Source organism: Nocardia sp. NBC_00881, assembly GCF_045207455.1.
Lineage (GTDB): Bacteria > Actinomycetota > Actinomycetes > Mycobacteriales > Mycobacteriaceae > Nocardia.
This window is the reverse complement of record NZ_CP108798.1, coordinates 3505153-3562398: the sequence shown is the minus strand read 5'-3', so window position 1 is coordinate 3562398 and position 57246 is coordinate 3505153. Positions and strand designations below refer to the sequence as shown.

The window sequence follows — 57246 nt, the reverse complement described above, 5'->3', positions numbered from 1 at the left end:
GTGGCCGACCACGCCGTTCCGTCCGCACAACCTGCCGTTCGTCATGCTCGGCGCCGGCCTGCTGTGGTTCGGCTGGTTCGGCTTCAACGCCGGTTCCGCGGTGACCTCCGGTGGCCTTGCCGGCTCGACCTTCGTTACCACCACCATCGCCACCTGTGCCGCGATGCTGGCCTGGCTGCTGGTCGAGAAGATCCGCGACGGCAAGCCCACCTCGCTCGGCGCGGCTTCGGGCGTCGTGGCCGGTCTGGTCGCCATCACCCCGTCCTGCTCTTCGGTGAACGTGGTCGGCGCGCTCGCCATCGGTGCCGTCGCGGGTGTGCTGTGCGCCCTGGCGGTCGGACTGAAGTTCAAGTTCGGCTTCGACGACTCGCTCGACGTTGTCGGTGTGCACCTGGTCGGCGGCATCGTCGGCACTGTGATGGTCGGTCTCGTCGCGGCGCCCGAGGCGGGTGCGGCCAAGACCGGTCTGTTCTACGGTGGCGGAACCGATCAGCTGTGGCGGCAGGCGGTGGGTGCCGGTGTGGTGCTTGCCTTCTCCTTCATCGCGACCCTGATCATTGCCTATATCGTGAAGTTCACCATTGGGCTGCGCGTGAGCGAAGAAGCAGAGTCGGTGGGCTTGGACGAGTCCGAGCACGCGGAAACCGCCTACGACTTCGCCGCTCTGGGTAGCACGGCACGTTCGGCCGTCAAGGAGGCATGACGAACATGAAACTGATCACCGCAATCGTCAAACCGTTTACGCTCGAGGACGTCAAGACCGGACTCGAGCAGGCGGGTGTGTTGGGCATGACCGTCAGCGAGGTCCAGGGGTACGGACGGCAGAAGGGGCACACCGAGGTTTACCGCGGTGCCGAATACTCGGTCGATTTCGTGCCGAAGGTCCGTGTCGAGGTCGTCGTGGACGACGCGTCCGTCGACAAGGTCGTCGAGGTGATCGTGGAAGCCTCCCGCACCGGCAAGATCGGTGACGGCAAGGTCTGGGTCTCCCCGGTGGAGTCGATCATCCGGGTCCGGACCGGCGAACGCGGTACCGACGCGCTGTAACCGATATCGAGTCGAGCGGCGGCCCCGCTCCCACCGGAGCTCCCGGTCGGGGCGGGGCCGTGCGCGTGAAATGGGCGGTGGGTTGTGGATAGTCAGTATGAGCATGACGGTGAGCCGAAGGTGACCGAAGAAGTCAACGGCAAGGTATCCAATGCCGCGGCCGATCTGGTCCGCGCACGAACCCAACTGCTCCAAGGCGGCCTGCCCCGTAATCCCCGGCTCGACGCCGAGTCCTTGCGACACGCGTTGGTCGACCTGTTCGAACTCTGGCTCACCAGCAAGGGCAGCGAACTGGGAATCGCCGCCGACAGTGGTCTCGCGGTGGTGGCAGTCGGCGGCCTCGGCCGGGGGGAGATGCTGCCGTACTCGGATCTGGATCTGGTGCTACTGCACGACGACGTCGATCCCGCCCGGGTAGCCGAGGTCGCCGACCAGCTCTGGTATCCGCTGTGGGACGCGCACATCAAGCTCGATCACAGCGTGCGGACCGTGCCGCAGGCGCTGCGGGTGGCCGCCGACGATCTCATCGCCGCCCTCGGCATGCTGGAGGCCAGGCACATCGTCGGTGACCAGGATCTGAGCAACCTGCTGCTCGGTGGGGTGCGCCGGGAATGGCGGACCGGGATCCGGACTCGGTTCGACGAGCTGATCACCCAGGCCGAGGCGAGGTGGGAGCGCAGCGGCGAGATCGCGCACCGCGCCGAGCCTGATCTGAAGAACGGACGCGGCGGCCTGCGCGACATCCAACTGCTCGACGCCTTGGCCATCGCTCAGTTGACCGATGCCATGCCCGGACTCGGTCCGGACGCGCCCGGCGGCGGCCTGAAGCAGGCCCATCGGCGTCTGCTGGACGTGCGCACGGAGCTGCATCGGGTAGCGGGGCGGTCCCGCGACCAGCTGCGCGCACAGGACGCCGACGAGATCGGCGCGGCTCTGCGCATCGGTGACCGGTTCGATCTGGCTCGCACACTGAGCGATTCCGCCCGGACCGTCAGCTATTCCGTCGACGTCGGACTGCGCACCGCGGCCAACGCCCTGCCACGCCGTGGACTGGCGCGACTTCGCCGCATGCCGGTGCGGCGTCCGCTCGATGAGGGGGTGGTCGAGCACGCGGGCGAAGTCGTGCTGGCCCGGGACGCGCGTCCACAGCGCGATCCCGGGCTTGTCCTTCGGGTGGCTGCCGCCTCGGCCCAGACCGGGCTGCCGATGTCCGCCACCACGCTGAACCGGCTCTCCGAGGACGCCCCGGAGCTTCGCGAGCCGTGGCCCAAAGACGCACTCAACGACCTGCTCGTCCTGTTGGGCGCGGGCCGGGGCGCGATCGACGCGATCGAGGCGTTGGATCGAACGGGCCTGTGGGGCAGGCTGTTTCCGGAATGGGGCGCGGTGCGTGACCTGCCGCCGCGGGACGCCCTGCACACCTGGACCGTCGATCGCCACCTCGCGGAGACGGTCGCCTACGCCAGTGTGATGAGCACCCGGGTGGCCCGCCCCGACCTGCTCGCCCTCGGCGCACTGCTGCACGATATCGGCAAGGGCCGCGCGGGCGACCACAGCGTCGTCGGCGCAGAGCTGGCTACCCACATCGGCCGGCGTCTCGGCCTGTGGCCGTCGGATGTGCGCACACTCAGCGCCGTGGTACGCCACCACCTGCTGCTGCCGGACACCGCCACCCGGCGCGATCTCTCCGACCCCGACACGGTGCAGTTCGTAGTGGACGCGCTCACGGGTGACGCGCAGCTGCTGGAGCTGCTGCACACGTTGGCCGAAGCGGATTCGCTGGCCACCGGTCCCGGGGTATGGGGCGACTGGAAGGCCTCGCTGATCGGCGAGTTGGTCCGCCGCTGCCGATTGGTCATGGCCGGTGATCGGCTGCCGACGCCGGAGCCGATCGCGCCGGAGTTGATCGCCGAGGCCGCGGCGGGCGGCGTGCATGTCGACCTGAAGCGCGGTGAGAGCAAGTACACCTACACCGTCACCGTCATCGCGCCCGACAGCGCTGGTCTGCTCTCCGATGCCGCGGGCGTGCTCGCGCTGCATTCGCTGCGGGTGCTGTCCGCCGCGCTCGGCGTCGAAGGCGATTCGGCCATCGACACCTTCATTGTCTCGCCCAAGTTCGGCGACCCGCCCGACGCCGGGCTCCTACGTCAGGAGCTGATCCGTGCGATGGCGGGGGATCTGGACGTTTCCGCGGCTTTGGCCAAACGCGAGCGCGAGGCGAGCGGCATCGGTCCGAGCCGGTACGCGCGGGCCGAGCCCAGGGTGATCTGGTCCGGTACTTCGCTGCCCGGTCAAGTGATCCTGGAGCTGCGCGCCGAGGACCGCGTCGGTTTGCTCAGCCGCCTGGCCGCGGCGCTGGCGGGCTGCGGCGCCGATGTCCGGTGGGCCAAGGTGGTCACGATGGGGTCGGCGGTGGTCGACAGTTTCTGCCTCGACATGGGCGCCGAGGACAGCCCGGTACGCCGGGAAACGATCGAGAAGGCGATTCTCGCCGTGGTTCCCAGACCTGTGCCAAAGAAGCATGAAGGCGGGGTGTCGGACCCATCGATTGGGTTTTGAGCTGCTAATTTGCTTGGTGACCGATCTGTTGCAGAAGATTTGCTGGAACTGAACTCCGGTGGGGCTGCCGAGCCCTACGATCAGAGCGTCTGGCTATCGCGAGCACGAGGGGAGCAGGTCGGTGGCAATTGAAGTCGTTTCGGCGTCGATGATGACCAGTGACGAGACCACGCATATCGCGCGATGCGTCGGCGGTGACCGCTGGGTGGTGTCCTGGCTGCCGGGTCGCACCTTGACCGGACAACAGGCCGTGAGTGCGATGACCATCGCATCGACGGTCGCTTCCTCCGCGATCCCCACCACCACAGAATGGGCCGTCCTCGACGACTTGTCCCTCGAACTGGGCCTGACCGCCCGCGAGGCGGTCTTCATGGTGGCCAAGGAGAACCACGACTACCGCAAAACCGCCAAACCACGCCGCCGGGTGCTGGATCCTTAGAACGATTACGCTGGCGACCGACATCCGCGGCCGAGTCTCGCCGACCGCGACGCGGTCGGGTTCCAGACGGCCGAACTGTGGGCGGTCCTCGCGTGACCCGACCGTTCGCGCGGCCGGGTGCGTAAGGAGAACGAGCGGTGACCGACCACCACCACCACCACTGGATGAACAGGGCCATTGATCTGGCCCGCCGGTCCCCCGCGGCCGAGGGCGCGTTCTCGGTGGGCGCGGTGATCGTCGCCGACAGTAGGGAGATCTCGACCGGCTACTCGCGCGAGACCGACCCGAAGGTCCACGCCGAGGAATCCGCACTCGACAAGCTGGGCGCGAACGATCCCCGGCTGGTCCGGGCCACGATTTACAGCACCCTGGAACCGTGCTCGGAACGCGCGACCAAGACCCGTTCGGCCTGTACCGACCGCATCCTGCAGGCGGGTATCCCGGTCGTCGTGATCGCGTGGCGTGAACCGCCGACATTCGTCGCGGACTGCGTCGGTGTGGAGAAACTGCGGCAGGCGGGCGTTACGGTGATCGAACTCCCGGAGCTGGCCGCCGCGGCAATGTCCATGAATCGCCACCTCGACCTCTCTTGAGCGTTATCTCCTGGCTGTTGTGCTCCCTTCCCACCAAGAAGGGAGCACCGCCTGCGCGATCACGTGGGTGATCCCATTACCCTGGGAGAGAATGTGACGTCCCCCGAGATCAGGAGCGCGATCGGTGTTCGAATCCCTGTCCGACCGGCTTACCGGTGCCCTCAAGGATCTGCGTGGTAAGGGGCGTCTGTCACCGGCCGACATCGACGTCACCTGTCGGGAGATCCGTCTCGCCCTGCTCGAGGCCGATGTCGCGCTGCCCGTGGTGCGCGGTTTCATCGGGCGGATCAAGGAGCGCGCCAAGGGCGCGGAGGTTTCCGGGGCGCTGAATCCGGCCCAGCAGGTCGTGAAGATCGTCAACGAGGAGCTCGTCGGCATCCTCGGCGGCGAGACCAGGCGACTGAATCTCGCCAAGAAACCGCCGACGGTGATCATGCTCGCTGGTCTGCAGGGTTCGGGTAAGACGACCCTCGCGGGCAAGCTCGCGAAATGGCTGAAGGGGCAGGGGCATCAGCCGCTGCTGGTCGCCTGCGACCTGCAGCGTCCGGGCGCCGTCACCCAGCTGCAGGTGGTCGGCGAACGCGCGGGCGTGCCCGTCTACGCGCCGCACCCCGGCACCTCCGTCGGTAGCGGCGAGAACCCGCTCGGCATCACGGCCGCCGATCCGGTGGACGTGGCGCGCGGCGGTATCGCGGAAGCCGGGCAGAAGCAGTACGACGTCGTCATCGTCGACACGGCGGGCCGTCTCGGTATCGACGCCGATCTCATGCGGCAGGCCGTGGGTATCCGGGACGCAGTGCGGCCGGACGAGACCTTGTTCGTGCTCGACGCCATGATCGGTCAGGACGCGGTCACCACCGCCGAGGCGTTCCGCGACGGCGTCGGCTTCACCGGTGTCGTGCTCACCAAGCTCGACGGCGACGCCCGCGGTGGTGCCGCGCTGAGCGTCCGTGAGGTCACCGGCGTCCCGATCCTGTTCGCCTCGACCGGTGAGAAGCTCGAGGACTTCGACGTCTTCCACCCGGACCGTATGGCCAGCCGGATACTCGGCATGGGTGACGTGCTCACCCTGATCGAGCAGGCCGAGCAGGTGTACGACGCGCAGCAGGCCGAGGAGGCCGCCCGCAAGATCGGCAGCGGCGAGCTCACCCTCGAAGACTTCCTCGACCAGATGCTGGCCATCCGCAAGATGGGCCCGATCGGCAACCTCTTGGGCATGCTGCCCGGTGCGGGCCAGATGAAGGATGTGCTCGCCCAAGTCGACGACAAGCAGCTCGACCGCGTGCAGGCGATCATCCGCGGCATGACCCCGTCCGAACGCGACAACCCCAAGATCATCAACGCATCTCGTCGGCTGCGCATCGCCAACGGCTCCGGTGTCCAGGTCTCCGAGGTCAACCAGCTCGTCGACCGTTTCTTCGAGGCCAAGAAGATGATGGCCATGATGGGCCGCCAGATGGGGCTGCCCGGCTCCCGTCGCGGCAACACCAAGAAGGGCAAGAAGGGGAAGAAGGGCGGCCGTGGCCCGACGCCCCCGAAGGTGCGCGGTGGGTTCCCCGGGATGGGCGGCATGCCTGGCATGCCTGGCATGCCTGGCATGCCCGGACTGCCCGCCGGTATGCCCGACATCTCCGATATGCCCGCCGGTCTCGACCAGCTACCGCCGGGCCTGGAGGGCTTCGACCTCTCCAAACTGAAGTTCCCGAAGAAGTAGACCGCGTCTGCGATGCCACCGGGGCACGGTATCGGCGCGGATAGCTGTCACGGTGCATCGACAGTAGGTTGGTGGCAGCCGACGATGTCCGGGAGGTTGCTGTGCATCTGCGAGGTGTGATCCTGCCTGGTGACGAGGTGCGCGATCTGTGGGTGCGCGACGGGCTGGTGTCCTTCGAACCTGTGCCGGGCGCCGAAACACTCTGTGACGTTGGGTGGATCGTGCCCGGCTTGGTCGACGCGCACTGCCATGTCGGTATCCGATACGGCGGGGGGGACGAGGACCGCGAGGGCGCCATCGCGCAGGCCGAGACCGAACGTGCGGCCGGTGCACTGCTGCTGCGCGACGCGGGCTCGCCGATCGACACCCGGTTCATCGACGACCACGACGAGCTGCCGCGGATCATCCGGGCGGGCCGCCATATCGCTCGTCCCAAACGCTACATCCGTGAGCTGGGCATCGAACTCGACGACGAGCGCGATTTGCCGGAGATCGTCGCTGAGCAAGCCCGCTTCGGCGACGGCTGGGTGAAGATCGTCGGCGACTGGATCGACCGCTCCGTCGGCGACCTGCGCCCGTTGTGGAGCGACGCGATCCTGAAGGAGGCGATCGGCGCCGCGCACGCCAACGGTGCCCGCGTCACCGCGCATGTCTTCGGAGAGGACGCGCTGCCCGGTTTGATCGACGCCGGAATCGACTGCCTGGAACACGGCACCGGCCTCACCGACGAGACAATCGAGATGATGGTCGAGCACGGCACCGCACTGGTGCCCACCCTGGTCAACATCGACACCTTCCCCGAAATCGCCGACAGCGCGGGCAAATTCCCCCTCTACGCCGCCCACATGCGCGATCTGCATCGCAGGGTGCGCGGTACCGTCGCCGCCGCGCACGACGCGGGCGTGCCGATCTTCGCGGGCACCGACGCGGGCGGCTCCATCCGCCACGGGCGCATCGCCGACGAGATCGCCGCGCTCGGCGCCGCGGGTCTGTCCCCGCGCGATGCGCTCGGCGCTGCCTCCTGGAATGCCCGCGGCTGGCTCGGCAGGCCGAGCATCGAGCACGGCGCGCCCGCGGATTTCGTTGTTTACCGGGAGGACCCGTGCGCTCACCCGGAGGCGCTCACCACCCCGTACGCCGTCGTTCTGCGCGGGCGGGTGTTCGGCAAGCGCGGTCCCGTCACCGGCCACCGCTGAAACTTCGGTCAGAGCAGCTCACTCGCGTATTTCCGAACGGCGCGTAAGGTCGGATTCGTGACCATTCGCCTCGGTTATCAGATGCCCAACTTCAGCTACGGCCGATCGGTGCGAGAGCTGTTTCCCACAGTCGTCGCGCAGGCCAGGGAGGCCGAAGCCGCCGGCTTCGACACAGCCTTCGTGATGGACCACTTCTATCAACTGCCCGGGATCGGCACGCCGGACGAGCCGATGCTCGAGGCCTACACGGCGCTCGCCGGCCTGGCCGCGTCGACCGAACGAATCCAGTTGTCGGCGTTGGTAACCGGCAACACCTACCGCAATCCGGCCCTGCTCGCCAAGACCGTGACCACCCTGGACGTGGTCAGCGGCGGCCGCGCGGTGCTCGGCATCGGCGCGGGCTGGTTCGAGCTCGAGCACCAGTCCTATGGGTTCGACTTCGGCACTTTCACCGACCGCTTCGAACGCCTCGACGAGGCGTTGCAGATCATCCAGCCGATGCTGCGCGGGCAGCGCCCCAGTTTCGATGGCAGGTGGTACCACACCGAGAACGCGATGAACGAGCCCCGCCTGCGCGACGACCTGTCGATCCTGCTCGGCGGCAGTGGCGAGAAGAAGACCTTCGGTTTGGCCGCCCGCTTCGCCGATCACCTCAACATCATCTGCAACGCCTCCGAGCTTCCACGCAAGGTCGCGGCCCTGCACGAGCGCTGCACCGAGGTCGGTCGCGACCCGAAGACGCTGGAGACCAGCTACCTGTGTTTCCTGATGATCGACGAGGACGGTGACCGCGTCCGTAAGCAGCAGCAGGATTACCTGAGCGGCATGGGCATCGACCTATCGGCGCTGTCGGAGGAGGAGCGCAAGCAGAGCCCCGCCGACCGTCAGTTCGTCGGCACGCCGGACGAGGTTGCCGAGCAGCTGCGAACCCGCGTCCTCGACCACGGCATCGACGGCTTGATCGTCAACATGGTCTTCAATGGACACGAGCCCGGCGCGGTCGAACTCGCCGGGCGCACCCTTGCGCCGCTGGTGAGCTGACCGTCGGGGCAGACCGCGAAGGTCCGTTCGCAGCCACACGAAAGGGCCATCCAGGGGCGAGGGGCCGCGATTTCTGGCGAGACCGGCCCGTCTGGCACAATGGACCACCGTCCTTCCGGACAAGTGTCAGCCCGTCTCCGGTTACGTACCGCGCGGCGGTCACACACTCCAAGCGCAAAACCGGGCTCGCAGACCGTGCGGGTCGCTGAATCGCGCCGTGACCAACCAACGAAAGGCAGATCAGCAGTGGCTGTTCGCATCAAACTCACCCGCATGGGCAAGATCCGCAACCCGCAGTACCGTGTCGTCGTCGCGGACGCCCGCACCCGCCGGGACGGCCGGGCCATCGAGTCCATCGGCAAGTACCACCCGAAGGAAGAGCCGTCGCTCATCGAGATCAATTCCGAGCGCGCTCAGTACTGGCTGGGTGTCGGCGCGCAGCCGACCGAGCCGGTCCTCCAGCTGCTGAAGATCACCGGTGACTGGCAGAAGTTCAAGGGCATCGACGGCGCCGAGGGCACCCTGAAGGTCAAGGCGGCCAAGCCGTCCAAGCTGGACCTGTTCAACGCCGCGCTGGCCGCCGCCGATAGTGAGCCGGTCGCCGAGGCCGTCACCCCGAAGAAGAAGGCCAAGAAGGACGAGGCCGCCGAGACCGAGGCCGCCGAGTAATGAGCGAGCGCAGCGAGCGAACGTCAGACGCGGCCGCCCCGGCGGTCATGACGGAGCCGAGCGCAAGCGAGGCGGAGTCATGACCGCCGTCGTCGCCGATGCTGTCGAACACCTGATTCGCGGGATCGTCGCGAATCCCGATGACGTCCGTGTCGAATTGATCACCGGCCGCCGAGGGCGCACCGTCGAGGTGCATGTGCACCCCGAAGACCTGGGCAAGGTGATCGGCCGTGGCGGACGCACCGCAAAGGCGCTGCGCACCCTCGTCGCCGGTATCGGCGGCCGGGGCATCCGGGTCGACGTGGTCGACACCGACCAGTAGTGGAACTCGTCGTAGGGCGGGTCGCCAAGTCGCACGGCGTGCGTGGCGAGCTTGTCGTCGAGGTACGCACCGACGAGCCCGATGCGCGTTTCGCGCCCGGTTCCACGCTGCGCGGTCGGCTGGCGCGATCCGGGGAAGTCCGCGATTTCACCGTGGAGTCGGCCCGAGCGCACTCGGGCCGGCTTCTCGTGTTTCTCGCCGGCGTCGCCGACCGCGCGGCGGCTGACGCGCTACGCGGCATGCTGTTCCTGGTCGACAGCGCGGATCTTCCGCCGTCCGACGATCCGGAGGAATACTACGATTACGAGCTGGAAGGGCTGGAAGTCCAGCTCACCGACGGCACCGTGGTCGGTTCGGTGCGCGAGGTGCTGCACTCCGCGGCGGGTGAACTACTGTCGGTGCGCGCCGCCGACGACGGCCGGGAGATCCTGATCCCGTTCGTCACGGCCATCGTGCCGACGGTGTCGCTCGCGGACCGCCTCGTCGTCATCGATCCGCCAGAGGGTCTGCTCGACCCGGAATGAGGCGGTGTGAGACTTGATCGCCCAGCTCTCACCGGGCCGACGGTCGGCTCCCGCGGTGACAGGAGGCGCGATGAGACACAATCGCGCAGCGCTCATCGACGCCGACCGGGTGCGGGTGTCCCGCAGGACACAGGAGGCGCGATGAGACACAATCGCGCAGCGCTCATCGACGCCGACCGGGTGCGGGTGTCCCGCAGGACACAGGAGGCGCGATGAGACACAATCGCGCAGCGCTCATCGACGCCGACCGGGTGCGGGTGTCCCGCAGGACACAGGAGGCAGGCATGAAGCTCGATGTCGTCACGATCTTTCCGGAGTACCTCGAGCCTTTGCGTACGGCGCTGCTGGGCAAGGCGATCGACAAGGGGCTGATCTCACTCGCGGTGCACGACCTGCGCCGCTGGACCCATGACGTGCACAAATCGGTCGACGACTCCCCGTACGGAGGCGGACCCGGCATGGTCATGAAGCCGGCCGTGTGGGGGGCGGCTCTCGACGAGGTCTGCCCGGACGAAGCGCTGCTGGTCGTCCCCACGCCAGCGGGTGTGCCGTTCACCCAGGCCACCGCGCGTCGCTGGTCCGCCGAATCACACCTGGTCTTCGCTTGCGGCCGCTACGAAGGGATCGACCAGCGAGTCTTCGACGACGCGGCCCGCCGGGTCCAGGTGGAAGAGGTCAGCATCGGCGACTACGTGCTGATCGGCGGCGAGGCGGCGGTGCTCGTGATGACCGAGGCCGTGGTCCGGCTGCTGCCCGGAGTGCTCGGCAATCAGCAGTCCCACCAAGAGGATTCGTTCTCCGATGGCCTGCTCGAAGGCCCGAGCTACACCCGCCCGGTCTCGTGGCGCGGCCTGGAGGTTCCGCCGGTCCTGCTCTCCGGCGACCACGCGAAGGTGGCCACATGGCGCCGCGAGCAATCCCTCACCCGTACCCGCGAACGCCGCCCGGACCTGCTCCCGGACCAAGACACGACGTCCGGAGGGTAGATCCCGGCGGCGCGACCAGATCTCCCCTCTCTGCTGGTCAAGGTAGAAGTCCGTGGCGACGGGCCGCCACGACCGCCTCATGGCGGGAGTGCGCGTCGAGCTTGACCATCGCGTTTCGCAAGTAACTCTTGACGGTCTCCGGCCCGAGCGAGAGACGTTGTGCCGCTTCCTGGTTCGTGCATCCGAGCGCGACCTGGGACAGCACGTCGAGTTCGCGGCGGGACAGTTTCGGGCTGTCCGGGGCCGGTTCGCCGACCAGGACGCGGGCGAGTCGTTCGCAGACCGCGTGCAGGCGCCCCCGCAATCGGTCGTCCTCGGCGGAGCTCGCCACGCCACGGAGTTCGGCGTGGATGTCGCGGAGTTCCTCGGTGACCGCGGGTGCCGTCCCGGCCGACGGGGTGGTCAGCTCCAGCAGCCGCAAGCGTCGATCGACCTCGTCGCGGAGGGTGATCTCGGTGGCCAGGCGCCGACCGGCCCGGACGACGAGGTCCGCGGTGCGATCGCCCAACGGACTGGCACCCCTGGTCGCGGCGTAGAGCACCATGCGGGATCGACTGTCCACGACCACCGGGACAGCGAGTACGGAGCGGATGCCCTCGCCGGCGACCGGGCCGTCGTAGTGGTGGGTGATCGAGGAGGCGTTGCGATAATCCGCGACCGAGGCGGGACGCCCCGAATCCATCACGCGCCCGCCCAGGCCCGACGTACGCAACACGGACAATCCGCGCAGCCCGTTGGTCATCGTGCCGACGAATTCCGACAGCACCAGCGCATCACCATGCACTTCGCCGCCGAACACCACCGGCACTCCGGCCTCGCTCGCCACCCAGCGGATCTCGGCACGCAACGCGTCGCCGTCGCGGGGACGCAGCAGTGCGGTGTGGGTCAACGGGACTCACCCCTTTTCGGGGGTAGTGGCGAACTCGATGTGACCCACATCCTAATCGCACACCCGGGTTGTGCCGGATCACGGAAAGAGGAGACGCGAGATGGGCACCGATCTGAAGCTGCGGGTGCGCGACCTGCTGGATTGTTACGACCGGAGCGACGCGGCGGCGGCGGATCTACTGTGCGATCGGCACGCAGCGGACCGGGTCGCCTTCACCATCGTCGAGGCCGACCTGTCCTCGGCCGACCTCACCTACGGTGAGCTGCGCGAACGCTCGGCCCGGTTCGCCGCCGCACTCGGCGAGCTCGGCGTGCGCCGGGGCGACCGGGTGGCCACGCTGATGGCGAAGTCGGCGGACTTGGTCGTCGCGCTGCTCGGCATCTGGCGCCGTGGTGCCGTGCACGTCCCGCTGTTCACCGCGTTCGCACCGCCCGCCATCGCCTTGCGGCTTTCAGCTGCCGGCGCCTCGATCGTCATCGCCGACACCGACCAGGCGCCGAAGCTGGCCCCCGGCCCGGATCTGCCCGCCGACCCGCCGTGGCGGCTGATCGTTTCCGGCGCGGATGCCCCGGAGGGCGCACTGCGCATGGCCGACCTGCTCGACACCTCTTCGGCCACCCACCCGGACGCCACGCCCGTCGCGATCGGCGGTGACGGACTGCTCGTCCAGCTCTTCACCAGCGGCACCACCGGCACGCCGAAAGGTGTTCCGATTCCGCTGCGTGCGCTCGCGTCCTTTCACGCGTACCAGGAGTTCGCGCTCGATGTCCGGGCCGACGACGTGTTCTGGAACGCCGCAGACCCGGGCTGGGCCTACGGCCTCTACTACGCCATCCTCGGCCCGCTGGCCACCGGTATCCGCAGCGTCCTGCTGCACGCGGGCTTCTCCGCCGCGCTGACCTGGCAGGTACTGGAGAAGTTCGGAGTCACCAATTTCGCTGCCGCTCCGACGGTGTACCGCGCGCTGCGCGCCGCCGCCACCACGTTGCCGCCGGTGCACTCGAAGCTGCGCCGCGCGTCGTCGGCGGGCGAGCCGCTGACACCCGAGGTCGTCGCTTGGTCGGCGGAGTACCTGGGCGTCGCGGTGCGCGACCACTACGGCCAGACCGAGCACGGCATGGTCGTCTGCAACGCCTGGCACGAAGCACTCGACACCGGCGCGCCCACGGGCTCGATGGGCCGTTCACTGCCGGGCTGGTCCTGCGCGGTGCTCGCCGACGACGCCGATACCATCGCCTCCACCGGTGAGCTGGGCCGGGTCGCGATCGACACGCAGCACAGCCCGCTGCTGTGGTTCCTCGGCTACCTCGACGCGCCGGAACGCACCGCACAGCGCTACACCGCCGACGGCCGCTGGTATCTGACCGGTGATGCAGGCTCGCAGGACGCGGACGGCTTCTTCCGCTTCTCCGCCCGCGACGACGATGTGATCATCATGGCGGGTTATCGCATCGGCCCGTTCGAGGTGGAGAGCGTGCTCGTGCTGCACGAGCAGGTGGCCGAGGCGGCCGTGGTCGGCATGCCGGACGAGCTGCGCGGTGAGGTGCTGGAGGCGTTCGTGGTGCTGCGCGACGGAACCGCGGGGGGCGCCGATGTGGAAGCCGAACTGCAAGGCCTGGTAAAGGAGAAGTTCGCCGCGCACGCCTACCCGCGCAAGGTCCACTTCGTGCCCAACCTGCCGAAGACGCCCAGCGGCAAGGTACAGCGGTTCCTACTGCGGCAGGGGAGAGTCGAGTGATGTCGCTGCCGAGCTACTCTTCCGGCATCTCGGATACTCCGCTGCTCGGTGACACCATAGGCGGCAATCTCGATCGCACGGTCGCTGCGTTCCGGAGCGAGAAGTGCTGGTGGACAGTCCGGCTGGGCGCCGATGGACCTACGGTGAACTCGGCGTCGCGATCGACGCCCTGGCCTGCGGCCTGGCCGCGAAGGGCATCGGCAAGGCGGATCGGGTCGGCATCTGGGCCGAACTGCGCGGAATGTTCCTCGTGCAGTACGCGACGGCGAAGATCGGCGCGATCCTGGTCAACATCAACCCGGTCAGCGATCCTCGCGTCATCGGGCAAGCACACGTCGCATTCGGCAAGCGACCACTGATTTCCCGAGCAACATCGGTAACTCATCGGGTGCGCCCCAGAAGCCAGCCGGTCACGGCACCGCCGGCCCGCAGCGGAATGTTTGCTGTACCCACGACTGGCAAGAGAGGCGCAGAGGCGGAGGAGCGGTAGTGTCTCGGGCGTGACGACAGCGCCCGAGACCGCCAGTGCAGTGTCGAACCCCGCCCTGCTCCCTCCCTCGTCCGACTCGCCTCCTCCCGCGACGCTCCGCGTCGAAACCGCGAGCACAGCCAGTGTGAACCATCGCATCGCCGACGAGCTGGCGGTACGCGAGACCCAGGTGCGTGCCGCCGTCGAGCTGCTCGACGGCGGCTCGACCGTGCCGTTCATCGCGCGGTACCGGAAAGAGGTCACCGGCGGTCTCGACGACGCGCAGCTGCGCCTGCTCGATGAGCGCCTGCATTATCTTCGTGAACTCGACGAGCGCAGGGCCGCCATCCTCGAATCGATCCGCGGCCAAGGCAAACTCGATGACGCGCTGCACCAGCAGATCATGCTGGCCGAGACCAAGGCCCGGCTCGAGGACATCTATCTGCCGTACAAGCCGAAGCGTCGCACCAAGGCTCAAATCGCGCGCGAGGCGGGGCACGAGCCGGTGGCCGACGCTCTGATCAACGACCCGGCCACCGATCCGGCGCAGTACACCACCGAGCAGCTGGATGGCGCGCGCGCGATCCTGGTCGAGCGTTTCGCCGAGGACGCCGACCTGGTCGGCGAGCTGCGTGAGCTGATGTGGAACCGCGGCCAGGTCACCTCGACCGTGCGCGCGGGCAAGGAGGAGGTGGGTGCGAAGTTCGCCGACTACTTCGAGTTCAGCGAGCCGTTCACCAAGCTGCCCTCGCACCGCATCCTCGCATTGCTGCGCGGTGAGAAAGAGGAGGTGCTCACCCTGCACCTCGAGCCGGAGACCGAGGAGCCCGAGCCGGGTGAACGCACCGTCTATGAAGGCCGCATCGCGGTACGCTTCGGCATCGCCGACAAGAGCCGCCCTGCCGACTCCTGGCTGCTGGACACTGTGCGCTGGGCTTGGCGCACGAAACTCCAAGTGAGTCTTGGCATCGACACCAGGATGCGGTTGCGGCAGGCGGCGGAGAAGGACGCGGTCGACGTGTTCGCCGCGAACCTGCGCGACCTGCTGCTCGCCGCACCCGCGGGCACCCGCACGACCATGGGCCTCGATCCCGGCTACCGCACGGGTGTGAAGGTCGCGGTGGTCGACGCCACCGGCAAGGTGGTCGCCACCGAGGTGATCTACCCGCACAAACCGCAGGGCCAGACCGAGAAGTCGCTCGCGGTGCTCGGCGCGCTGGTCGCCAGGTTCGGTGTCGAGCTCATCGCCATCGGAAACGGCACCGCCTCGCGTGAAACGGATGCCCTTGCCATCGAACTGATCTCCCGCATTCCGGAGAACAAGCCGACCAAGATCGTGGTGTCCGAGGCGGGCGCCTCGGTGTACTCCGCCTCGGCCTACGCCTCACAGGAGCTGCCCGACCTGGACGTGTCCCTGCGCGGTGCGGTGTCGATCGCACGGCGCCTGCAGGACCCGCTGGCCGAGCTGGTGAAGATCGACCCGAAGTCCATCGGTGTCGGCCAGTACCAGCACGACGTGTCCGAGACCCTGCTGGCCCGCTCGCTGGGCGCGGTGGTCGAGGACGCGGTGAACGCGGTCGGCGTCGACGTGAACACAGCCTCGGTGCCGCTGCTGTCCCGGGTGTCCGGCATCGGCGGTTCGGTGGCGGAGAGCATTGTGGCGCACCGGGATCAGAACGGACCCTTCCACAGCCGGACCGCGCTGCTGGACGTGCCCCGCCTCGGTCCCAAGGCGTTCGAGCAGTGCGCGGGCTTCCTGCGCATCCGCGGCGGTGACGACCCGCTGGACACCTCCGCGGTGCACCCCGAGGCGTATCCGGTGGTGCGGCGCATCCTCGAGTCGACCGGCCGCGGCGTCGCGGAGGTCATCGGCAACACCACCGTGCTGCGCTCGTTGCGCGCCGGCGACTTCACCGACGAACGCTTCGGTGTTCCCACCGTCACCGATATCATCGCCGAGCTGGAGAAGCCGGGCCGCGACCCGCGTCCGGAATTCAAGACCGCTGAGTTCGCCGCCGGCGTGGAGAAGGTCGCCGACCTGAAGCCGGGCATGGTGCTCGAGGGTGTGGTCACGAACGTGGCCGCGTTCGGTGCGTTCGTCGACGTCGGCGTGCACCAGGACGGGCTCGTGCACGTCTCCGCGATGTCGCACAACTTCGTGAAGGACCCGCGCGAGGTGGTCAAGTCCGGCGACGTGGTCAAGGTGAAGGTGCTCGAGGTCGATGTCGCGCGGCAGCGAATCGGCCTGACGCTGCGCTTGGACGACGAGCCCGGCGCGCCCGCGAAGGGCGGCGACAACCGTCAGCGCGGCCAGGGCGGCCGCCCCGCCGGCGGCGAGCCGCGGCAGCGGCAGAATGGTCAGAACAAGCAGCAAGGCCAAGATCGCAATCAGGGGCAGGGACGCGGCGGCAATCAGCGTCGTAGCGCTCCCGCGCCGAGCGGTGCGATGGCGGACGCGCTGCGTAGGGCAGGTTTCGGCCAGTAGTCGGTGATCGGGAGGAAGTAGGCGGCCATGCGACGGTGGCTCGATGAGGATGTGATCGACCAAGGCCGGCTGCCCCTGCTGTGCTTGCTCCTCGGGTTCATCGTCGGCTTCCTGGTCATCCGCCTCAGCGTGCGGCTGATCCGCGCGCGGGTGCGCTGGTGGCCGGGGAACCTGCGGGCGGGTGACACCCACATCCACCACATGGTGTTCGGGGTGATCCTGGTGCTGGCGTCCGGCATCGGCATGGTCACCGTGTACCAGAGTGCGAACACGGCCACGGCCGGGTTGCTGGCCGCCGCCTTCGGCGTCGGTGCCGCGCTGGTCCTCGACGAGTTCGCGCTGATCTTCTACCTGCGCGACGTGTACTGGGAGAAACAGGGGCGCACCTCAGTGGACGCGGTGTTCGTCGCGCTCGCGGTGACGGGGTTGCTGTTGCTGGGTTTTCACCCGCTCTGGCTGCTGGATATCAATGACTTCCGGCACGATGCCGGCATCGAGGCTCGGACCTTCGTCGTCGTGTTCGCGGTGGTGAACTTGGCGCTGGCCGCCATCGTCATCGTCAAGGGCAAGATCTGGACCGGCCTGTTCGGCATGTTCTTCCTGCCGCTGCTGTTCGTCGGCGCACTGCGACTGAGCCGTCCCGGCGCACCGTGGGCGCGCTGGCGCTACACCGACCGCAGACGCCTGATGTACCGGTCCATCGTCCGGGAACGCCGCTACCGCCGTCCGGTGATCCGCGCCAAGATCTTCGTGCAGGACATGATCGCGGGAAAACCGGACGTCGAGCACGTCCGCACGGCCGCGGAGGCGGAGCTCGCCCGGACGGTGGTGTCCGCGCCACCGGCTCCACACCATCACCACCACTCGCTCTGGCACGCCGACCACGGCACGCTCAACTCGTCGTCCGCACCGCACACGCAGGACGCGGTGTCCGGTGACCCGAACCGCTGACCGGCCTGGTACGACCGAGCACGAACGACTCGCCGCACGCGAAGCGCTGGGCGTAGACGTAGGTGAGCCCGACCTCGCTGGGCCGATTTTTCCGTCCCTGTGCCGATCTGGCACAATGAGCAGGCTGCCCTGGGTTTTTCGTCCCGGCGCACCCCTTAATCGGAGCATGAACCGGCCGAGCACACCCAGTGCCGCCAGGTTCCTCTGTTCGCGCGAAACCAGAAGGATGGAAATGAACACCCTTGACTTCGTCGACGAGAAGTCGCTGCGCAGCGACGTCCCCGACTTCCGACCGGGCGACACGCTGAATGTGCACGTGAAGGTCATCGAAGGCTCGAAGGAGCGCATCCAGGTCTTCAAGGGCGTCGTGATCCGCCGCCAGGGTGGTGGCATCCGCGAGACCTTCACGGTCCGTAAGGTGTCGTTCGGTGTCGGCGTGGAGCGCACCTTCCCGGTGCACAGCCCGAACATCGACCACATCGATGTCGTGACCCGCGGTGACGTCCGCCGTGCCAAGCTGTACTACCTGCGCGACCTGCGCGGCAAGGCCGCCAAGATCAAAGAAAAGCGCTGAGCTAGCTCTTCGGCACAACAGATCTTCTTTAGCCCGGCACCGGACCTCTGTCAGGATGCCGGGCTAATCTGTTCGGCGTGGCAGACGAAAGTGGGTCGGTATCGGTGTCCGAATCGGGCGAAGCGGGGGCGGGGGGACGCCGCACCAAGCGGCGAGTGAAGAAGAAGCAGCGGCCGTTCTGGCAGGAGTTGCCGATCCTCGTCGTGATCGCCGCGGTGATCGCCGCGCTGATGGTCACCTTCGTCGGCAGGCCGTACGTGATTCCGTCGGAGTCGATGGAAACCACCCTGCACGGGTGCGCCGGATGCACCGGTGACCGCATCTACGTGCAGAAACTGAGCTACTACTGGGGCGATCCGAAGCCTGGTGACGTGGTCGTGTTCGTCGGCCCGTCCTCGTGGAACAACCTCTACAAGTCGATCCGCTCGGACAACCCGGCCATCCGCGGCGTGCAGAACTTCTTCTCCTTCTTCGGCCTGGTGCCGCCGGACGAGAACGATCTGGTCAAGCGTGTGATCGCGGTCGGAGGCCAGACCGTGCAGTGCTGTGACGCACAGGGGCGGGTCATGGTCGACGGCAAGCCGCTGGACGAGCCGTACGCCCGCTACATCTACCCGTACGTGCCGGGCCAGCCCTACAGCTCCGGCGGCGGGCGCGAGTTCAAGCCCGTGAAGGTACCCGAGGGACATCTGTGGGTGATGGGCGACAACCGCAACCAGTCCGCCGACTCCCGCGCCCACATCACCGACGAACTGCAGGGCACCGTCCCCGTCGACAACGTCCGGGGCAAGGCAGTGTTCAAGATCTGGCCGCCCGGCCGGATCGGACCGGTGCGCTCGCAGGATCCCCAGACGAATTGATCCGCCCGCGTGCGCAGCATAATTGGACGGTGGGGCAAGTTCGAGTGCCGATAGGTAACGGGTGGCCGCCGCGCGTGGTGATGCGCAGGGCAGGTGGCTTGCGCACGCTGGAGGCGGCATTGATTCGCAGCGGTCTGGGGCCCGTCGCAGGAGTGGACGAGGCGGGCCGTGGCCCCTGCGCGGGACCGCTGGTGGTGGCCGCGTGCCTGCTCGCCCCGAAGGCTTATGACAAGCTGGCCGGGCTCGACGACTCCAAGAAGCTCACCGAGGCCACCCGCGAGGAGTTGTACCCGGTGATTACGCGGCTGGCGCTGGCCTACGAGGTCGTTGTCGTCCCAGCCTGGGAGATCGACTCGATCGGCATCCACGTCGCCAATATCGAGGGCATGCGCCGCGCCGTCGCCGGGCTCGGCAGGCCGCCAGGCTACGTGCTCACCGACGGGTTCCGGGTGCCCGGCCTCCCGGTGCCCTCGCTGCCGGTGATCGGCGGCGACGCGACAGCGGCCTGTATCGCAGCGGCCAGCATCCTGGCGAAGGTCACCAGGGACCGCATAATGGTCGATCTCGACGCGCGGATGCCCGGCTACGGGTTCGCGGTGCACAAGGGGTACAACACGCCCGAGCATATCGCCGCGCTGAACCGCCTCGGACCGTGCAGCGAGCACCGCCGGTCCTGGCGCAACGTACGCGAGGCAGCGGGGTTGCGGCCGGTCGCGGCGGCCGCCGTCGACGCCGATGCGGTGCTCGCGGGTGGCCTCGACGAGGCGCTGTCCGAGGAGTTCCAGAACGGGCGTACGGGTAGCCGAGTGGCTACCGACGCCGCCCATGCGAGATGATGTCAACACACGACGCAGTGCGGCGAGAAGGAGGACGTCCCACCCGATGAGTGCCGAGGACCTCGAGAAGTACGAAACCGAGATGGAACTCTCGCTGTATCGCGAGTACAAAGACATCGTCGGTCAGTTTTCGTACGTGGTGGAGACCGAGCGCCGCTTCTACCTGGCCAATACCGTCGAGCTGCGGCCACAGAACGCGGACGGCGAGGTGTATTTCGAGGTGCGGATGAGCGACGCGTGGGTGTGGGACATGTATCGGCCGGCGCGCTTCGTCAAGCACGTCCGGGTGATCACCTTCAAGGACGTCAACATCGAGGAGCTGGAGAAGCCGGACCTGCGGCTGCCGGAGTGACGATCGATAGTTCCGCACAGGCGGGCAGTTATCAACAGGTTTTGTGTTTACACAGGTCGGCGCCCCTGACCTGATTTCTTTCCGGAGCAGTCTGGCGGGGTGACAGACAAACAGATGCTCGGTGCGCATGGGGAAGAGTTGGCGGCAGAGTTTCTCCGCGCCGCGGGGATGGAGATCGTCGCCAGAAACTGGCGGTGCCGGTACGGCGAGCTGGATCTGATCGTACGCGACCGGGACGTGACCGCGTTCGTGGAAGTAAAGACCCGTTCCGGCCTCGGCTTCGGTACCCCGGCCGAGTCGGTCACCTTCACCAAGCGGCAGCGCATTCGACGGCTCGCCTTGCTGTGGCTGGCGGAGCAGGACGGTCCCTGGCGGCGTATCCGGTTCGACGTGGTATCCGTGCTGGTGACGCGCGGGCACCAGCCGGTGATCGACCACCTGGAAGCGGTGTTCTGAATGGCACTCGGTCGGGCGCATTCCGTCGCGGTCGCCGGCGTCGACGGCCTGCTGGTCGAGATCGAGGCCGACATCGGGCAGGGTCTGCCATCCGTACACCTGGTTGGTCTGCCGGACACCGCATTGCAAGAATCCCGCGACCGGGTGCGCTCCGCGGTGGCGAACTCGGGAGAGAAGTGGCCGGACGGCAGGGTGATCCTCGCACTCTCTCCGGCCACCTTGCCGAAGATCGGCAGCGTGTACGACTTGGCGCTGGCGGTCGCGGTGCTCGACGCGTCCGGCGCCGTCCCCGCCGAGCGGCTCGCGAAGACGGTGCTACTCGGCGAACTCGCGCTGGACGGACGGGTGCGGCGAGTGCGTGGCATTCTTCCTGCCGTGATCGCTGCGCGGCGGGCGGGCTGGTCGGCCGTCGTGGTCCCGGAACCGGCCATGGCCGAGGCCGGGCTGGTCGCCGGCATAGAGGTCTTCGGGGCGAGCAGTCTGCGTGCGGTGGTGGCCTGGCTGCGCGGTGAAGCGATGCTCGCCGAACCGAACGGCGCCCCGCCCGACACCGTTCGTCATGGCGGCGACCTCAGCGAGGTGGTGGGGCAAGACGAGGCGCGCTGGGCGCTGGAGGTGGCCGCGGCGGGCGGGCACCACCTGTTGCTGACCGGCCCGCCCGGAATCGGAAAAACCATGTTGGCACAACGCCTTCCCGGCCTGTTGCCGCCGCTCACGGAGACCGAGGCGCTGGAGGTGACCGCGATCCATTCGATGGCGGGCATGCTCTCCGGCGAGCATCCGCTGGTCACGGGGCCACCGTTCGTCGCTCCGCACCACTCGACGTCGGTGACCGCGATGATCGGCGGTGGTTCGGGGACCGCCCGTCCCGGCGCGGTGAGCCGAGCCCACCGAGGTGTGCTGTTCCTCGACGAATGCGCCGAGATCGGCACGAAGGTGCTCGAGGCCATGCGAACACCGTTGGAGGAAGGGGAAGTACGGATCGCTCGGCGCGACGGCGTGGCGCGGTACCCGGCCCGATTCCAGCTCGTGCTCGCCGCGAATCCGTGCCCGTGCGCCCCTGCCCGCGAGGTCGACTGCATCTGCGCGCCGCTCGCTCGCCGCCGCTACCTCGGCAAGCTGTCCGGCCCGCTGATGGACCGGATCGACATCTGGGTGCAGATGCACGGGCAGTCCGGTGCCGCGTTCAGCACCGACGAGGCCGAGAGCAGCGAGGTGGTCCGCGGCAGGGTAGCGGTCGCCCGCCGCGCCGCCGCCGAGCGCTGGCACGATTACGGATGGCTCACGAACGCCGAAGTCCCGGGCCATATCCTGCGTCAACGATTCCGCCTGCCGCGGGAATCGCTCGTTCCGGTCGAGGGTGCCTTGCGTCTCGGTCGGATGTCCGCTCGTGGCGCCGACCGCGCGATCCGTGTCGCGTGGACCATCTGCGACCTGCGTGGCGGTGAGCGTCCGTCTGCGCAGGATGTGCTGGCGGCATTGAACTTCCGACAGCGGGGTGCGCAATGAGTGCGGCACCGTTGGATGGGAAGCGCACTGCGGTTGACGCGACGGCCGGAGGGATTCGAATGTCGGGAGGCTGTTCTCGCCCGGCCTCTGGCGAAGCGGATGCGCGGAGGTTGGCGTGGGTGTATCTGTCGCGGGTGGTGCAGGGGCCGTCTGCGCCGCTGTCGGCGTTGATCGAGTCGGCCGGGGTGGTCGAGGCGGCACGCGCCGTGCGGGAGTGTGCGTTGCCCGAGTCGTTGCGCGGGCCGACGGCGCAGCGGCGTGAGATCGATGTCGCGGCGCGGGATCTGGAGTCGATCGAGCGTATCGGTGGACGAGTGGTCACGCCGGACGACCCGGAGTGGCCGGCGTGGCGCATGCTCGGTCTCGGGCAGCTCGAACCGGGCCGGGATCGTGACGGGGCCGTGCCGCTCGTGCTGTGGGCGCGGGGCCCACGCTCACTGTTGGAGTCGAGCGACCATGCTCTGGCGGTGGTGGGCGCGCGGTGCAGCACCGGCTACGGCAACCGGGTCACTGGGGAAATCGCGGGCGATCTCGCCGCGCAGGGCTGGACCATCGTGTCGGGGGCGGCCTTCGGAATCGACAGCATGGCACATCGGGCGGCGCTCGCGGTCGATGGCTCGACGATTGCGGTGCTGGCGTGCGGCATCGACCGTCCCTACCCGGCCCAGCACGAGCGGCTTCTGGCTGATATCGCGGAGTCCGGCCTGGTGGTCAGCGAGTATCCGCCCGGGGTCACCGCGCACAAGCATCAATTCCTGGCTCGCAACCGGCTGATCGCAGCCCTCGCCGACGGCGTGCTGGTCGTCGAGGCGGGCCTGCGCAGCGGCGCCCGCAACACCGTCAAATGGGCACGCCGACTGAGCCGCCCGGCTTTGGCAGTGCCCGGCCCGGTCACTTCCGTCGCCTCCGTGGGCTGTCACCGCATGATTCGCGATGGTGAAGCCCTCCTGGTCACCTGCGCCGAGGAGGTCGTCGACGAGGCGGGTCCGCTCCGACTACCTCTCCCCGGTGCTGCGGGGCCGACCGACAACCCGGAGGCCGGTCTCACCGGCGATGAGGCCCTGGTCTTCGCCGCACTTCCCGGGGTGGGCTCTCGGGTGCCGCTCGAGCTGGCCCAGCAGTGCGGGTTGCCTCTTCCCGCAGTCCGTGCAGCCCTGCCCGCCCTCGAACTGGCGGGCCTGGTCACCGTCGACGAAAGCGGTTGGCGCCGAGCGGGGCACCGGAGATGACTTGCAATTCGGCGTGGTGGCTTGCCAAATCGGGGTGGTCGTCGGGACGGTGGAGAGATGGAGCAACTGCCCGACGATTTGGAAGCCCTCGTGGTGGAGTACGGCAGACATCTGCGACTCGGGCAGAATCGCTCGGAGCATACGGCGCGGGCGTATCTGGGGGATGCGCGGTCGCTGCTGGGCCACTTGTATACGCGGTCGGCGGATTCAGCGATTCGCGAACTCGATTTGCAGCTGCTGCGTTCGTGGTTGGCGCAGCAGGCTGCGGCGGGTGCGGCGCGGACGACGATGGCGCGGCGGGCCTCCTCGGCGCGCACCTTTACCGCCTGGCTCACCCGGACCGGGCGATTGTCCGTCGATCCAGGCCTGCGACTGGGTTCGCCGAAAGCCCACCGCGTTCTTCCCGCCGTACTCGGTCGCCAGCAGGCCATCGGCGCCATGAAGGCCGCGGAATCCGGTGCTGCCCAGCATGATCCGATGGCACTGCGGGATCGCTTGATCGTCGAGCTGCTGTACGCAACCGGTATCCGGGTCAGCGAGCTGTGCGGGCTGGATATCGATGACGTCGACCGCGAGCGACACGTGGTCCGGGTGCTCGGCAAGGGCAACAAGGAGCGATCGGCGCCGTTCGGCCTACCTGCCGACGAGGCTGTCGGAAACTGGCTTCAGCACGGGCGTCCCGCCTTCGTCACCGCCGAGTCCGGCCGCGCGCTCTTACTCGGCCGTCGCGGCAGGCGCCTTGATCAGCGTCAGGCAAGAACCGTTGTGCACGAGGTGCTCTCGGCCATCCCGGGCGCTCCCGACATGGGCCCGCACGGCCTGCGTCACACCGCCGCGACCCACCTGCTCGAGGGGGGCGCCGACCTCCGCGTAGTCCAAGAACTCCTCGGCCACGCCAGCATGGCCACCACCCAGCTGTACACCCACGTCTCCATCGAGCGCCTCAAGAAGGTGCACGACCAAGCCCACCCCCGCGCCTGACGCGGCAGTACCACTCGCATGGGATTTTACCGAGGCAGCGAAACGGTCCCGGTGAATCGGTGCTCGTCAAGAATTCTGCTATCAAACTGGAACATCGATTTCCGCTGTGCCCGCCATGTCCAGCACGTCTGGCGGCATTTCCCCGCTACCGCCGATTCCGATGTGCCCGACCACCGCCCCGCTCTGCTCGGCGACGAGGGCCGCGATGAGCTTCGACGGGGCCAACCAGGCCACGGGGTCCGCGGGCCACTGTGCCGGGTACCCGTCGACTTCGTGTACCTTCCGCAAAACCATGGCACATCCGTCGAGGTCGGCGGTTGTTCGTGGTCGGATGGTCACCCTCATCCGTTCATCGTGGCCCGTTGCCGGCTCATTTACCCATTCACGATCGCGCTGTGTTCCGGTTGTTCTGACGGGTCCGCAGCGGCCTCCCGGCGCCGAGAAGGCCCGCTCGCGCACCGAAGTAGTCGATTTCTCGTGTGATCTTCGCCGGGAAGGCGCACCCTGAGAGATACGATTCAGTTCCCGCAGTTCACGACGTACTCCGATGTGGAAAGAAAAGCGATGGCTACGTCAATCGGATCACAGACTCTGCATCGCGGACTGTACTCCTTGGCAGGCCAGCCCGCGTGGCAGCAGTCAGCCGCTGGTTCCACGCTGGCCCAGCAGATCGGCCATGGAACGTGGCGCGAGATTCCACTCGATCATGACGTGCCCAGTGTGACGATCGGGCGGTCGGGTGCCGCCGACATAATCGTGACCGCCGACGCGACGGCTTCGCGTCTGCACGCCATCGTCGAGCGGGTGTGCGACTGCTGGGTCATTGTCGACGACGGGCTGTCGAAGAATGGGACCTTCGTCAACGGCGAACGCGTCGGCGGGCGGCGTAAACTCCGCTCCGGCGATACGATTCGGGTCGGGCAATCGGTGTTCATTTTCCGGGACGACCACCCCTCCGAGGATGAAATAACGATCAGCCAGGCCCCCCTCCCTACCCGGAATTCGCTGACCGACGCCCAATATTCGATTCTCGAGGCGCTTTGTCGGCCGTACGACGCTCGGACGCCATACTCCTACCCCGCGTCGAACTGCCAGATTGCCCATGATCTGTGCCTGAGCGTCTCCACCGTCAAGACGCATATGCGAGCGTTGTTCCAAATATTTCAGGTGGAAGCTTTGCCACCGAACCAAAAGCGCGTATTTCTGGTCGAACGCGCCCTCCAAAGCGGCGTCATTGCCGATCACGAGCGGTAGGACTCCATTCGGTCCGTCGCAGCGGCGCCAGGCAAACTCTCCTCGGCCGGCGCGGTGACCACCTAGATCGGGTGGAAATCCGCTCCGACACCACCGCGCGCGGTGGCGTCGTTGACGATGGTGATTATGTTCGCGCCGACCTGCGGCCCGAGGCACGGCACGGTCAAGTATGCATTGACCATGCCGACGAGCGTTGTTCCCACCACGACCGGCCCGCCGGAATCCCCCGGAAGCACACAGGCCTGCGTCCAGGTCCAGGTGTCGGACGGGAACAATTCGCCGTAGGCCAGCCCGCAGGTCCGGCCTGTGGTCCGACCTTCTTTGCAGGCGATGTCCGGGAACCGCGCAGGCGCGCCCAATCCGGTAATGATGGTGTCGCCTACACGGTTCACGGGCATGACTTTGTCCGGATCGAACACGATCATGGCGTAGTCCATGTCCTTGTTGGTGTAGGCGAAGGTGCCGACGACGCCGGTGTCAGGATTGGCATCGGCAACGACCGTGGCCCCCGTTTCACCACAATGAGCTGCGGTGAGCCCGACGAGCCGACCTCCGGCGTCGTGCCCGATCGTGGTGAGCGTGCAGATGCCCTGGTCGTTGACAATGATGCCGGAGCCGCCGCCCAAGACGGAGGGGCTAGACGCGTGCGCGGCACCTACTTGAGCCCCCAATACCGCTGCGGCTACTGTGAGTGTGGCGGCCGCCTCCGCGATTTTCCTGAACATGTCCGATCCGATCGGTTGAATTCCAACTGGTCTGTGCGGCACGGAAATGTTTGCGCGTTTCCCGACCCGGCTCCTCGGTGAGGACGGCGATACAGGGCCAGGCGACTAGTGGCGTGGAGCCCGGTTGCGGTTGTTTCGGTACAGACGACACTGCCACAGTCACGACGCGATCTGAAGTGTGACGCGTGGTGTCTTCATCAGTGTCGCGCCGCCGTGTGGCACACCACCTTTTCTACTCAAAGTGTGCGAGGCCAGCCCTCAGCCGTGAGTCGGAATTACACAGACCTCGGGTTGGTGTCGGGCCATTCTTTGCTCTGTCGAGGGCAGCGGCGGATCGTGGTCGGATTGTCACGCGCATCCGTTCACCGTGACCCGCCGCCGCGTCGATTCACCCGTTCGCGATCGCGGTCGTTACTGGTTGCTCGGTCGACGAAGGCCGACGGGTGCGCAGCAGTACCGCACCGAGCAGCGCCGCGGCGATGCTGAAGCCCGCGCTGATCCATGCGCCGGTGGACATGGCGGCGGTGAAGGCATCCTTGGCGGGTTCGACATAGCCGAGCTGGAAGGCGGCGCCGATGGATTCGCGCGCCGCGTCGGGGGCGTCCTCGGGCATGTTGGAGGTGAATACGCCGGCGAGCACACTGCCGAGGATCGCGATGCTGATCGCCATGCCGACTTGCTGCAGCGTGTCGTTCATCGCGGAGCCGACGCCCGCGTGTTCGAGTGGGATGGCGCTCATGATCGCGGCGTACGCGGCCGGACCCGCCAGGCCGCCGCCCACACCCATGACCAGCATGCTGATCAGCACCCACAGGTACCCGCTGCCCATGGCGAGTATGGCGAAGGCCGCGCTCATGACGAGCAGTCCGGAGACGATGAGTGTCTTGTTGCTGAGCGCCTTGCCGAGTGTTGCGCCGAGCCCGTTGCAGACGGCTGCGGCCACAGCGTACGGCAGCAGCGCCAAACCCGCCTTCATCGGACCGTAGCCGAGCACGAACTGCAGGTACTGAGTGAGCATCAGCATGATCGCGCCCATGCCGAACACCATCAGCAGCAGGGTGAAGCAGGTGCCGGTGAAGTCGCGGCTGCGGAACACCGCCAGCGGCAGCATCGGATGCTCCGACCGGCGCTCCCATCCGAGGAACGCGATAGCCGTCGCGGCCGCCAGCACGATCATGCCGATGTTCCATTCACGCTCAATGATCACGTAGACCGTCGAGCCGAGCGCCACGATGGACAGTCCGACTCCGACGGGGTCTACTGGCCGCTGTTCACCGGTGGTCTCCGGCATCAGCACCGAGGCCGCGATGATGGCGAGCACCGCGACCGGGATGTTGAGCAGGAACACCGAACCCCACCAGTAGTGCTGTAGCAGAAAGCCACCCAGCGTGGGCCCGGCGACGATGCCGACCATCGAGACGGTGGACCACGCGGCCATCGCCGTACGCCGCTCGTCCTCGGCGAAGGTGGTCATCAGGATCGACAGGGTCGAGGGCATCAGCAGCGACCCGCCGACACCCATCGCGGCGCGGGCGGCGACGATCTGCCACGGTTCGGTCGCCAGCACGGCGGCCAGGGATGCCACGCCGAACACGGCTAGGCCCGTGATCAGCATCCGTCGCCGGCCGAAGCGGTCGGACAGGCTGCCCGCGGTGAGCAGGAGTCCGGCGAAGACCAGTACGTAGGCGTCCAGGATCCACTGGATGTCCGACGGAGTGGCGTCCAGTTCCCGAATCAGCGAGGGGATCGCGAGATTGAGCACAGTGCTGTCGATCATCAGCACCAGCAAGGACAGACAGAGGACCCCCAGAATCCACCAGCGGCGAGGGTCTCGTACAACGTTCGATTCCACTCGCACAGCGTACGAGAAACTCGAACGATGTGCGAGTGAATATAAGATCGACATGTGACCAAGCAGTTCGCCTCGGTATGGACCAGGGAACCTCGCCAGCCCAAAGCCTCCGGGCTGCGTCGCGAGCAGATCATCGCCGCGGCGGTCGAGATTCTCGACGCCGAGGGTCTGGAGTCGCTGAGCATGCGCAAACTCGGCGCGAAGCTCGGCGCGGGCGCGACCAGCCTGTACTGGTACGTCGCGAACAAGGAGGAGTTGCTGGAGCTGGTGCTCGACGAGTTCTGGGGCATGGTGCAGACGCCGGAGCCGGAGCAGGCGTCCTGGCGGGAGCTGCTGACCACCTTCGCCTACAGCCTCCGTGCGACGATCAGGGCGCACCCGTGGATGGCGTCGCTGGTCGGGCAGTTGCCTAGCATGGGCCCGAACTCGTTGCGGCTCAGCGACCGGCTGCGCCGCGCGTTCGTCCGGGCGGGTTTTCAGGGCGTGGATATCTACCTTGCGAGTGGAACAGTGATGTCGTTCGTACTCGGTCAGGTGATTCCCGAGACCGCATGGGAGAAGGCGTACAGCGGCTCCGACATCGACCTCGACAGCATGAGGCGGGCTATGGAGGGACTCGCGGTCGACTATCCCGAGATGCTCGAAGACTATCGAGCGACGGCGCCGATCGACCCCGAAGCCGGCAGGGCCATGGCCTTCGACTTCGGTCTGCTCTGCGTCATGGACGGTCTCGAGGCGCGTCTGCGCAACGCGCAGGGATTCGGATAGGTGGTCGCCCACCGTTCGTGCCCAGCGGCGATAGCGCGAAGGGGCTGCCGAGCAGTCCTGATCACGCGGTCCTGAATTGTAACGAGTTCTCCCCGGATGATCAGCCAGCGGAGAAGGGTATTGCCATCGATGTACTGATACTTGTTCTATATTGATTCGGCGGACTCGGCTCCGCATGTCAACTCGGCGTTCAGTAGCGCCGGTGCGCGGAAAGGCGTCCATGTGAGCACGCACACCGTCCTCGGCCGGGAAGTGCGGATGCCTGTGCGCATCCGGCTAGCCCACGCATTCATGGCCACCTATGCGGTGCCTGCCGCGGCGGCGCAACAGCTCGTCGACTACTCCGGTCTGCGCCTCCTGCGGCTGCCGGGCGGGCGGGCGATGTGCACGCTGGTGTTCGTCGACTATGTCGACGGCGACCTCGGCCCTTACAACGAGTTCGGCGTCTCGTTCATGGTCCGCCACCACACGGCGGGAGGCGGTACCGGACTCGGTGACCTCGCGGCACTGGCGAACGGGAAGGCGGGCGTGCTCATCCATCGGCTCCCGGTCGACGGCGACTTCACTCTCGCCGCAGGCCGTGGCATTTGGGGATTCCCCAAGGAACTCGCCGACTTCGTTGTCGACCACGGCGAAGGAACCCGCAGCGGAACACTGCACCAGAACGGGCAGCTCATCGCGGACCTGACTGTCCGGCCCGGACTTCCGACCCCGAGCAGGCGCAACACCGCGTCCTCGTTCGACGCCTACTCACACATCGAGGGCGTCACCCGATGCACCCGATGGCAGATGCAGCCCTCCGGCTTGCGAACTCGCTTCGGCGGCGCGGATCTCACTCTCGGCGATCACGTCATCGCGGAGGAATTACGCGCGATCGGCTTGCCGCGGCGCGCGGTGATGGCGTCGGCCGTCTCGCGGCTGGCGATGACATTCGAGGACGCGACCGTGGTCTGAACGCCGCGCTCGACCTCGCATCACCACCAGGTCACGGTTGCGTGAGAGCCGTGGACGACCCCCGTTGCTCTGGTTAAGCTGACGTAGCTGATCGTTTGCCAATGCAGCGGAACAAGCTCGGCGATGGAGAGGTGTCCGTGACCTTAGACCTGCTCCGCGCCGTGTACCAGTGTCGTGGCCTGGGCCGACACGCGATTTGCTGCCCAACCCGGTGTGAATCGACGAATCCCGTGGCCAGGAGTCGTCGCCGAGTCCGTGCGAACACTCGGCACCTCGTGATCGGAGCCGGGGCGGCGTGACGCTCCCGAATCCCGATGCCGAATCGGAAGAGGGCGAAGAGGAACTCGACTATCGCTTCACCCTCGCGAACGAGCGCACCTTCCTGGCCTGGATGCGCACCTCGCTGGGTCTGCTCGCGGGCGGCGTCGCGGTGCACACGCTGGTGCAGCCCTTCCGGATGGCCGGAATCCGGCGTGCGATCGCGTTGAGCAGTCTGGTGCTCGCGGTGATCGTCGCGATAGGCGCGTACGTGCATTGGCGCAGGGTCGGTGTGGCCATGCGGCGTGGCAGTCCGTTGCCGGACACGGTTCTGGTGCCGATCCTGTCTGCGGGCATCGCGATCGTGTCGCTGCTGGCGTGTGTGGCGGTGCTGCTGCGATGAACAGCCCTGGTCTGTCCGCCGAACGCACCGCGCTGGCGTGGCGGCGGACCGCGGTGGCGGTGACGGTCGTCGGCGCACTGTTCCTCAACCATGCCGTCAACAGTGGATGGCGGCCGGCCGCGATCGCGCCCGTCGGCGCGGCGATCGCGAGTGCGGTGCTGGCCGGAGTGTCCTACCTACGCAACCGCGGCTTGCGCACGGGCCGCTACAGCTGCAGTAGCCGGATCGTTGCCGTGACAGCTGTGGCGGTGGTCGCCATCGCGGTCGTTGCGGCCGCGATCGGTTTCACGGATCCGCTGCCCTGACGGGCACAGCGCGGTTGGTCGACACGACAGGAGGATTCTCAATGAGCACAGCAAGCGAGCCGAGTGAGTTCATCGTCACGGCGCAGCAGCGTGCGGCCGCCGCGCTGCCTTTCACCGACGACGCCGATCTGGCCGATGCCGAACGTGGGTTCATCGCCGCGCTGCAACCCGGCGTGGTCACTTCAGAGGACAGAACCGTCGTATGGGACAACGACTGCTATGCCTTCCTGTCCGAGCCCTGCCCGGCGTCGGTCCATCCGAGCCTCTGGCGGCAGTCCGGGTTGGTAATGCGGCAGGGACTGTTCCAAGTCACCGAGGGGATCTACCAGATCCGTGGCCTGGACTTGTCCAACATGACCTTGATCGAGGGGAAAACCGGTGTCGTCGTGATCGACCCCCTGATTTCCGCCGAGACCGCGGCGGCGGGTCTGGCGCTCTACCGTGCGCACCGGGGAGACCGTCCGGTGACCGGCCTCATCTACACCCATTCACATGTCGACCATTTCGGTGGCGCGATAGGGGTGACCACAATCGACGATGTCAGGGCAGGCCGATGCCCGGTGCTGGCGCCCGCCGGGTTCCTGGAGCACGCGGTAGCTGAGAACATCTACGCGGGCACCGCGATGTCGCGACGGGCGGGCTACATGTACGGCGCGGTGCTGCCGCGCGGCCCGCTCGGCGCGGTGGGCGCCGGACTGGGTCCGACGACGTCGGTCGGGACGATCACGCTGATCGCCCCGACCGTCGACATCACCACGACCGGTCAGGAAGAGACGATCGACGGTATACGGATGGTCTTTCAGCTCACCCCTGGTACCGAAGCTCCTGCGGAGATGAACTTCTACTTTCCTGACCGCCGCGCGCTGTGCATGGCGGAAAACGCGACCCATACCCTGCACAACCTGATTACGCTGCGCGGCGCGCTGGTACGCGACCCGCATGTGTGGGCGAAGTACTTGACCGAGGCGATCAACCTGTTCGCTCGCGATTCCGACGTGGTGTTCGCCTCCCATCACTGGCCTACCTGGGATACCGCGCGCCTGGTGGAATTCCTTGCGCTGCAACGGGATCTATATGGGTACCTGAACGACCAGACGCTGCGGCTATTGAACCAGGGCTACGTCGGCGCCGAGATCGCCGAGATGCTCACGCTCCCACCGGCCATCGCGGACACTTGGCACGCGCGCGGGTACTACGGCTCGGTCAGTCATAACGTCAAGGCCGTCTATCAGCGCTACATGGGCTGGTTCGACGGAAACCCGGCGCACCTGTGGGAGCATCCGCCGGTCGAATCCGCCCTACGGCATGTGGAATTCATGGGCGGCGCGGACGAGGTGCTACGCAAGGCACAAACCTCCTATGACGCAGGTGACTACCGGTGGGTCGCGCAGGTGCTCAACTACCTGATTTTCGCCGAACCCGGCAACGATGCCGCGAAAGCACTGCAGGCCAGCACTTTCGAGCAGCTCGGCTACGGCGCCGAGAACGCGACCTGGCGCAACTTCTATCTCAGCGGCGCCTACGAGCTGCGCTACGGCTCGTTCGGCACGCCGACGAGAGGCGACTCGCCGACCATGCTCGCAGCGCTGACAGTCGAGCAGATCTTCGACGCCATGGCGTTGCGCGTCGATGGCCCCAAGGCGTGGGACCAGCGGGTGGTGGCGGACTGGATCCTCACCGACGAGGACCGCACACACCGGCTCGAGCTACGCAACGGACGCCTGACCCACTTCGATGTCGCCGAGAACATTAGGCTTCCGAAACCCGATGCCGTGTTCACGCTCACCAAGGGCACGTTGATCCGAGTCCTTGTGGCCGGGGAAGATTTCGGCGTCGCGGCCGCGGCGGGCGAGATCGCCATCGACGGGGATGTCACCAAGCTGGTCGAACTGGTCGGCATCTTCGACGCCCCGGACCCCGATTTCGCCATCGTCACGCCGTGACGGCCAGGCCGGTCCTCGGTGGGGCCGGATCCCGCCCGGCTCGACATCGGTGCCTCACCTTGCGGGGCCGGTCATCGCCAGTCAGGCCATTGCATGCCTGGCCCTCGCGATCGGTGCCGGCCCGAATATCCGTGGGGCCGGGCCGGCCGACCATCTGGGTAGTGCCACCGCGGAAATCCGCTCGACCTGTCACGCGCCGTTGCCTACGGCATACTCATGCCCACCGAGGGGTCGATCGACTGGCCTGCATTGCGCGAGCGGATGCGCGCCGCGTTGTCCAGCAATGAAATCCCGTGATCGCCCGGCCGTTACGGCGCTGCGCTCGGTACTCGGCGCCGTCGACAATGCTGAACTTCGTTCGTCGCGTCGGGCCGGAATCCTTGTGATCCCAGGCGATGTCGCTCGGCTTCCGTGGTCAGACAGATGTCTCCAACGCCGCGAGGTATCGGCCCGCGACGAAACGTTGGAGGAGCTTGACCGCAGGTCCACCCAGACGTGCGTACCAGGTCGCGCTGCGTGAAAACGCGATGACCAGTCCGTACACCGTGTCGTCGGCGGGGTCGTATTCGACGGCGAACAGTTCCTCGCCGGACTCCGGATGCCCGGGCAAGGTTCCGTACGCGAACCCGCGCCGGTTCGGTTCGTCGAGCAGGTACACCACCCGGCAAGGGGCGGTGATCCCGAGCAGCCCGACACCCAGCCGCACGGTGACGGTGGTGCCGGGTTCGGCGGTCGGGGTGTCGGCGTGTTGAAAGATCCTGGTGCCCTTTTGCATTCGGTAGGCAAGGATCTCCGCACCCGCGCGCTCGAACAGGCCGCGACCGCGGCCGATCGGACGGCGCAGCCGGAACCGGTGATACCCCTCCGGCAGCGCACCCCTTGTCGCGCCGACTTCCGGGTAGGTGAACGGCGGCTTGCGGGATACATGCTCCATATGCCGATCTTCGCTGCGACGGCCGCGCATGGGAAGAGCGACCACCGCCCTGCGAAGCGGATAACCCTGCCGTACGCCAACAGCGTCGCTCGATGCCCATGATCTGTTCCTCGAACTGGACATTCCCGCCAAGTCTCCGACTGAACCCGGCGAAATCGTTCGCCGACGCCTCGCGAACATCAGCGCCCCGATTCGGGCTCAGGCGGACAGGCCGGCTGGACTCTCCGACGGTCGCCCCTACCTGAAGGCACCTCAACGACCTCGAACTGCGCATGGCGATTCGGAAACGCGGTCGTTGTGGACAACCCTTACGGCCGAACCGGTTTGAGCCGCAGAGGGGTGAGGTGCAAAAGGCCCAGCGGATCCAGATATTCATGCCTGCGGCGCCCGTCGCCCTCGGCGCGTGCACCCCAGTGCAGGCACGTCGTTGCGCATCCCGGATGCCCGGCCTCCAGCGCTCCGATTCGGGTGCCGCGCGCGACCCGCCTGCCCACTGGCACTTCGGCCCGTACCGGCTCGTAAGTTGTGCGCAGCCCGCCGGCGTGATCGATGGAAACGACCGGCTTGTCGGCCACCGTTCCCGCGAACACGACAATCCCGTCACCGGCGGCGAGTACCGCCTGTCCCTCGGCTCCGGTCAGATCGACTCCGCGATGCCCTGGCAGCCAGTCCTGCGCAGGTTTGTCGAAACGTCGCAATACCGTTGGGCGCGGTTGCAGCGGCCAGCCGAATCGTCCCTCGGGGGCTGCCGCCGCGATCGGTTCCGTAGCAATAACCGCGATGAGGCCCAGCCCCAGAATCGACGAAAGGAGTCCGCGTGTCCGTACCCCGGTAGCGGGAGTCATTCGAGCCTGGGCGGGATATCTGCCGTCGAGGAGACGGCTGCGAACGGTCTGGGATCCGCGGAATCCAGCGTGCGTAGTTCGGAGCAGCCGACATCGCCGATGCTCTGGTCGGACAGTCGCATCGGCATCGGCATCGGCATCGGCGCGCGGTGCAGCAGCTCGGCGAGCGGCGGCACGCACACGGAACTCGTGCACACCCCGAGGACGGATTCTGACTGCGAGACAAGCGGCTCGGCGGCGGTCGGCGGCGCGGAGGCGACGCCGAGTACGAACAACAGTGGGATGAGCAGTGTCATCGAGGCGGAGATGGGCTTGGAGGTCATGCCTCCACCTTCGTTCGGCGACCGCGTCTCCGACACCCCGATGCACTGAATGTGGATAACCTTCTCGCTTGTGGAAATCCACTGTTCCAGCTGGTCAAAGGCTTCCGATCGGTCTGATTTAGGTCTGGGTGCCGAGAAGCCGTAGACTGGGTGAGCGGTTTGTGCCTGCACAGACCGACTTCGCGCGCCACCGTGCTTGTCACGGCGCTGTTCGACACGAACTCGACATTTCTCGAGTTCGCGGCAGCGTCTTCAGAACAGGGAATCGCCGGCTGGTCCTCACCCTCACGGTGGGGTCCGACGATTCGGTGGCGCCAGGGCAGCGGATCGCCGATTCGCTGCGTCAACCGGCAAGGAAAGAGAGATACGGGAGCTATGGCTGTCGTAACTATGAAGCAGCTGCTCGATAGCGGCGCGCACTTCGGACACCAAACGCGGCGTTGGAACCCGAAGATGAAGCGGTTCATCTTCACCGACCGCAATGGCATCTACATCATCGACCTGCAGCAGACGCTGACCTACATCGACAAGGCCTACGAGTTCGTCAAGGAGACCGTCGCCCACGGTGGCACCGTTCTCTTCGTCGGCACCAAGAAGCAGGCCCAGGAGTCGATCGCGGCCGAGGCGACTCGCGTCGGGATGCCCTATGTGAACCAGCGCTGGCTGGGTGGCATGCTCACCAACTTCTCCACCGTGCACAAGCGTCTGCAGCGCCTCAAGGAGCTCGAGGCCATGGAGCAGACCGGTGGCTTCGAGGGTCGCACCAAGAAGGAAATCCTCATGCTGACGCGTGAGATGAACAAGCTGGACCGCACCCTCGGCGGTATCCGCGACATGCAGAAGGTGCCCTCGGCCATCTGGGTCGTCGACACCAACAAGGAGCACATCGCCGTCGGCGAGGCCCGCAAGTTGAACATCCCGGTCATCGCGATCCTGGACACCAACTGCGACCCCGACCTGGTCGACTACCCGATCCCGGGCAACGACGACGCCATTCGTTCCGCGGCCCTGCTGACCAAGGTCGTCGCCTCCGCGGTGGCCGAGGGCGTGCAGGCGCGTGCGGGCCTGTCGTCGGGCGACGCCAAGCCGGAAGCGGGCGCGGGCGAGCCGCTGGCCGAATGGGAGCAGGAGCTGCTCGCGCAGGCCGCTCCGGCCCACGATGCTGTCCCCGCCGAGACCCCGGCAGAGGCCCCCGCCGAGACCCCGGCCGAGACTCCCGCCGAGACCCCGGCCGAGGCCTGAGACTCGTAACCAGCTGTTTCAGCGGTGATCACGAGCGAGTGCCATCGTGATCACCGCTGCCCAGTACTCACACTTCTCCAAAGGAGGCTCGCCTAGAATGGCGAACTACACCGCTGCCGATGTGAAGCGGCTCCGGGAGCTGACCGGCTCCGGCATGATGGACTGCAAGAACGCGCTGGCCGAGACCGACGGTGACTTCGACAAGGCCGTCGAGCTGCTGCGTATCAAGGGCGCGAAGGATGTCGGCAAGCGTGCCGAGCGCACCACCGCCGAAGGCCTCGTCGTCGCCAAGGACGGCGTCATGGTCGAGATCAACTCCGAGACCGACTTCGTCGCGAAGAACGCGGAGTTCCAGCAGCTGGCCGAGCAGGTCGTGGCGGTGGCCGCGTCCGCAAAGCCCGCCGACCTGGAGTCGCTGAAGGCGCTGGACCTGGATGGCAAGACCGTTGACGAGGCCGTGCAGGCTCTCGCCGCGAAGATCGGCGAGAAGCTCGAGCTGCGCCGCGTGATCTCGCTGGACGGCCCGGTCGCCACCTACCTGCACAAGCGTGCTTCGGATCTGCCTCCCGCCGTCGGCGTGCTGGTCGAGTACACCGGTGAGGGCGCCGCCGCGGCCGAGGCCGCTCGCGCCGCCGCCATGCAGGTCGCCGCGCTCAAGGCCAAGTACGTGACCCGCGACGAGGTTCCGGCCGACATCGTGGAGAACGAGCGCCGCATTGCCGAGCAGACCGCTCGCGAGGAAGGTAAGCCCGAGGCCGCCCTGGCGAAGATCACCGAGGGGCGCGTCAACGGCTTCTTCAAGGACGTCGTGCTGCTGGAGCAGCCGTCGGTCACCGATTCGAAGAAGACGGTCAAGGCGCTGCTGGACGCGGCCGGTGTCACCGTGACCCGCTTTGCCCGCTTCGAGGTCGGCGCGAACTAACTCCGCCACACCTACAACGGGCAGGCCCCCCGTCGACCGAACGAACACCGGTTGACGGGGGGCCTTCTGCTGCCGCCCGAAGCGGATAAGGCAGGATGGGTGCCGCTCTGCGTTGCCTAGGCCACAAGCGCCTGCCATGAGCACAACTCGCCGGAAGAACGACAATCCACCGCCGAAGGAGACTCTGACCGATGACGGACCCGGGGACCGATCGCCCAGGATATCGCCGGGTGCTCCTCAAACTGGGTGGGGAGATGTTCGGCGGCGGCAAGGTCGGGCTCGACCCGGACGTCGTGCAGACGGTCGCCGAACAGATCGCCGAGGTGGTCGCCACCGGTGTCCAGGTGGCCGTGGTGATCGGCGGCGGGAACTTCTTCCGCGGCGCGGAGCTCGAGGAGCGCGGGATGGAGCGCGCTCGCTCGGACTATATGGGAATGCTCGGGACCGTGATGAACAGCCTTGCGCTGCAAGACTTTCTGCAGAAGCAGGGCATCGACACCCGAGTGCAGACCGCGATCACCATGGGGCAGGTCGCCGAGCCCTATCTCCCGCTGCGCGCCAAGCGGCACCTGGAGAAGGGGCGTGTGGTCATCTTCGGCGCGGGCATGGGGATGCCGTACTTCTCTACCGACACGACCGCCGCGCAGCGCGCCTTGGAGATCGGCGCGGATGTGGTCCTGATGGCCAAGGCGGTCGATGGCGTGTTCACCGCGGACCCGCGGGTCGACGAGACCGCGACGATGTATTCCGAGATCACCCACAAGGAGGTCATCGAGCGCGACCTCAAAGTCGCGGACGCCACTGCCTTCAGCTTGTGTATGGATAACCAGATGCCGATTCTGGTGTTCAATTTGTTGACCAAGGGCAATATCGCCCGCGCGGTCGCCGGTGCGAAGATCGGCACGTTGGTTCGGTCCTGACGCCGCTGACCGCGGATGACGACGCTGTGGAGGAAACGGTCGTGATTGAAGAAGCGCTCTTCGACGCCGAGGAGAAGATGGAGAAGGCCGTCTCGGTCGCGAAGGATGATCTCGGAATTATTCGCACCGGGCGGGCGAATCCGGGCATGTTCTCCCGGGTCGTCGTCGACTATTACGGGTCGCCTACCCCGATCACCCAGATGTCCAGCATCACGGTGCCGGAGCCGCGCATGGTCGTGATCAAGCCGTACGAGCAGGCACAGCTAGGCGCCATCGAGACCGCGATCCGTAATTCGGATCTGGGTGTCAATCCCACCAACAACGGTGACATCATTCGGATCTCGGTGCCGCAGCTGACCGAGGAGCGCCGCCGCGAGCTGGCCAAGCAGGCCAGGGGCAAGGGGGAGGACGCCAAGGTCGCCATCCGCAATGTCCGCCGCAAGACGATGGACGAACTGTCGCGCATCCAGAAAGATGGCGAAGCGGGTGAGGACGAAGTCGGACGTGCCGAAAAGGAGCTCGACAAGACCACCGCGAAGTATGTCGGCCAGATCGATGAACTGGTCAAGCATAAGGAAGCCGAACTACTCGAGGTCTGACGCTAGCGGCGGCGTGAGCGCAGGGCCCGGAGGCGGTAGCTTGCGTAACCACGAAGGGCACCGGGAATGCCGCCAATTGAACACGGCGGGTGAGCGCAGGGCCCGGAGGCGGTAGCTTGCGTAACCACGAAGGGCACCGGGGATGCCGCCAATTGAAAACAGCCGAGGGCCCGCCCGGGCGGGGATGAACGGAACGACGAGTTGAGCGACGGGACAATCGTGGCCGAGAACGCCGCCGCGACCGGTGCGGCTGAGGAGCCGACGTCGGTGAACGGTACAGCCGATGCCAGACAGGAGCATGCGAGCAATGCCGGCGCGTCCGAATCGCTGGTCAACGCCGCGGTGTCCGAGACCGGCGCCCCGGCCTCCGCTTCCCAGTCCTCCGCCCAGCCGGTGCCGAGCGGTTCACGCGCGGGCCGTAATCTGCCCGCCGCGTTGGCCGTCGGTTTGGGCCTCGGGCTCTCGCTGATCGTGATCCTGCTGTTCGTGCCGAAGGTATTCATCGGCGTCGCTGCGGCCGGTGTCGGCGTGGCGACCTGGGAGGTAGCCAAGCGGCTGCGTGAGGCCGACGTGCTGGTCCCGCGGATTCCGCTCATCCTCGGCGGCCAGGCGGTGTTCTGGCTCGGCTGGCCGTACGGTGCGAGCGGTGTCGCGGGCGCCTTCGCCGCCACCACGCTGATCTGCATGGTGTGGCGTCTGTTCGACCACGGCCTGCACACCGCTCCGCGAAACTTCTTGCGCGACACTGCTATTACCGTCTTCACGCTGGCCTGGATTCCGCTGCTCGCCTCGTTCGCCACGCTGCTGCTGCTCGAGCCGAACGGTAACTTGCGGGTGCTGACCTTCATGATTCTGGTGGTGTGCTCCGACGTCGGCGGCTACGTGGCCGGTGTGCTGTTCGGCAGGCACCCGATGGTGCCCTCGATCAGCCCGAAGAAGTCGTGGGAGGGTTTCTGCGGCTCGCTGGTGTTCAGCGTGATCGGCGGCTTGCTCACAGTGACGCTGCTGCTGGAAGCCAATTCCATGATCGGCGTTGTCCTCGGTGCCGGCCTGGTCATCGTGGCCACCTGCGGCGATCTCATCGAGTCGCAGATCAAGCGCGAACTCGGTATCAAGGACATGGGCACCTTGCTGCCAGGCCACGGCGGCATCATGGACCGCCTCGACTCCATGCTGCCCTCGGCGTTCGTCTCCTGGCTGGTGCTTTCCACCCTGCTCTGAGTCTCGTCAGGCTTTCTTGGCGACGCGCCGCAACTGCAGGATGCGCGCGCCGCCGACCAGTGCCATCACCAGCGCTCCACCGATCACCGACAGCAGCACCGCGACGCCGAGCGGGAGCGAGAAGTGCCAGAAGAACAGGCTCACCTCGACCGTCTCGAGGTTCTGCAGGATGAAGATCAGCAGAACTACCAGGATCAGCGCGCCCAGGATCAGACCGGTCCAGGTGTGGCCGGTGCGTGAGGACAGCGACTTGTTCGTCGTGGCCCGGGGAGCGGATTCAGCGACCGGCGGCACGACGGGGCGGTTGTGCGAGACGTCCGGGTCCGGGTCCGGTGTGTGTTCGGCATGGGTGGACATATGTCGATCATTGCCGACCGCTATCATGCCCGCACGCATTTTCCCAACGAATCGGGCATGTCGGGCAGGTCGAATGCGGGCGAGTGCGCGGCCGGTTCGCACGGATGGGAGAATGGACCGATTATGACCGTCTCCCTGCCCCTTGTGTTCGATGCTCCGCGCCGTGGCATGCCGCCGAGGCACCTCGCCGACCTCGATGCAGAGGGCAGGCGCGCGGCCGTCCAGGAGCTGGGCCTGCCGAAGTTTCGTGCCGATCAGATCGCCCGCCAGTACTTTGCGCGGTTGCAGGCCGATCCGGACCAGATGACGGATCTTCCCGCCGCTGTGCGGGACAAGGTCGGCGCGGCGCTGTTCCCTCCGCTGCTGAGCGTGGTCAAGCACGTGGCGTGTGATGGCGGCGAGACCCGGAAGACGTTGTGGCGGGCGGGTGATGGCACGCTACTGGAGAGCGTGCTCATGCGCTATCCCGACCGCGCGACGCTGTGCATCTCCAGCCAAGCGGGTTGCGGCATGGCCTGCCCGTTCTGCGCTACCGGACAGGGCGGGCTGAACCGGAACCTGTCGACCGCTGAGATCGTCGACCAGGTGCGGGCCGCGGCGGCCGCCCTGCGGGACGGGGAAGTGTCGGGCGGCCCCGGCCGGCTGTCCAACATCGTCTTCATGGGTATGGGGGAACCGCTGGCCAACTACAAGCGTGTGGTCGCCGCGGTGCGCCGGATTACCTCCCCCGCTCCCGACGGTCTCGGCATCTCCCAACGCAACGTGGTGGTCTCCACCGTCGGGTTGGCTCCGGCCATCCGCAAGCTGGCCGATGAGGGGCTGTCGGTCACTCTGGCGGTCTCACTGCACACCCCCGACGACGAACTGCGCGACACCCTCGTCCCGGTGAACAATCGCTGGCCGGTCGGCGAGGTTCTGGACGCGGCCCGCTACTACGCCGACAAGACCGGGCGCCGCATCTCGGTCGAGTACGCGCTTATCCGCGACATCAACGATCACCCGTGGCGCGCGGACATGCTCGGCGAGAAGCTGCACAAGGTGCTTGGTTCCAGGGTGCACGTCAACGTGATTCCGCTGAATCCGACCCCGGGCAGTAAGTGGGACGCCAGCCCCAAGCCGGTCGAGCAGGAGTTCGTCCGCCGTGTGAACGCCAAAGGTGTTCCGTGCACGGTTCGCGATACTCGCGGCCAGGAGATCGCGGCCGCCTGCGGGCAATTGGCCGCCGAAGGGTAACCGCATCATGCCCAGCAACTGCTCACACTGTGTCCGCAGTGCCTTCCTCGCCCGTCGCTGAACGGCTTGCCGCTCGAGCTCAGCGTGAGTCACCTCGCAGCTCTATGCCGTTCATTGCGTCGTTCCGAGAGCAGAACCGCCAGGTGATCGGTCGTCTTGTCGTCGAAACCGATATCGGACACTCGCTCAACCCACGGCTCCCGCGGCGTCGGATCGTCAACGCAGTGAACTCGTCCAATTGATTTCGCCCGCCGTCCGCGGCGGTCCTGCCTCGACGGACATCGCACGGCATCCGGCGCTGGAAGCCCATGCGCCGCTCGCCGCGAGCAGATGCGCTATCCGCGGTTCTTCGCCGGGCGATTGGTGGCGGCACGGCGTTCGGCTTCTTTCGCCTTGACGCGCTCGTTCTCGGCGCGGACCGCAGCGTAGTTCTCGCGTTCGCGGATCAACCACTCCGGCGGGTCGGCGAGGAGGGCGCCGATCTCGTCGGCGGTCAGCGCGTCGGAAACCTGGGCGCGGGAAAGGCCTGCGTGGGAGACGCCGAGCTTGCGGGCTACGACATCGCGGGGGAACGGGCCCGTGCGGCGTAGTTCGGTGAGCCACTCAGGCGGGTCGTTGCGCAGTTCGTCGAGCCGGGCGCGGGAAATCGACGCGTTGCGGAACTCCTCGGGCGCGGCCGGAAGGTAGATGCCGAGCTTGTTCGCCGCCGTGAGCGGCTTCATCGTCTGCGGTTTCTTGTCCGGGCTCACTGGGACAGCTTAAAGGGCGCCGCCGGGCGAAGTCCGACCGCAGCCCTACGCTGGGTCGAGCGAAGGTTGGAGGCAGCCGCGGATCCGGCGCACGAACGGTCCCGACCACGTGGTGGCATACGCTTCCATGAATGAGCTGGTTCGAGTCGATCGATGTCGTGCGCCTGCGCTGGTTCGTCGCTGTCGCGGAGGAACTGCACTTCGCGCGGGCGGCGAAGGCGCTGAACATCTCGCGCCAGAAGCTGAGTCACACGGTGATCGACCTGGAAAACGAGTTCGGGACAAAACTTTTCGTGTCCGGCGTGCAGCCGACCCAGCTGACCGACGACGGACGGGAGTTGCTGGAGCGAGCGCGGGAGATCATCGCGCGGGCCGAGTCGGCGGGCGACGACACGACTCAGGTCAAGGCTGCCCTGCGGGTGGGCTTCGTTCCCGGCGTCACCGTGTCCAAGTGGAGCCGGATCTGGGGTGAGCGGTTTCCGGATGTTCCGCTCGAGATTGTCGCGCTTCCGCAGGCCGACCAGGAGGCCGCAGTGCGCGATGGCCGCGTCGACATATGCTTCGTCCGTCTGCCGATCGATCGGTCAGGTATGAGCGCCATTCCGCTCTACCGGGAGGTGCCGGTCGTCGTGGTGCGGAAGGACCATCCGCTCTCGGTGTTCGACGAGGTGAGCATGGCTGACCTCGCGGATGAACGCCTCCAGGACACCGCGGACGTCGACGTGGTGGGCGGCGCGCTGGAACTCGTCGCCGCGGCGGGCGGGGCGGCCATCGTGCCGCATTCGCTTGCCCGCCTGCACCATCGCCGCGATCTCGTCTACCGGACGATGACCGGCGTCCCGGACACGGAGGTCGCGCTGGTCTGGCCCGCCGACCGCACGACCGACCTGGTCGAGGAATTCGTCGGTGTCGTCCGCGGCCGATCCGAGCGCAGCTCGCGCGCTCCGGCTCGTGCGAAGAACACCGAACCGCTGAAGAAGTCCCCGGCGAAGCGGACCGGCGGCCGGCAAAGCCCCGCCCAAAAGAAGCCCGCCCGGCGACGCGGGCGTTAGTCGGTCAGTCGCTCGGCCCGGACGGTGGTCGACGCCGGAACCCTTGAAGGAGTTCCGCACCGCGTCGCGCTCATTTCTGCACCCGCCCCTGGCCGGACGCGATTGCGCGTCGCCGCGCGGTTCCGCCACTGCCTCTGGCTGGCAGGACCGGATGTGTCAAACGCCTCGACCGAGCCGCGCCTACGGAGCGTCGGTCGCCGGATTCGGTTCAGATCGTGCGAATCCCCTTCGCGGGCAACAGGGCTGGACCGCGAGGGCGCGAACCCGGCCGACAGGTTCGCGCCGACCGGCGATCAGCTCCCGCAGGACCGGTTGAACTCGGCGGTCGCCGCGTCCATGTCGGTGACGTTTTCGTCGGTGAGCGCGTGGGCGTAAGCGTCGATGGCGTCCTTGTCCGCGCCTGTGGCGTCGATGGCCGCGAGCTTGGCGGTCAGGGACTGCTGCACGGCCGGGTCCAGGTTCCCCCCGGACTCGGCGATAGCCGCGTTGATAACGTCGGTGGCCGCGCTGCACGCTGCCGACTGGGCATGCGCGGGGCCTGCGGGCAGGAGCAGCAGAGAGCCGATGGCGCTCGCGGCGAGCACGGTGGCGGAGAAGGTCTTGGTCATTGCGTCCTCGGTGTCGTGGGAACAGAAACCGAGGTCCGTGCCTAGGCTGGGCGCGGACCTCGGACGACACGGTACCCGACGTAGCCGTCGGCACAGGACGAATGGAATTGTGCGAGAAGAATTTTCGTATCGCCGAACTAGCGCGGCTTGCGCCGCAGCAGCGAGTCGCGAATCAGGATTCCCGCGATCAGGACGGCGAAGCCGACGAGGAACACATCCTCGATCCTGCCCTTGTGGTTGCCGACCAGCATGGCGAGCAGGATCAGCGCGACGATCCAGCCCGCGATGCGGAAGGTGCGACGCGACTCGCCGCTCCAGCCCCAGGCGGCAGAGGGAACTTCGGCGGTGTCCACGTGAGTGACGATGCCGCGCTCGGTGTCGGCGTGTTCGAGTTCCGTGGCGGCCACGATCGCTCCTTAGCTGGTTCGGGTACCGCTGTTCCGGTACACACTCGATGAGCTACTGCCGCATATCGTGGCATACGACGGTGTGTCGTTGTCAGTCGCCCCGCGCCTGCGGAACGTGTTCTGGGCGGTAGGACAGAATGAAGGCGTGTCCGACATCGTGAGAGTTCTGGTCCTGGGCAGTACCGGCTCCATCGGTACCCAAGCGCTCGAAGTGATCGCCGCCAATCCTGACCGTTTCGAGGTGGTCGGCCTGGCCGCGCGTGGCGGCAACACCGGGCTGCTCGCCGCCCAGATCGCCGCTACCGGGACCCGCAATGTCGCCGTCGCCGATCCCACCGCCGCCCAGCGTCTGGACCTGCCTCTGGGCGGGCCTGGCGCGGTGACCGAGCTGGTGCGTCGTACCGAGGCCGACGTCGTGCTCAACGCCCTGGTCGGCTCGCTTGGGCTGGAGCCGACCCTGGCCACCCTGCAGTCGGGCACCCGACTCGCGCTGGCCAACAAGGAATCGCTGGTCGCGGGCGGTTCCCTGGTCACCCGCGCCGCGGCCCCCGGCCAGATCGTTCCGGTCGACTCGGAGCATTCCGCGCTGGCGCAGTGCCTGCGCGGTGGTCGCGCCGAGGAGGTCGACCGGCTGGTGCTCACGGCCTCCGGCGGCCCTTTCCGCGGCTGGACCACGCAGATGCTGGAATCGGTCGATCCCGCTGCGGCCAAAGCGCATCCGACCTGGTCGATGGGATTGATGAACACGCTGAACTCCGCCTCGCTGGTGAACAAAGGACTCGAGCTGATCGAGACGCACCTGCTGTTCGGCATCGCCTATGACCGCATCGACGTCACCGTGCACCCGCAGTCGATCGTGCACTCGATGGTCACCTTCACCGACGGCTCCACGCTGGCCCAAGCCAGCCCGCCGGACATGAAACTGCCCATCGCGCTGGCCCTCGCCTGGCCGGACCGGGTGCCCGGCGCAGCGGCGGCGTGCGACTTCGGCACCGCCGCCACCTGGACCTTCGAGCCGGTCGACAACGAGGTCTTCCCAGCTGTGGAGCTGGCCCGCCGGGCCGGGCAGGAGGGCGGCAGCGTGACCGCGGTGTACAACGCCGCGAACGAGGTCGCAGTGCAGGCGTTCCTCGACGGAGCGATCCGCTTCCCCGACATCGTGCGAACCGTGGCGGCCGCGGTCGAGGCGGCCGAGCAGTGGCGCCCCGAGCCGAACTCGCTCGACGAGATCATCGCCGCCGACACGTGGGCGCGCGAATTCGCCGCCGCCCGCGTACGGGCCTGAAGCAGCCCGAGTTCGGCCCGGGTGAGGTAGTGGAGACGGATCGGACTCGCGCGGCGACCACGTCCTGGCACACTGGACACGCAGGGTCGGTCGCTGTCCGGTTAGGGTGTTGATGGTGCTCGCGGCCAGGAGCGGACGCGTGCGTGCGGGATATTCGAGCTGCGCAAACGCAGGAGGGCTGTAGAGCAAATGGTGTTCGCGTTGGGATTCGTGCTGTTCGCGCTCGGCATCACGCTATCGATCGCGCTGCACGAATGTGGGCACATGTGGACCGCCCAGGCGACGGGCATGAAGGTGCGGAGGTACTTCATCGGCTTCGGGCCGAAGGTGTTCTCGTTCCGGCGCGGGGAGACCGAGTACGGACTCAAGGCGCTTCCGCTCGGCGGCTTCTGCGACATCGTCGGCATGACAGCCCTCGATGAACTGCGCCCCGAAGAACTCGACCGCGCCATGTACCGCCAGGCCACTTGGAAGCGGCTCGTGGTCATGTCCGGCGGCATCGCGATGAATTTCGTGCTCGGCTTCATCCTGGTGGTCGTGCTCGCGGTCGGCTGGGGGCTGCCGAGCTTGCAACAGCCGCCCGCCACCGCACTGGGCACCATGAGCTGCGTACCGCAGCAGAATCCGGATGGTTCGACCCAGGCGTGTACCGGCACCGGCCCGGCGCAGCGCGCCGGATTGCAGCGTGGCGACGTCGTCAAGGAAGTCAACGGCGTCAAGGTGGACACCTGGAAGGAGTTCCAGGCCGAAACCCAGAAGCAGAACGGTCCCTTCACCTACCTTGTCGAACGCGACGGCCGGACGCTCACCATTCCGGTCACCCCGGAGCGGGTCATGCGCTACCCGGAGGGCGGCGGCGCGGGCCGCGAGGTCGGCGCGGTCGGCGTCGGCTCGGAGTACTACGAGCCGGTCAAGTACAACGTCTTCGCCGCGATTCCGGCGGCGAGCGGGTTCACCGGCGAGATGTTCGTGCGCACGTTCCAGTCGCTGGCCCAGATGCCGGAGAAGGTGTCGGCGTTGTGGACGGCGGTGACCGGAGGCGAGCGCGACCCCGAGACCCCGGTCAGCGTGTACGGCGCCAGCAAGATAGGCGGCGAGACCGCGGAGCGTGGGCTGTGGGGCGTGTTCATTCTGGTGCTGGCCAGCTTGAACTTTTTCCTCGGTGCGTTCAACATTCTCCCGCTGCTTCCACTCGACGGCGGGCACATCGCCGTGGTGCTCTACGAGAAGATTCGCAACATCATCCGCGGCTGGAAGGGACTCGCGCCCGGCGCACCGGTGGACTACCTGAAGTTACTGCCGGTGACTTACGTCGCCGTGGTGATCGGCGGTGCCTACATGGTTCTCACCTTGGTGGCCGACATCGTCAATCCCATTCGCTTGTTCCCCTGAGTTTGCCCACAGGAGGTACCCTGTCGCGGGCGTCGGGGGACAGCACGTTGTCACAGGCGTCACAGGGTGGCCGTAGGTCGCACGACTAAGCTCGAAAGACGGACGGCCCGGAATAGAACGTACGAAAGTAGGCAGCCGAAGGTGACCAGCACAATCGGATTGGGTATGCCGACCGCACCCGCGGCCGTTCTCGCTCCCCGGCGTAGGACTCGCCAGCTGATGGTAGGCAATGTCGGAGTGGGCAGCGATCACCCGATCTCAGTGCAGTCGATGACCACGACCAAGACGCATGATGTGAATGCGACCCTGCAGCAGATCGCGGAGTTGACCGCGTCGGGGTGTGACATCGTGCGAGTGGCCTGCCCGCGTCAGGAGGACGCGGACGCGCTGGCGACGATCGCGCGGAAGTCCCAGATTCCGGTAATCGCCGACATTCATTTCCAGCCGCGCTACATCTTCTCGGCGATCGACGCCGGGTGTGCCGCGGTGCGCGTGAACCCGGGCAACATCAAGGAGTTCGACGGCCGGGTCAAGGAGGTCGCCAAGGCGGCGGGTGCGGCGGGGATTCCGATTCGCATCGGTGTGAACGCCGGTTCGCTGGACAAGCGGATGCTGGAGAAGTACGGAAAGGCGACGCCGGAGGCGCTGGTGGAGTCGGCGCTGTGGGAGGCGAGCCTGTTCGAGGAGCACGGGTTCGGCGACATCAAGATCTCGGTCAAGCACAACGACCCGGTGATCATGGTCGAGGCCTACCGGCAGCTGGCCGCCAAGTCCGACTACCCGCTGCACTTGGGCGTCACCGAAGCGGGTCCGGCGTTCCAAGGAACGATCAAGTCCGCGGTGGCGTTCGGCGCCCTGCTGTCGGAGGGGATCGGCGATACGATCCGAGTGTCGTTGTCGGCGCCGCCTGCCGAGGAGGTCAAGGTCGGCGGGCAGATCCTGCAGTCGCTGAATCTACGTCCGCGCAAGCTGGAGATTGTGTCGTGTCCGTCCTGTGGGCGTGCGCAGGTCGACGTGTACACGCTGGCCAACGAGGTGACCGCCGGCTTGGAGGGCATGGAGGTGCCGCTGCGGGTGGCCGTCATGGGCTGCGTCGTGAACGGACCTGGTGAGGCGCGTGAGGCCGACCTCGGTGTCGCCTCCGGCAACGGCAAGGGCCAGATCTTCGTCAAGGGGCAGGTCATCAAGACCGTCCCGGAGGCGCAGATTGTCGAGACCCTCATCGAAGAGGCGATGCGTATCGCCGAGGAGTTGGGCGAGGACGGGGCCACTGGCGAACCGGTCGTCACCGTCAGCTGAACCCCGCCTACCTGGGCCTACGACATAGCCATACCGCATCACGGCGGATCGTGGCAGGCTGTCATCGTGCGGAGTCTGCTGGAGCCGACGCGTAGGGCCAAATACGCCCCTGCGCGCCAGCTCGCGAAACGGGACCTGGCACAGGTCTTGCGTGTGCTGGATGCCGATCCGGTGGCTTCATGCATGGTCGCCGCCCGGCTACAGGAGTTCGGCCTGGACACCCGTTGTGGCCAAGGCGAACTGTGGAGCCGGGGAGGTCCCTCGGAATCGCTGTGCTTCTCGGGTGCGAACCTGGTGCCGCTGCTCGGCGACCGTGACGCGCTGCGTGCGTTCGCCGACCGGGCGGTCCGCTGGCCCCGGGTATGTTCCTCGGTGGTAGGCCGCAGGGAGCTGGCACTGCCGCTGTGGGAAATGCTGGCCGACCGCTGGGGTCCGGAACGCGAGCTGCGCGGGGAACAGCCGCTGCTCGCCCTCGCTCAGCCTCCGCTGGTCACGCCCGATTCGGAGGTCCGCCGGGTGCGCCCCGACGAACTCGACCGCTACCTTTCGGCCGCGATCGCGATGTTCATCGAGGAGGTCGGTGTCGATCCCAGAGCGGGCGACGGCGGCCGCGGCTACCGTCGGCGGATTCAGAGCCTGATCGAATCCGGCCGAGCGTGGGCGCGCTTCGAGGACGGCGAAGTCGTCTTCAAGGCCGAAGTCGGCTCGCTGTCCCGGCGCACCGGCCAGATCCAAGGGGTCTGGGTGCATCCGGAGCATCGCGGGAAGGGCTGTGGCACTACGGGCACCGCGTCGATCGCGAACGCGGTGGTCGCCTCCGGGCGCACCGCGAGTCTGTACGTGAACGACTACAACGAGATCGCTCGCCGCGCCTACAGCCGGGTCGGTTTCCGGCAGATCGCGACCTTCGCCACCATCCTGGTCGACTGAGCCCGGTGACGTTCGCCCGTCCGAATTCCAGAGTGCCGCAGACATGTGCCCGCCCGTGGCGATTACCATCGGTGCCGATGCCGACTCGGATGTTCGTCTCACTCACCGTCGTGGCGCTTGCGGTCGCCGCGGTCGGTTGCGCGAGCGAATCGCAAGGGCCCGTCCCCGCTGCCGACGCATTCGTCGCGGCCTTCGCCGGGAGTGATGTGGACGCCGCGGCCGAGTTCACCAATCTTCCGGAAAAGGCAAGTGGTGCACTGCGTTCCGCGTGGGAGAAGCTTCAGGCCGAACAGTTGACCGCGCACACCGGTCCGGCGCGCGTGAGCGGCGACACGGCCACCGTCGACTACACCTACGAGTGGCGGCTGCCCAAGAACCGGACCTGGAAATACTCCGGGCAGTTGCAGATGGGCCGCAGCGATGGACGCTGGATGGTCCGCTGGACCTCTGCCAATATCCATCCCAAACTCGGCGCCACCCAAACCTTGGCGTTGCGGTCCACTCCGGCGCCCCGTGCCAGGGTCAACGAGCAGTCCGGCAGCGACGTACTGGTTCCTGGCAAAGTGTCCCGGGTGGCCTTCACCGCGGCGGAGGCCACCGACGCCGCCGCGGTGGCCACTTCATTGGCTGCCGCGCTGAACCGCTTCGACAAGTCGCTGACGCCCGGGTCGATCCTCGCCGCGGCGAAGGCCGGCACCGGCGCCTATACCGTCGCGCTGCTCAACGAGAACGAATCCGGCCAGGTGGGCAAGGATCTCATCGGGCTGCCCGGCGTCACGCTGACCCAGCAGTGGGACCTGGTCGCCGTCGACCGTGATTTCGCACCCGACCTGCTCGCCCAGGTGCGTAAAACGGTAATCGCGGAGGTGGACGGCAAGGCAGGGTGGAGCGTGGTCACCATGAACGCCAACGGCGTCGACACCGACGTGCTCACCGAGGTGCCCGCTCAACCCGCGCCGTCATTCTCGCTGAGCATCGACCGTAACGTGCAGAACGCCGCGCAGCGCGCCGTGGAACCACGCACCGAGCAGACCATGATGGTGGTGCTGCGCCCGTCCACCGGCGCGATTCTTGCGGTCGCGCAGAACAAGGCCGCCGACCGTGAAGGCCCGATCGCGACGATTGGCCAATACCCGCCCGGTTCGGTGTTCAAGACGGTGACCGCGGCCGCCGCGATATCGAACGGCCTCGCCACCCCGGACACGGTGCTGCCGTGCCCGAGCCGGATCATCATCGGCGAGCGGACCATCCCCAACTACAACCTGTTCACCGTCGGTGACGTCCCGATGGCCAGAGCCTACGAACGCTCCTGCAACACCTCGTTCGCCAAGCTCGCCAGCGAGCTTCCTGGCTTTGCGCTGCACGATGCCGCCGCGAAGCTCGGTGTGGGGCCTCGCTATTCGGTCGTCGGACTGCCGACGGTATCCGGCTCGGTCCCACTTGCCGACGGCCTGATCCAGCGGACCGAGGACGGCATCGGCCAAGGCAAGGTGGTGGTCAGCCCATTCGGTATGGCGTTGATGGCTGCGACCGTCGCACACGGCTCCGCGCCGGTTCCCTACCTGATCGCGGGGCGTCCCACCGAGATCGACGGTGACCGCCCTGCCCTCGCGCCCGAGGTGGTCGACGGGCTGCGCGCGATGATGCGCCTGGTGGTTGCCGGTGGCACGGCCGAGCGAATCGCGGATCAGGGCGAGGTGTATGGCAAGACCGGTGAGGCCGAGGTCGAGGGTGGGTCGCATTCGTGGTTCGTCGGCTATCGCGGTGACATCGCGTTCGCGACGCTATTGGTCAAAGGCGGCAGTTCCGACAATGCCGTCGCGGTCACACGGGACATGATCGCGGCGCTGCCCGGTGGGTACTGACCCGGCCAGCTCGTCGGCCGATTCTCCCGCCGCTGGCGACGTCAGTGGGCCCGTTCGCACCGACCGTCACTCGTGTCGGTTTCGCCCCGCCGCTGGGGCGGGGCGGTGTACACGGATAACGAGGATGGACTTCGGCTAGCGCATGACGCTATGCGAGCCCCGGCCTGCCGAGGAATGCCCGCAGGTGTGGATTGACGGCGCCGGCGTCGGTGAGGCTCAGGAAATGCGCGCCGCCGTCGATGATCACCGGCGGCTCGGCGTTCGGCAGGGCCTCGGCCAGCTCGCGGGCCCGGTCGACCGGGTAGGCGGCGTCGGTCGAGCCGTGCAGGACCAGGGCAGGGCAGCGGATCTCCGGCGCGCGGTCGAGCACGCCGTCCCGCTCGACCAGTGGGGTGAGTACACGGTCGAAGTGTTCTCCGGACAGCCTCCGCCACTTGGCCTGCCACTCGGTCGAATCGTACTGGCCCAGGCAGATCGTGGCGTTGAGGTCGAGCAGTTCCTGGGTCGGACCATGCTCCCGCCAGGCGGCGGCCACCTGCCGGTAGCCGGCGGCCACCTCCGGATTCTCCGTGGTGGCCGAGGTGCCGAGCAGCGCGAGCGCGGCCACGCGGTCGGGCGCCAGTAGTGCCATCCGCATGGCGATGAACCCGCCCTGGCTCGTGCCCACCACGGCGCACCGGGGCACCTCGAGCGCGTCGAGCAGGCCGAGCGCGTCGCGGGCCACATCCCAGTAGGTAAACGGGCGGTCGGCCGGAGTACCGCCGTGGCCGCGCTCGTCCATCGCGATCAGCCGGAACGTGTCGCCGAGCGACTCCACCTGTGGGGCGAACATGTCGGCGTCCATCAGGTAGCTGTGCAGGAGCAGCACCGCGGGCCCGGTGCCGCCGTGGTCGATATAGCTCACTAGTTGGCCGTCATTGACCTTCGCCGTTGTTCGCATAGGTAATAGTGTTTCAGACCGGCGTCACTTTCAATGGCCTGTCGTCGTTTCAGATATGCGCACATGCCGAGATGCGTGCCGCGGTGGTGGATGTGAAGCCGAGCCCGGTACCAACCGGCAGCCTTGTCACCCGGCGTCGTCGAGTAGCTGGCGGGGTGCGGCCTGCCGCCATGAGTCCAGAACGATGGCTTCCAGCTCGTTTCGGTCGTCGAGAGCAGCGAGACGCACTCGGACCCACGCGTTGCCGGCTTCATGGGCGGCGACCCAGAACTTGCTCGGCTCCGCGACGACCAGTTCGTCGCGGTCGACGATGGGACAACGGACCGCCATCGAGGTTTCGGCTTCCGGGAGGGTGAGAAACAGCCTGCGCGCGACACGGAAAGTCGGCATTCCCCATGTGAACTCCTCAGATGTCTCCGGCAACGACAAGGCATAGGCGCGGACATCATCCCCAGTGACACTCATGCACTGAATCCTTCCAGGCGCCCATCTCGGATCGCAGAACGTCTGCCTGTCGTCGGCAGGCGACCTGGTGCACGTCGGATCCCGCCGCGAACTCGCTTCTTCCTCGACAGCTATCTCTCGGCGTACCAGGCTCTGCGACGAGAGCCCACGGTATCGATGCCTGCCTGGACAGGTGATAAGCAAATGTATATCATCTGCTTATGCTTACGATATTTTCATACGGCCGAATTCCTTCGAACAGACGAGTGAAGGCATGACGAGCGCCCAGCCGTTTTCGGAGGGCACTGTGCTCACGCCGTGGAAAGCCGGTCCCCGGCAAGGCCTCTCCGGATCGGTGTTTGTCAGCGTGACAGACTTCTTGGCCACCTCCGAGGAGGACGTTCAGCTCATCTACAAGATCGGGATGGAGCTGGGTCGGACCTGGCCGGTGATGCACGGCGCCGTCGGCCTGTGGCTGTGGGGCCGACCCTCCGAGTCGCGCGGCGGCTCGATCTCGGTGTGGGAAACCGAGCAGGATATGCGGCGTTTCGTGCGATGGCCGGTGCACACCGACATCATTCGGACGTGGCGCGGGCGTGTCGGTGTCGCCGCCGACTCATGGCAGGCCCCCCAGTTCGAGGAGGAGGAGGTATGGGCACGGGCTCGGAACACGATCGAGCGGCCTCATCCCCGCGCTGGATGACATCTCGTCGCTCAGTGCGCCTGCTTCGACCCCGGGAACGCGGGGACGCCGCGTGTCCATTCCGGGGAGCGCCGCAGGTGTAGGGCGGCGGCCCCGAACAGCGCGAGCGTCAGCCAGATATAGGCGTTGCGGTAGAACACCGCAAGGTTGCTGTGCGAGCCATAGTCGAGGACGGTGCCCACCGTGGAACCGAAGAAGACCAGCACGCCACCCGATGTGACCACGACCGACGCCGCCAGTCCGATCGCGGCGACGAAACCGCGGCGGCGCAATGCCAGGTCGGTCAGGTAGATCAGTAGTGGCGCGAGCCAGACCCAATGATGCACCCAACTGTACGGTGACACCGCGGTGGTGGTGAGTCCGCACAGCACCACCGCGGGTAGTTCGTGTCCGGTCAGTGAAAGACGTCGCGCCAGGAACAGGCAAGCCGTAGCGACGGCGACCGCTCCTACCAGCCAGAGCAATTGGTGACTGCCGTCTACCCCGACCGTCCGCGCGAACATGCCACGCAGTGACTCGTTCGACGGGTTCTCCGGAACGCCGACGCGAGTGGGGTCCACGAACGCGCCGCTCCAGAATGTCAGTGAATCCTTGGGAGCGGCCGCGAGGCCGATAAGTATGGTCGCGGCGAACGCACCGATCGCCGTGGCGGCGGACCGGTACCGACCGGTGACAAGAAGGTAGATGACGAAGAAGGCGGGGGTCAGTTTGATTCCGGCGGCGATCCCGGTCAGCACGCCCTTCCACCGGGAGGAGTCGGGCAGCGCCATGTCTGCCAGTACGAGTAGCAGCAGGAAGATATTGATCTGCCCGAAAGCCATGGTTTGCCGCACCGGCTCGCACCACAGCAGCAGACCGGCGATCGGCAGGCCCGCCAGTGCCAGCCGCGTATCCCGCCGGTAGCCGAGGATTGTCAATGCCGCCCAGCCCGACGCGGTCAGCATCGCGAAGTTGCCGAATGCGCCGACAAAGGTGTACAGGTCGCCTTGGAGTTCACTCAGCGGCAGGAACAGCAGCGCGGCGAACGGCGTGTACACGAATTCCCAGACGCCCCGAGTGTTGCCCAGCAGCGGGGTGTCATAGATGGAAATGCCGTCGGCCATACGACTCCCGGCGATCTGATACACGCTGAGATCCTTGAGGTGCATCATCACCTGCGGCAGGTCGAGGACCTGCTTGACGTAGTACCCACCGGCGGCCGTGCCCAGCACGAGGATCGTCCAGAATGCGACGGGTGGAATAGTGCGCTGCACTGGCGCAGTCCGTGCCGAGGACGGCACTATCACTTTCGTGATCGTCGACAACGACACGCTCACTCCCAGCGATCGGCTCCAGATTCGCGTCCTCACGCTAGTGGCACCGGCGGCAAAATTTCCAACGAGGACAGCGCGCACCGATTCGTCCGGTCCGTAGCGGCGTCGAATATCCGCGCATGCCGCTATAACGCGGCCGGTCTGAGCGATCGGTGACCGAAGTGTGACGCCCGGCTGAGTAGGGACTTTTCGAGCCGGAGCGCGGGTTGTACGGGGGGCCAATATGAGGAGGTCATGTGGCACAGGAATACAATCGGAATCCCGCGGCGGGCGCTGCCCTGTCGCCTGAGCAGTACCACGTCACCCAGGAGAACGGGACCGAGCGGCCGTTCACGGGCGAGTACTGGGACAATCACGAGCAGGGTATCTATGTGGATGTGGTGTCCGGTGAGCCGTTGTTCGCCTCGGTCGACAAATTCGACAGTGGCACAGGGTGGCCGAGTTTCACCAGGCCGATCGATGCTGGAAATGTGGTCGAGAAGCGGGACCTCAGTCATCTGATGATCCGCACCGAAGTGCGTTCGGCGCACGGTGACAGTCATCTCGGGCATGTGTTCACCGACGGGCCCCGTGCGGCGGGCGGCCTGCGGTACTGCATCAATTCGGCGGCGCTGCGGTTCATCGGCCTTGATGACCTCGAGGCGGAAGGTTATGGGCAGTACAGGACTCTCTTCACGAAGGAGAAGGCGTGACCGACACGCAGAGGGCGATTCTGGCCGGCGGATGTTTCTGGGGCATGCAGGACTTGATTCGTAAGCAGCCGGGGGTGCTGTCGACGCGGGTCGGCTACACCGGCGGGCGCAACGACCACCCCACGTATCGCAATCACCCTGGCCATGCGGAGGCCGTGGAGATCGTCTATGACCCAGCGGGGACGGACTACCGGGCGCTGCTGGAGCTCTTCTTCCAGATCCACGATCCGACAACGAAGGACCGCCAGGGCAACGACATCGGAACCAGCTATCGTTCGGCGATCTTCTACCTCGATGACGATCAGAAGCGTGTCGCGCTGGCCACCATCGTCGACGTCGAGGACTCCGGCCTGTGGCCTGGCAAGGTGGTCACCGAGGTGACCCCGGCGAGCGAGTTCTGGGAGGCCGAGCCGGAGCACCAGGACTACCTGCAGCGCTACCCCGACGGCTACACATGCCACTTTCCGCGGCCGGGTTGGAAGCTGCCGAAACGGCAGATCGCCGCGCAATAGGCCCGGTCTGCTCGTCGCGGGTTGTGCCGCCCCTGGAGGGGGTCCGCCGAGGCCGCTCGAACGGAACAGGGTGCGGCACGCACGCTCACCTGAGCTTGCGTGCGATTCCGGGCATGCCCTCGGCCCGGGACCGGCCCGACCTGATAGTCGGCTGAGAACCCCGCGAAGGCGACACTTTCGGTCTGGTCGTTCGCGTTGATACTGGTAAGACGTCCAGCGCGACCATCACGAAGGAGCTCGTCATGAGCCTCATCGGAACCCTGCTCGGGTACCTCTTGACCGCGTTCGTATTGCTGCTGATCGCCCGGCTGGTGCTGGATTGGGTGGAGGTGCTGGCGACACCTCCCCAGTGGGTGAACCGGGCCCGTCCGTTCATTCATGCCTGCACAGAGCCGGTGATCGCGCCGGTTCGGCGGGTGCTGCGACCGGTGCGAGCAGGCGGACTGTCGATTGATCTCGCGTTCACCGTGGTCTTCGTCGTTGCGCTGATCCTGCGCTCGATCGCTTTCAGCCTGTAGTTCGAAGCAGCCAGGTCGGCGGCGCCGGCTGGACGTCCGTATATGCCGCTGATCGTGGATGCACGGAATGTCGCACTCGTCGCCCCGAACCCGGCCAGTGCTCAGTCGATTGATCACCGAGGTGGGAGACCGAACTCGGTTCGTACCGCTGCCAGGAGAACATCGACCTCCGGGCCGAAGACCAGCGCCGTCGCATACAGAGTCGTCATCGCGGCGTCCCTGGCCTCGGGTTCGGCGGCGTCGACGATCGTGGGCAGAGCGAATGATGCCCGGTGAATCGGACCCAGGTCGAAGGGATTCGGCGCCGACTCGCGCGGATCGGCTCGGACGAGGGATGCGACAAGCTCGGTTCCGCCCTCGTCCACCGGCCCGAAGTCCTCGTCGTGCAGTCGGGCGGAGGCGGCCTCCATGTCGTCGAAGGGTGGTGGTAGCGGTCGGCCTTCCTGCAAGGCCGTCAAAGCGACTTGTACCCAGGGTCTTTCGGCAATCGAGGCTTTCTCGCATGCCTGGGCCGCGGACCAGCGCGCCAAACGCCGCAGATCCTGCTCGCCCATCGCGGCGATCGCCTCGGCGAGGGCACGGTCGTACCCGGACAGCTCCTCGGCGCCGGAACAATCCCGCAGTTCAGGTATCGGATCTCCGCCCCAGCGCTGTCGCTCGGCCGCAGCGGCCTGCTCCCGGAACTCGGAAATGTGCAGGTGACGAGGACCGTCCTCGTCGATGACCGTGACCCATTCGGACTCTTCGGTTTCCGCCGAAACGGAGCGTTCGGCAATCGGAACATCCTCCGGCACACCGTAACCGGGCATGCTCCACTGCACGGCCTGCAGTGGCTCACTGCCGTCATCCGGCCAGAGTCGGATCCGCCACACATCGCCGGGCTTGGTCGATCCGGGCCAGCCGTAGTTGATGAATCCGCGGCCACTGACCTCGATCAGGTATTCGCCCTCCGGAACCGGACAGTCCGCCGCACCGTCGGTGGGTGAGGACAGATACAGGCTCCCCTCGGGGCCAACGCGCAGTCGCGCCTCGCACACCTGCTGCCACTCGTCCCGATCCC

General features: G+C 67.0%; 60 protein-coding genes and 1 pseudogene (2 of these 61 cut by a window edge). 46 read left to right on the top strand and 15 right to left on the bottom strand.

All coding sequences use genetic code 11. From position 1 onward, the window contains the following. From OH799_RS14835 to trmD, 12 genes are all read left to right on the top strand, one after another. Window positions 1-703, top strand: partial view of an ammonium transporter gene (locus OH799_RS14835; protein ID WP_406280594.1) — the 3' portion only. 677 nt of this gene lie to the left of the window's left edge; the window shows 703 of its 1380 coding nt (coding positions 678-1380); its start codon lies off the left edge, out of view; the stop codon is at window positions 701-703. A 5-nt stretch (window positions 704-708) separates the two neighbouring features. Further along, window positions 709-1047, top strand: coding sequence for a P-II family nitrogen regulator (locus OH799_RS14830; protein ID WP_406282121.1), 339 nt, complete (start codon window positions 709-711; stop codon window positions 1045-1047). Between the two features lie 120 nt (window positions 1048-1167). Then, window positions 1168-3606, top strand: coding sequence for a [protein-PII] uridylyltransferase (locus OH799_RS14825; RefSeq protein WP_406280592.1), 2439 nt, complete (start codon window positions 1168-1170; stop codon window positions 3604-3606). A 121-nt stretch (window positions 3607-3727) separates the two neighbouring features. Next, window positions 3728-4045 (top strand): hypothetical protein, encoded by a 318-nt coding sequence (locus OH799_RS14820; RefSeq protein WP_327119958.1) that lies wholly within the window; start codon window positions 3728-3730, stop codon window positions 4043-4045. Window positions 4046-4182: 137 nt separating this feature from the next. Next, window positions 4183-4638 carry a deaminase gene (locus tag OH799_RS14815; RefSeq protein ID WP_406280590.1) on the top strand — a complete coding sequence of 152 codons (456 nt, stop codon included), beginning with the start codon at window positions 4183-4185 and terminating at the stop codon, window positions 4636-4638. Window positions 4639-4762: 124 nt separating this feature from the next. Then, window positions 4763-6352, top strand: a complete 1590-nt coding sequence (gene ffh, locus OH799_RS14810; protein WP_406280588.1) for a signal recognition particle protein — start codon at window positions 4763-4765, stop codon at window positions 6350-6352. A 101-nt stretch (window positions 6353-6453) separates the two neighbouring features. Then, window positions 6454-7548, top strand: a complete 1095-nt coding sequence (locus OH799_RS14805) for an amidohydrolase family protein (protein WP_406282118.1) — start codon at window positions 6454-6456, stop codon at window positions 7546-7548. Window positions 7549-7605: 57 nt separating this feature from the next. Further along, window positions 7606-8589, top strand: a complete 984-nt coding sequence (locus OH799_RS14800; RefSeq protein WP_357264328.1) for an LLM class F420-dependent oxidoreductase — start codon at window positions 7606-7608, stop codon at window positions 8587-8589. 246 nt (window positions 8590-8835) lie between these two features. Next, the gene (gene rpsP, locus OH799_RS14795) at window positions 8836-9258 is read left to right on the top strand and encodes a 30S ribosomal protein S16 (RefSeq protein WP_406280585.1); all 423 of its coding nucleotides are present in this window, start codon (window positions 8836-8838) and stop codon (window positions 9256-9258) included. 79 nt (window positions 9259-9337) lie between these two features. Then, window positions 9338-9580, top strand: coding sequence for an RNA-binding protein (locus OH799_RS14790; protein ID WP_406280583.1), 243 nt, complete (start codon window positions 9338-9340; stop codon window positions 9578-9580). Next, window positions 9580-10104, top strand: coding sequence for a ribosome maturation factor RimM (gene rimM, locus OH799_RS14785; RefSeq protein WP_406280581.1), 525 nt, complete (start codon window positions 9580-9582; stop codon window positions 10102-10104). The genes OH799_RS14790 and rimM overlap by 1 nt, the downstream gene beginning before the upstream one ends. 284 nt (window positions 10105-10388) lie before the next feature. Beyond that, window positions 10389-11090, top strand: a complete 702-nt coding sequence (gene trmD, locus OH799_RS14780) for a tRNA (guanosine(37)-N1)-methyltransferase TrmD (RefSeq protein WP_406282115.1) — start codon at window positions 10389-10391, stop codon at window positions 11088-11090. Window positions 11091-11127: 37 nt separating this feature from the next. Here the strand turns inward: trmD and OH799_RS14775 are convergent, their stop codons facing one another. After that, window positions 11128-11979 (bottom strand): LuxR C-terminal-related transcriptional regulator, encoded by an 852-nt coding sequence (locus tag OH799_RS14775; protein ID WP_406280579.1) that lies wholly within the window; start codon window positions 11977-11979, stop codon window positions 11128-11130. Between the two features lie 100 nt (window positions 11980-12079). Here OH799_RS14775 and OH799_RS14770 point away from each other — a divergent pair, with 100 nt between their 5' ends. The 12 genes and pseudogenes from OH799_RS14770 (at window position 12080) to OH799_RS14715 (ending at window position 24419) form a co-directional block, all read left to right on the top strand. Then, window positions 12080-13717, top strand: coding sequence for an AMP-binding protein (locus OH799_RS14770; RefSeq protein ID WP_406280577.1), 1638 nt, complete (start codon window positions 12080-12082; stop codon window positions 13715-13717). Continuing rightward, window positions 13717-14018, top strand: a pseudogene (locus OH799_RS14765) (AMP-binding protein); the annotation flags it as partial. The gene OH799_RS14770 and the pseudogene OH799_RS14765, both read left to right, overlap by 1 nt. 313 nt (window positions 14019-14331) lie before the next feature. Further along, window positions 14332-16671, top strand: coding sequence for a Tex family protein (locus OH799_RS14760; protein WP_406282112.1), 2340 nt, complete (start codon window positions 14332-14334; stop codon window positions 16669-16671). A gap of 27 nt (window positions 16672-16698) precedes the next feature. Then, window positions 16699-17622 (top strand): hypothetical protein, encoded by a 924-nt coding sequence (locus tag OH799_RS14755; RefSeq protein ID WP_406280575.1) that lies wholly within the window; start codon window positions 16699-16701, stop codon window positions 17620-17622. A 232-nt stretch (window positions 17623-17854) separates the two neighbouring features. Beyond that, a complete protein-coding gene (rplS, locus tag OH799_RS14750; RefSeq protein ID WP_011210681.1) occupies window positions 17855-18196 on the top strand; it encodes a 50S ribosomal protein L19 in 342 nt (113 codons plus the stop codon). 77 nt (window positions 18197-18273) lie between these two features. Beyond that, window positions 18274-19056, top strand: coding sequence for a signal peptidase I (gene lepB, locus OH799_RS14745; protein ID WP_406280573.1), 783 nt, complete (start codon window positions 18274-18276; stop codon window positions 19054-19056). Between the two features lie 80 nt (window positions 19057-19136). Then, complete coding sequence (locus OH799_RS14740) at window positions 19137-19892, top strand: ribonuclease HII (protein ID WP_406282109.1); 756 nt, start codon at window positions 19137-19139, stop codon at window positions 19890-19892. A 46-nt stretch (window positions 19893-19938) separates the two neighbouring features. Next, a complete protein-coding gene (locus tag OH799_RS14735) occupies window positions 19939-20244 on the top strand; it encodes a DUF2469 domain-containing protein (RefSeq protein WP_067514125.1) in 306 nt (101 codons plus the stop codon). A gap of 99 nt (window positions 20245-20343) precedes the next feature. Beyond that, window positions 20344-20700 carry a YraN family protein gene (locus tag OH799_RS14730; protein ID WP_406280570.1) on the top strand — a complete coding sequence of 119 codons (357 nt, stop codon included), beginning with the start codon at window positions 20344-20346 and terminating at the stop codon, window positions 20698-20700. Further along, entirely contained in the window at window positions 20701-22209 is a 1509-nt protein-coding gene (locus OH799_RS14725) for a YifB family Mg chelatase-like AAA ATPase (protein ID WP_406280568.1), read from the top strand. A gap of 59 nt (window positions 22210-22268) precedes the next feature. Then, entirely contained in the window at window positions 22269-23438 is a 1170-nt protein-coding gene (gene dprA, locus OH799_RS14720) for a DNA-processing protein DprA (RefSeq protein WP_406280566.1), read from the top strand. Between the two features lie 57 nt (window positions 23439-23495). Beyond that, window positions 23496-24419 (top strand): tyrosine recombinase XerC, encoded by a 924-nt coding sequence (locus tag OH799_RS14715; RefSeq protein WP_406280563.1) that lies wholly within the window; start codon window positions 23496-23498, stop codon window positions 24417-24419. An 81-nt stretch (window positions 24420-24500) separates the two neighbouring features. Here the strand turns inward: OH799_RS14715 and OH799_RS14710 are convergent, their stop codons facing one another. Continuing rightward, window positions 24501-24713 (bottom strand): hypothetical protein, encoded by a 213-nt coding sequence (locus OH799_RS14710; protein ID WP_406280561.1) that lies wholly within the window; start codon window positions 24711-24713, stop codon window positions 24501-24503. 318 nt (window positions 24714-25031) lie between these two features. On the opposite strand from OH799_RS14710, the gene OH799_RS14705 reads away from it, so the two are divergent. Then, a complete protein-coding gene (locus tag OH799_RS14705; RefSeq protein WP_406280559.1) occupies window positions 25032-25673 on the top strand; it encodes an FHA domain-containing protein in 642 nt (213 codons plus the stop codon). A 62-nt stretch (window positions 25674-25735) separates the two neighbouring features. On the opposite strand, the gene OH799_RS14700 is transcribed toward OH799_RS14705, so the two are convergent. Then, window positions 25736-26398, bottom strand: coding sequence for a serine protease (locus OH799_RS14700; protein ID WP_406280556.1), 663 nt, complete (start codon window positions 26396-26398; stop codon window positions 25736-25738). A 388-nt stretch (window positions 26399-26786) separates the two neighbouring features. Further along, the gene (locus OH799_RS14695) at window positions 26787-28250 is read right to left on the bottom strand and encodes an MFS transporter (protein WP_406280554.1); all 1464 of its coding nucleotides are present in this window, start codon (window positions 28248-28250) and stop codon (window positions 26787-26789) included. A gap of 54 nt (window positions 28251-28304) precedes the next feature. Between OH799_RS14695 and OH799_RS14690 the strand changes: the two genes are divergently transcribed. From OH799_RS14690 to OH799_RS14670, 5 genes are all read left to right on the top strand, one after another. Then, a complete protein-coding gene (locus OH799_RS14690; protein WP_406280552.1) occupies window positions 28305-29018 on the top strand; it encodes a TetR/AcrR family transcriptional regulator in 714 nt (237 codons plus the stop codon). Between the two features lie 222 nt (window positions 29019-29240). After that, window positions 29241-29972, top strand: coding sequence for an acetoacetate decarboxylase family protein (locus OH799_RS14685; protein WP_406280550.1), 732 nt, complete (start codon window positions 29241-29243; stop codon window positions 29970-29972). A gap of 295 nt (window positions 29973-30267) precedes the next feature. Next, entirely contained in the window at window positions 30268-30633 is a 366-nt protein-coding gene (locus OH799_RS14680) for a YidH family protein (RefSeq protein WP_406280548.1), read from the top strand. Next, complete coding sequence (locus tag OH799_RS14675) at window positions 30630-30938, top strand: DUF202 domain-containing protein (protein WP_406280546.1); 309 nt, start codon at window positions 30630-30632, stop codon at window positions 30936-30938. The genes OH799_RS14680 and OH799_RS14675 overlap by 4 nt, the downstream gene beginning before the upstream one ends. 41 nt (window positions 30939-30979) lie before the next feature. Beyond that, on the top strand, window positions 30980-32881 hold the full coding sequence (locus OH799_RS14670) for an alkyl/aryl-sulfatase (protein WP_406280544.1): 1902 nt from the start codon (window positions 30980-30982) through the stop codon (window positions 32879-32881). A gap of 415 nt (window positions 32882-33296) precedes the next feature. On the opposite strand, the gene OH799_RS14665 is transcribed toward OH799_RS14670, so the two are convergent. The 3 genes from OH799_RS14665 to OH799_RS14655 form a co-directional block, all read right to left on the bottom strand. After that, window positions 33297-33815 (bottom strand): DUF1990 family protein, encoded by a 519-nt coding sequence (locus tag OH799_RS14665; protein WP_406280542.1) that lies wholly within the window; start codon window positions 33813-33815, stop codon window positions 33297-33299. 308 nt (window positions 33816-34123) lie between these two features. Beyond that, window positions 34124-34660 (bottom strand): M23 family metallopeptidase, encoded by a 537-nt coding sequence (locus OH799_RS14660; RefSeq protein ID WP_406280540.1) that lies wholly within the window; start codon window positions 34658-34660, stop codon window positions 34124-34126. Next, a complete protein-coding gene (locus tag OH799_RS14655; RefSeq protein WP_406280538.1) occupies window positions 34657-34983 on the bottom strand; it encodes a hypothetical protein in 327 nt (108 codons plus the stop codon). Before OH799_RS14655 ends, OH799_RS14660 begins: the two co-directional genes overlap by 4 nt. A 375-nt stretch (window positions 34984-35358) precedes the next feature. On the opposite strand from OH799_RS14655, the gene rpsB reads away from it, so the two are divergent. The 5 genes from rpsB (at window position 35359) to OH799_RS14630 (ending at window position 39887) form a co-directional block, all read left to right on the top strand. After that, window positions 35359-36225, top strand: coding sequence for a 30S ribosomal protein S2 (gene rpsB, locus OH799_RS14650; protein ID WP_406280536.1), 867 nt, complete (start codon window positions 35359-35361; stop codon window positions 36223-36225). A 97-nt stretch (window positions 36226-36322) separates the two neighbouring features. Then, a complete protein-coding gene (tsf, locus tag OH799_RS14645) occupies window positions 36323-37147 on the top strand; it encodes a translation elongation factor Ts (RefSeq protein WP_406280534.1) in 825 nt (274 codons plus the stop codon). A gap of 191 nt (window positions 37148-37338) precedes the next feature. Continuing rightward, window positions 37339-38067, top strand: coding sequence for a UMP kinase (gene pyrH, locus OH799_RS14640; protein WP_327119906.1), 729 nt, complete (start codon window positions 37339-37341; stop codon window positions 38065-38067). Between the two features lie 41 nt (window positions 38068-38108). Then, on the top strand, window positions 38109-38666 hold the full coding sequence (gene frr / locus OH799_RS14635) for a ribosome recycling factor (protein WP_406280531.1): 558 nt from the start codon (window positions 38109-38111) through the stop codon (window positions 38664-38666). A 342-nt stretch (window positions 38667-39008) separates the two neighbouring features. Beyond that, on the top strand, window positions 39009-39887 hold the full coding sequence (locus OH799_RS14630; RefSeq protein WP_406282107.1) for a phosphatidate cytidylyltransferase: 879 nt from the start codon (window positions 39009-39011) through the stop codon (window positions 39885-39887). Between the two features lie 6 nt (window positions 39888-39893). Here the strand turns inward: OH799_RS14630 and OH799_RS14625 are convergent, their stop codons facing one another. After that, window positions 39894-40244 carry a lipopolysaccharide assembly LapA domain-containing protein gene (locus OH799_RS14625; protein WP_406280529.1) on the bottom strand — a complete coding sequence of 117 codons (351 nt, stop codon included), beginning with the start codon at window positions 40242-40244 and terminating at the stop codon, window positions 39894-39896. Window positions 40245-40367: 123 nt separating this feature from the next. On the opposite strand from OH799_RS14625, the gene rlmN reads away from it, so the two are divergent. Continuing rightward, window positions 40368-41477, top strand: coding sequence for a 23S rRNA (adenine(2503)-C(2))-methyltransferase RlmN (gene rlmN / locus OH799_RS14620; RefSeq protein WP_406280527.1), 1110 nt, complete (start codon window positions 40368-40370; stop codon window positions 41475-41477). 335 nt (window positions 41478-41812) lie between these two features. Here the strand turns inward: rlmN and OH799_RS14615 are convergent, their stop codons facing one another. Then, complete coding sequence (locus OH799_RS14615) at window positions 41813-42226, bottom strand: DUF5997 family protein (RefSeq protein ID WP_357269937.1); 414 nt, start codon at window positions 42224-42226, stop codon at window positions 41813-41815. A gap of 131 nt (window positions 42227-42357) precedes the next feature. Between OH799_RS14615 and OH799_RS14610 the strand changes: the two genes are divergently transcribed. Then, window positions 42358-43278, top strand: coding sequence for a LysR family transcriptional regulator (locus OH799_RS14610; RefSeq protein ID WP_406280524.1), 921 nt, complete (start codon window positions 42358-42360; stop codon window positions 43276-43278). Window positions 43279-43571: 293 nt separating this feature from the next. Here the strand turns inward: OH799_RS14610 and OH799_RS14605 are convergent, their stop codons facing one another. Both OH799_RS14605 and OH799_RS14600 read right to left on the bottom strand, forming a co-directional pair. After that, window positions 43572-43886 carry a hypothetical protein gene (locus OH799_RS14605; RefSeq protein ID WP_406280522.1) on the bottom strand — a complete coding sequence of 105 codons (315 nt, stop codon included), beginning with the start codon at window positions 43884-43886 and terminating at the stop codon, window positions 43572-43574. 137 nt (window positions 43887-44023) lie between these two features. Beyond that, window positions 44024-44293, bottom strand: coding sequence for a DUF2631 domain-containing protein (locus tag OH799_RS14600; RefSeq protein ID WP_406280520.1), 270 nt, complete (start codon window positions 44291-44293; stop codon window positions 44024-44026). Between the two features lie 145 nt (window positions 44294-44438). Here OH799_RS14600 and dxr point away from each other — a divergent pair, with 145 nt between their 5' ends. The 5 genes from dxr to OH799_RS14575 all read left to right on the top strand — a co-directional run bounded on the left by dxr (window position 44439) and on the right by OH799_RS14575 (window position 51064). Continuing rightward, the gene (gene dxr, locus OH799_RS14595) at window positions 44439-45578 is read left to right on the top strand and encodes a 1-deoxy-D-xylulose-5-phosphate reductoisomerase (RefSeq protein WP_406280518.1); all 1140 of its coding nucleotides are present in this window, start codon (window positions 44439-44441) and stop codon (window positions 45576-45578) included. Window positions 45579-45767: 189 nt separating this feature from the next. Continuing rightward, window positions 45768-46970 (top strand): M50 family metallopeptidase, encoded by a 1203-nt coding sequence (locus OH799_RS14590; protein WP_406280516.1) that lies wholly within the window; start codon window positions 45768-45770, stop codon window positions 46968-46970. A gap of 141 nt (window positions 46971-47111) precedes the next feature. Beyond that, window positions 47112-48269 carry a flavodoxin-dependent (E)-4-hydroxy-3-methylbut-2-enyl-diphosphate synthase gene (gene ispG, locus OH799_RS14585; protein ID WP_406280514.1) on the top strand — a complete coding sequence of 386 codons (1158 nt, stop codon included), beginning with the start codon at window positions 47112-47114 and terminating at the stop codon, window positions 48267-48269. 66 nt (window positions 48270-48335) lie between these two features. Continuing rightward, on the top strand, window positions 48336-49199 hold the full coding sequence (locus tag OH799_RS14580; RefSeq protein WP_406280512.1) for a GNAT family N-acetyltransferase: 864 nt from the start codon (window positions 48336-48338) through the stop codon (window positions 49197-49199). Window positions 49200-49276: 77 nt separating this feature from the next. Next, complete coding sequence (locus OH799_RS14575) at window positions 49277-51064, top strand: penicillin-binding transpeptidase domain-containing protein (protein ID WP_406280510.1); 1788 nt, start codon at window positions 49277-49279, stop codon at window positions 51062-51064. 148 nt (window positions 51065-51212) lie between these two features. Here OH799_RS14575 and OH799_RS14570 read toward each other — a convergent pair whose 3' ends face one another. Both OH799_RS14570 and OH799_RS14565 read right to left on the bottom strand, forming a co-directional pair. Then, a complete protein-coding gene (locus OH799_RS14570; RefSeq protein WP_406280508.1) occupies window positions 51213-52004 on the bottom strand; it encodes an alpha/beta fold hydrolase in 792 nt (263 codons plus the stop codon). Between the two features lie 126 nt (window positions 52005-52130). Then, window positions 52131-52469, bottom strand: coding sequence for an MmcQ/YjbR family DNA-binding protein (locus OH799_RS14565; RefSeq protein ID WP_357269912.1), 339 nt, complete (start codon window positions 52467-52469; stop codon window positions 52131-52133). Between the two features lie 253 nt (window positions 52470-52722). Here OH799_RS14565 and OH799_RS14560 point away from each other — a divergent pair, with 253 nt between their 5' ends. Next, on the top strand, window positions 52723-53151 hold the full coding sequence (locus tag OH799_RS14560) for a hypothetical protein (RefSeq protein WP_406280505.1): 429 nt from the start codon (window positions 52723-52725) through the stop codon (window positions 53149-53151). Between the two features lie 11 nt (window positions 53152-53162). Here OH799_RS14560 and OH799_RS14555 read toward each other — a convergent pair whose 3' ends face one another. Then, the gene (locus OH799_RS14555; RefSeq protein ID WP_406280503.1) at window positions 53163-54461 is read right to left on the bottom strand and encodes a glycosyltransferase 87 family protein; all 1299 of its coding nucleotides are present in this window, start codon (window positions 54459-54461) and stop codon (window positions 53163-53165) included. Between the two features lie 239 nt (window positions 54462-54700). Here OH799_RS14555 and msrB point away from each other — a divergent pair, with 239 nt between their 5' ends. The 3 genes from msrB to OH799_RS14540 all read left to right on the top strand — a co-directional run bounded on the left by msrB (window position 54701) and on the right by OH799_RS14540 (window position 56186). Beyond that, window positions 54701-55156 carry a peptide-methionine (R)-S-oxide reductase MsrB gene (gene msrB, locus OH799_RS14550; protein ID WP_406280501.1) on the top strand — a complete coding sequence of 152 codons (456 nt, stop codon included), beginning with the start codon at window positions 54701-54703 and terminating at the stop codon, window positions 55154-55156. Next, window positions 55153-55668 (top strand): peptide-methionine (S)-S-oxide reductase MsrA, encoded by a 516-nt coding sequence (gene msrA, locus OH799_RS14545; RefSeq protein WP_406280499.1) that lies wholly within the window; start codon window positions 55153-55155, stop codon window positions 55666-55668. The genes msrB and msrA overlap by 4 nt, the downstream gene beginning before the upstream one ends. Window positions 55669-55910: 242 nt before the next feature. Further along, entirely contained in the window at window positions 55911-56186 is a 276-nt protein-coding gene (locus tag OH799_RS14540; RefSeq protein ID WP_357269897.1) for a YggT family protein, read from the top strand. Window positions 56187-56299: 113 nt separating this feature from the next. Here the strand turns inward: OH799_RS14540 and OH799_RS14535 are convergent, their stop codons facing one another. After that, a protein-coding gene (locus OH799_RS14535; RefSeq protein ID WP_406280497.1) for a hypothetical protein crosses the window boundary here: on the bottom strand, window positions 56300-57246 show its 3' portion. The gene runs 235 nt beyond the window's last position; the window shows 947 of its 1182 coding nt (coding positions 236-1182); the start codon falls outside the window, past its right edge; the stop codon is at window positions 56300-56302.

Coding starts and splice junctions, on each gene's coding strand:
- OH799_RS14560 (WP_406280505.1), top strand. CDS start 52,723: ATGACGAGCGCCCAGCCGTTTTCGGAGGGCACTGTGCTCACGCCGTGG.
- OH799_RS14605 (WP_406280522.1), bottom strand. CDS start 43,886: ATGACCAAGACCTTCTCCGCCACCGTGCTCGCCGCGAGCGCCATCGGC.
- OH799_RS14665 (WP_406280542.1), bottom strand. CDS start 33,815: ATGGAGCATGTATCCCGCAAGCCGCCGTTCACCTACCCGGAAGTCGGC.
- OH799_RS14735 (WP_067514125.1), top strand. CDS start 19,939: ATGAGTGCCGAGGACCTCGAGAAGTACGAAACCGAGATGGAACTCTCG.
- OH799_RS14660 (WP_406280540.1), bottom strand. CDS start 34,660: ATGACTCCCGCTACCGGGGTACGGACACGCGGACTCCTTTCGTCGATT.
- rlmN (WP_406280527.1), top strand. CDS start 40,368: ATGACCGTCTCCCTGCCCCTTGTGTTCGATGCTCCGCGCCGTGGCATG.
- OH799_RS14540 (WP_357269897.1), top strand. CDS start 55,911: ATGAGCCTCATCGGAACCCTGCTCGGGTACCTCTTGACCGCGTTCGTA.
- rpsB (WP_406280536.1), top strand. CDS start 35,359: ATGGCTGTCGTAACTATGAAGCAGCTGCTCGATAGCGGCGCGCACTTC.
- tsf (WP_406280534.1), top strand. CDS start 36,323: ATGGCGAACTACACCGCTGCCGATGTGAAGCGGCTCCGGGAGCTGACC.
- OH799_RS14830 (WP_406282121.1), top strand. CDS start 709: ATGAAACTGATCACCGCAATCGTCAAACCGTTTACGCTCGAGGACGTC.
- OH799_RS14565 (WP_357269912.1), bottom strand. CDS start 52,469: ATGAGTGTCACTGGGGATGATGTCCGCGCCTATGCCTTGTCGTTGCCG.
- OH799_RS14740 (WP_406282109.1), top strand. CDS start 19,137: ATGCGCAGGGCAGGTGGCTTGCGCACGCTGGAGGCGGCATTGATTCGC.
- OH799_RS14575 (WP_406280510.1), top strand. CDS start 49,277: ATGCCGACTCGGATGTTCGTCTCACTCACCGTCGTGGCGCTTGCGGTC.
- OH799_RS14755 (WP_406280575.1), top strand. CDS start 16,699: ATGCGACGGTGGCTCGATGAGGATGTGATCGACCAAGGCCGGCTGCCC.
- OH799_RS14710 (WP_406280561.1), bottom strand. CDS start 24,713: ATGGTTTTGCGGAAGGTACACGAAGTCGACGGGTACCCGGCACAGTGG.
- OH799_RS14570 (WP_406280508.1), bottom strand. CDS start 52,004: ATGCGAACAACGGCGAAGGTCAATGACGGCCAACTAGTGAGCTATATC.
- OH799_RS14655 (WP_406280538.1), bottom strand. CDS start 34,983: ATGACCTCCAAGCCCATCTCCGCCTCGATGACACTGCTCATCCCACTG.
- OH799_RS14700 (WP_406280556.1), bottom strand. CDS start 26,398: ATGTTCAGGAAAATCGCGGAGGCGGCCGCCACACTCACAGTAGCCGCA.
- trmD (WP_406282115.1), top strand. CDS start 10,389: ATGAAGCTCGATGTCGTCACGATCTTTCCGGAGTACCTCGAGCCTTTG.
- dprA (WP_406280566.1), top strand. CDS start 22,269: ATGTCGGGAGGCTGTTCTCGCCCGGCCTCTGGCGAAGCGGATGCGCGG.
- OH799_RS14590 (WP_406280516.1), top strand. CDS start 45,768: ATGGTGTTCGCGTTGGGATTCGTGCTGTTCGCGCTCGGCATCACGCTA.
- OH799_RS14790 (WP_406280583.1), top strand. CDS start 9,338: ATGACCGCCGTCGTCGCCGATGCTGTCGAACACCTGATTCGCGGGATC.
- rplS (WP_011210681.1), top strand. CDS start 17,855: ATGAACACCCTTGACTTCGTCGACGAGAAGTCGCTGCGCAGCGACGTC.
- OH799_RS14770 (WP_406280577.1), top strand. CDS start 12,080: ATGGGCACCGATCTGAAGCTGCGGGTGCGCGACCTGCTGGATTGTTAC.
- OH799_RS14675 (WP_406280546.1), top strand. CDS start 30,630: ATGAACAGCCCTGGTCTGTCCGCCGAACGCACCGCGCTGGCGTGGCGG.
- OH799_RS14670 (WP_406280544.1), top strand. CDS start 30,980: ATGAGCACAGCAAGCGAGCCGAGTGAGTTCATCGTCACGGCGCAGCAG.
- OH799_RS14715 (WP_406280563.1), top strand. CDS start 23,496: ATGGAGCAACTGCCCGACGATTTGGAAGCCCTCGTGGTGGAGTACGGC.
- pyrH (WP_327119906.1), top strand. CDS start 37,339: ATGACGGACCCGGGGACCGATCGCCCAGGATATCGCCGGGTGCTCCTC.
- OH799_RS14610 (WP_406280524.1), top strand. CDS start 42,358: ATGAGCTGGTTCGAGTCGATCGATGTCGTGCGCCTGCGCTGGTTCGTC.
- OH799_RS14725 (WP_406280568.1), top strand. CDS start 20,701: ATGGCACTCGGTCGGGCGCATTCCGTCGCGGTCGCCGGCGTCGACGGC.
- OH799_RS14625 (WP_406280529.1), bottom strand. CDS start 40,244: ATGTCCACCCATGCCGAACACACACCGGACCCGGACCCGGACGTCTCG.